Source organism: Paenibacillus sp. J22P15, from assembly GCF_056269345.1.
This window is the reverse complement of the sequence record NZ_JBWDNT010000018.1, coordinates 57,672-115,342: the sequence shown is the minus strand read 5'-3', so window position 1 is coordinate 115,342 and position 57,671 is coordinate 57,672. Positions and strand designations below refer to the sequence as shown.

Annotated in this window: 47 protein-coding genes and 1 pseudogene (2 of these 48 cut by a window edge); 41 read left to right on the top strand and 7 right to left on the bottom strand. The window is 41.4% G+C overall.

All coding sequences use genetic code 11. The features are described 5' to 3' along the window. Positions 1-100 carry the 3' end of a response regulator gene (locus AC0YN6_RS24965; protein WP_475750235.1) on the top strand. The gene continues 1,421 nt to the left of window position 1, outside the view, so the window shows 100 of its 1,521 coding nt (coding positions 1,422-1,521); the start codon falls outside the window, past its left edge; it ends in the stop codon at positions 98-100. On the opposite strand, the gene AC0YN6_RS24960 is transcribed toward AC0YN6_RS24965, so the two are convergent. Continuing rightward, entirely contained in the window at positions 24-1,823 is a 1,800-nt protein-coding gene (locus AC0YN6_RS24960; RefSeq protein WP_475750233.1) for a cache domain-containing sensor histidine kinase, read from the bottom strand. The two genes, AC0YN6_RS24965 and AC0YN6_RS24960, sit on opposite strands and share 77 nt — an antisense overlap. Before the next feature lie 195 nt (positions 1,824-2,018). On the opposite strand from AC0YN6_RS24960, the gene AC0YN6_RS24955 reads away from it, so the two are divergent. From AC0YN6_RS24955 to AC0YN6_RS24935, 5 genes are all read left to right on the top strand, one after another. Continuing rightward, on the top strand, positions 2,019-3,305 hold the full coding sequence (locus AC0YN6_RS24955) for an ABC transporter substrate-binding protein (RefSeq protein WP_475750231.1): 1,287 nt from the start codon (positions 2,019-2,021) through the stop codon (positions 3,303-3,305). A gap of 104 nt (positions 3,306-3,409) precedes the next feature. After that, complete coding sequence (locus AC0YN6_RS24950; protein ID WP_475750248.1) at positions 3,410-4,279, top strand: carbohydrate ABC transporter permease; 870 nt, start codon at positions 3,410-3,412, stop codon at positions 4,277-4,279. Between the two features lies 1 nt (position 4,280). Next, positions 4,281-5,087 carry a carbohydrate ABC transporter permease gene (locus tag AC0YN6_RS24945; protein WP_475750229.1) on the top strand — a complete coding sequence of 269 codons (807 nt, stop codon included), beginning with the start codon at positions 4,281-4,283 and terminating at the stop codon, positions 5,085-5,087. A 10-nt stretch (positions 5,088-5,097) separates the two neighbouring features. Beyond that, complete coding sequence (locus AC0YN6_RS24940; RefSeq protein WP_475750227.1) at positions 5,098-7,290, top strand: alpha-galactosidase; 2,193 nt, start codon at positions 5,098-5,100, stop codon at positions 7,288-7,290. A 241-nt stretch (positions 7,291-7,531) separates the two neighbouring features. Continuing rightward, the gene (locus AC0YN6_RS24935) at positions 7,532-10,963 is read left to right on the top strand and encodes a chitobiase/beta-hexosaminidase C-terminal domain-containing protein (RefSeq protein WP_475750225.1); all 3,432 of its coding nucleotides are present in this window, start codon (positions 7,532-7,534) and stop codon (positions 10,961-10,963) included. A 156-nt stretch (positions 10,964-11,119) separates the two neighbouring features. Here the strand turns inward: AC0YN6_RS24935 and AC0YN6_RS24930 are convergent, their stop codons facing one another. Further along, positions 11,120-11,392 carry a hypothetical protein gene (locus AC0YN6_RS24930; protein ID WP_475750224.1) on the bottom strand — a complete coding sequence of 91 codons (273 nt, stop codon included), beginning with the start codon at positions 11,390-11,392 and terminating at the stop codon, positions 11,120-11,122. Positions 11,393-12,109: 717 nt separating this feature from the next. Between AC0YN6_RS24930 and AC0YN6_RS24925 the strand changes: the two genes are divergently transcribed. The 8 genes from AC0YN6_RS24925 to AC0YN6_RS24890 all read left to right on the top strand — a co-directional run bounded on the left by AC0YN6_RS24925 (position 12,110) and on the right by AC0YN6_RS24890 (position 21,466). Further along, a complete protein-coding gene (locus AC0YN6_RS24925) occupies positions 12,110-12,493 on the top strand; it encodes a retropepsin-like aspartic protease (protein WP_475750223.1) in 384 nt (127 codons plus the stop codon). 309 nt (positions 12,494-12,802) lie between these two features. Next, entirely contained in the window at positions 12,803-13,726 is a 924-nt protein-coding gene (locus AC0YN6_RS24920) for an ABC transporter permease (RefSeq protein ID WP_475750221.1), read from the top strand. Between the two features lie 17 nt (positions 13,727-13,743). Beyond that, complete coding sequence (locus AC0YN6_RS24915) at positions 13,744-14,634, top strand: carbohydrate ABC transporter permease (protein WP_475750219.1); 891 nt, start codon at positions 13,744-13,746, stop codon at positions 14,632-14,634. An 18-nt stretch (positions 14,635-14,652) separates the two neighbouring features. Next, entirely contained in the window at positions 14,653-16,314 is a 1,662-nt protein-coding gene (locus AC0YN6_RS24910) for an extracellular solute-binding protein (protein WP_475750217.1), read from the top strand. A gap of 137 nt (positions 16,315-16,451) precedes the next feature. Continuing rightward, on the top strand, positions 16,452-18,131 hold the full coding sequence (locus tag AC0YN6_RS24905) for a sensor histidine kinase (protein ID WP_475750215.1): 1,680 nt from the start codon (positions 16,452-16,454) through the stop codon (positions 18,129-18,131). 17 nt (positions 18,132-18,148) lie between these two features. Beyond that, a complete protein-coding gene (locus tag AC0YN6_RS24900; RefSeq protein ID WP_475750213.1) occupies positions 18,149-19,738 on the top strand; it encodes a response regulator transcription factor in 1,590 nt (529 codons plus the stop codon). Between the two features lie 21 nt (positions 19,739-19,759). After that, complete coding sequence (locus AC0YN6_RS24895; protein ID WP_475750212.1) at positions 19,760-20,818, top strand: sialidase family protein; 1,059 nt, start codon at positions 19,760-19,762, stop codon at positions 20,816-20,818. Between the two features lie 24 nt (positions 20,819-20,842). After that, positions 20,843-21,466 (top strand): SGNH/GDSL hydrolase family protein, encoded by a 624-nt coding sequence (locus AC0YN6_RS24890; RefSeq protein WP_475750210.1) that lies wholly within the window; start codon positions 20,843-20,845, stop codon positions 21,464-21,466. Between the two features lie 245 nt (positions 21,467-21,711). Here the strand turns inward: AC0YN6_RS24890 and AC0YN6_RS24885 are convergent, their stop codons facing one another. Continuing rightward, positions 21,712-22,344: a YfbR-like 5'-deoxynucleotidase gene (locus AC0YN6_RS24885; RefSeq protein ID WP_475750208.1), complete on the bottom strand. Its 633-nt coding sequence runs from the start codon at positions 22,342-22,344 to the stop codon at positions 21,712-21,714. A 159-nt stretch (positions 22,345-22,503) separates the two neighbouring features. After that, on the bottom strand, positions 22,504-23,382 hold the full coding sequence (locus AC0YN6_RS24880; RefSeq protein WP_475750206.1) for a DNA-primase RepB domain-containing protein: 879 nt from the start codon (positions 23,380-23,382) through the stop codon (positions 22,504-22,506). A gap of 251 nt (positions 23,383-23,633) precedes the next feature. On the opposite strand from AC0YN6_RS24880, the gene AC0YN6_RS24875 reads away from it, so the two are divergent. The 16 genes from AC0YN6_RS24875 (at position 23,634) to AC0YN6_RS24800 (ending at position 45,079) form a co-directional block, all read left to right on the top strand. Then, entirely contained in the window at positions 23,634-24,854 is a 1,221-nt protein-coding gene (locus AC0YN6_RS24875) for an amidohydrolase (protein ID WP_475750204.1), read from the top strand. Positions 24,855-25,211: 357 nt separating this feature from the next. After that, positions 25,212-26,549 (top strand): ABC transporter substrate-binding protein, encoded by a 1,338-nt coding sequence (locus AC0YN6_RS24870; RefSeq protein ID WP_475750203.1) that lies wholly within the window; start codon positions 25,212-25,214, stop codon positions 26,547-26,549. Between the two features lie 76 nt (positions 26,550-26,625). After that, positions 26,626-27,477, top strand: coding sequence for a carbohydrate ABC transporter permease (locus tag AC0YN6_RS24865; protein ID WP_475750246.1), 852 nt, complete (start codon positions 26,626-26,628; stop codon positions 27,475-27,477). 85 nt (positions 27,478-27,562) lie between these two features. Further along, entirely contained in the window at positions 27,563-28,348 is a 786-nt protein-coding gene (locus AC0YN6_RS24860) for a carbohydrate ABC transporter permease (RefSeq protein WP_475750244.1), read from the top strand. Positions 28,349-28,383: 35 nt separating this feature from the next. Continuing rightward, entirely contained in the window at positions 28,384-28,932 is a 549-nt protein-coding gene (locus AC0YN6_RS24855) for a glycerol-3-phosphate responsive antiterminator (RefSeq protein WP_475750202.1), read from the top strand. Between the two features lie 222 nt (positions 28,933-29,154). Next, on the top strand, positions 29,155-29,964 hold the full coding sequence (locus tag AC0YN6_RS24850) for a sugar phosphate isomerase/epimerase family protein (protein WP_475750201.1): 810 nt from the start codon (positions 29,155-29,157) through the stop codon (positions 29,962-29,964). Next, entirely contained in the window at positions 29,964-30,821 is an 858-nt protein-coding gene (locus tag AC0YN6_RS24845; protein ID WP_475750200.1) for an HAD family hydrolase, read from the top strand. Before AC0YN6_RS24850 ends, AC0YN6_RS24845 begins: the two co-directional genes overlap by 1 nt. 179 nt (positions 30,822-31,000) lie before the next feature. Then, entirely contained in the window at positions 31,001-33,403 is a 2,403-nt protein-coding gene (locus tag AC0YN6_RS24840; RefSeq protein ID WP_475750197.1) for a sensor domain-containing protein, read from the top strand. Between the two features lie 116 nt (positions 33,404-33,519). After that, complete coding sequence (locus AC0YN6_RS24835; RefSeq protein WP_475750195.1) at positions 33,520-35,259, top strand: sensor histidine kinase; 1,740 nt, start codon at positions 33,520-33,522, stop codon at positions 35,257-35,259. Positions 35,260-35,261: 2 nt separating this feature from the next. Further along, complete coding sequence (locus AC0YN6_RS24830) at positions 35,262-36,596, top strand: response regulator transcription factor (RefSeq protein ID WP_475750194.1); 1,335 nt, start codon at positions 35,262-35,264, stop codon at positions 36,594-36,596. A gap of 117 nt (positions 36,597-36,713) precedes the next feature. After that, on the top strand, positions 36,714-38,441 hold the full coding sequence (locus AC0YN6_RS24825; protein ID WP_475750192.1) for an extracellular solute-binding protein: 1,728 nt from the start codon (positions 36,714-36,716) through the stop codon (positions 38,439-38,441). A gap of 87 nt (positions 38,442-38,528) precedes the next feature. Next, positions 38,529-39,419, top strand: coding sequence for an ABC transporter permease (locus tag AC0YN6_RS24820; RefSeq protein ID WP_475750190.1), 891 nt, complete (start codon positions 38,529-38,531; stop codon positions 39,417-39,419). Positions 39,420-39,434: 15 nt separating this feature from the next. Continuing rightward, positions 39,435-40,325: a carbohydrate ABC transporter permease gene (locus tag AC0YN6_RS24815; RefSeq protein WP_475750189.1), complete on the top strand. Its 891-nt coding sequence runs from the start codon at positions 39,435-39,437 to the stop codon at positions 40,323-40,325. 31 nt (positions 40,326-40,356) lie between these two features. Continuing rightward, positions 40,357-41,619, top strand: a complete 1,263-nt coding sequence (locus tag AC0YN6_RS24810; protein WP_475750187.1) for a Gfo/Idh/MocA family protein — start codon at positions 40,357-40,359, stop codon at positions 41,617-41,619. 15 nt (positions 41,620-41,634) lie between these two features. Continuing rightward, positions 41,635-43,296 (top strand): DUF4091 domain-containing protein, encoded by a 1,662-nt coding sequence (locus AC0YN6_RS24805; RefSeq protein WP_475750186.1) that lies wholly within the window; start codon positions 41,635-41,637, stop codon positions 43,294-43,296. A gap of 31 nt (positions 43,297-43,327) precedes the next feature. Continuing rightward, positions 43,328-45,079, top strand: coding sequence for a glycoside hydrolase family 35 protein (locus tag AC0YN6_RS24800; RefSeq protein WP_475750185.1), 1,752 nt, complete (start codon positions 43,328-43,330; stop codon positions 45,077-45,079). 261 nt (positions 45,080-45,340) lie between these two features. Here AC0YN6_RS24800 and AC0YN6_RS24795 read toward each other — a convergent pair whose 3' ends face one another. Continuing rightward, positions 45,341-46,162, bottom strand: a complete 822-nt coding sequence (locus tag AC0YN6_RS24795) for a phytanoyl-CoA dioxygenase family protein (protein ID WP_475750184.1) — start codon at positions 46,160-46,162, stop codon at positions 45,341-45,343. Positions 46,163-46,581: 419 nt separating this feature from the next. On the opposite strand from AC0YN6_RS24795, the pseudogene AC0YN6_RS24790 reads away from it, so the two are divergent. The 5 genes and pseudogenes from AC0YN6_RS24790 to AC0YN6_RS24770 all read left to right on the top strand — a co-directional run. Beyond that, positions 46,582-47,150: pseudogene (locus AC0YN6_RS24790) on the top strand (transposase); the annotation flags it as partial. 125 nt (positions 47,151-47,275) lie between these two features. Then, positions 47,276-47,848 carry a hypothetical protein gene (locus tag AC0YN6_RS24785; protein ID WP_475750182.1) on the top strand — a complete coding sequence of 191 codons (573 nt, stop codon included), beginning with the start codon at positions 47,276-47,278 and terminating at the stop codon, positions 47,846-47,848. 288 nt (positions 47,849-48,136) lie between these two features. Further along, a complete protein-coding gene (locus tag AC0YN6_RS24780; RefSeq protein ID WP_475750181.1) occupies positions 48,137-48,526 on the top strand; it encodes a DUF6960 family protein in 390 nt (129 codons plus the stop codon). Positions 48,527-48,717: 191 nt separating this feature from the next. After that, entirely contained in the window at positions 48,718-49,107 is a 390-nt protein-coding gene (locus tag AC0YN6_RS24775; RefSeq protein ID WP_475750179.1) for a hypothetical protein, read from the top strand. Positions 49,108-49,188: 81 nt separating this feature from the next. Then, a complete protein-coding gene (locus AC0YN6_RS24770) occupies positions 49,189-49,488 on the top strand; it encodes a hypothetical protein (protein ID WP_475750177.1) in 300 nt (99 codons plus the stop codon). Positions 49,489-49,614: 126 nt separating this feature from the next. On the opposite strand, the gene AC0YN6_RS24765 is transcribed toward AC0YN6_RS24770, so the two are convergent. Further along, positions 49,615-50,571, bottom strand: a complete 957-nt coding sequence (locus tag AC0YN6_RS24765) for an ABC transporter permease (protein ID WP_475750176.1) — start codon at positions 50,569-50,571, stop codon at positions 49,615-49,617. Then, positions 50,564-51,484, bottom strand: a complete 921-nt coding sequence (locus AC0YN6_RS24760; RefSeq protein ID WP_475750175.1) for an ABC transporter ATP-binding protein — start codon at positions 51,482-51,484, stop codon at positions 50,564-50,566. The genes AC0YN6_RS24765 and AC0YN6_RS24760 overlap by 8 nt, the downstream gene beginning before the upstream one ends. A gap of 340 nt (positions 51,485-51,824) precedes the next feature. Between AC0YN6_RS24760 and AC0YN6_RS24755 the strand changes: the two genes are divergently transcribed. The 6 genes from AC0YN6_RS24755 to AC0YN6_RS24730 all read left to right on the top strand — a co-directional run. Continuing rightward, positions 51,825-52,043, top strand: a complete 219-nt coding sequence (locus AC0YN6_RS24755) for a hypothetical protein (protein ID WP_475750174.1) — start codon at positions 51,825-51,827, stop codon at positions 52,041-52,043. 805 nt (positions 52,044-52,848) lie between these two features. Continuing rightward, positions 52,849-54,441 carry an ABC transporter substrate-binding protein gene (locus tag AC0YN6_RS24750; protein ID WP_475750173.1) on the top strand — a complete coding sequence of 531 codons (1,593 nt, stop codon included), beginning with the start codon at positions 52,849-52,851 and terminating at the stop codon, positions 54,439-54,441. 3 nt (positions 54,442-54,444) lie between these two features. Next, the gene (locus tag AC0YN6_RS24745; protein ID WP_475750171.1) at positions 54,445-55,434 is read left to right on the top strand and encodes an ABC transporter permease; all 990 of its coding nucleotides are present in this window, start codon (positions 54,445-54,447) and stop codon (positions 55,432-55,434) included. After that, positions 55,431-56,246 carry an ABC transporter permease gene (locus AC0YN6_RS24740; RefSeq protein ID WP_475750170.1) on the top strand — a complete coding sequence of 272 codons (816 nt, stop codon included), beginning with the start codon at positions 55,431-55,433 and terminating at the stop codon, positions 56,244-56,246. The genes AC0YN6_RS24745 and AC0YN6_RS24740 overlap by 4 nt, the downstream gene beginning before the upstream one ends. 18 nt (positions 56,247-56,264) lie before the next feature. Then, entirely contained in the window at positions 56,265-57,194 is a 930-nt protein-coding gene (locus AC0YN6_RS24735; protein WP_475750242.1) for an ATP-binding cassette domain-containing protein, read from the top strand. Beyond that, on the top strand, positions 57,184-57,671 hold the 5' portion of the coding sequence (locus tag AC0YN6_RS24730) for an ABC transporter ATP-binding protein (RefSeq protein WP_475750168.1). It continues 124 nt past the right edge of the window; only the first 488 of its 612 coding nucleotides appear in the window; it begins with the start codon at positions 57,184-57,186; its stop codon lies beyond the right edge, outside the window. Before AC0YN6_RS24735 ends, AC0YN6_RS24730 begins: the two co-directional genes overlap by 11 nt.

Below are 57,671 nucleotides of genomic sequence, written 5' to 3'. Positions count from 1 at the left end.
CGGCTACTACGGTACACGTCATTTTACAAAGCTGTTTCAGGAGTATTATGACTGCTATCCATCGGAACTACATCAGAAGTCGACAGCAAAGAAATTGTAATCGTGGACACTGTGCCTGAGCCAACGGTACTCTGAATATCGAACTGTGCCTGATCTTTGCCATAGGCAAGAAGGAGACGCTCTCGCACATTTTGTAATCCTACACCGCCGGAGCCTGCGGAGGAGCTTGTATTGGCTGAGAATCCAATGCCGTTATCAGTAATACATATTTTAACGTAAGGAATGTCTTGGTCATAGAACGTTGTTGCGCAAATTGATATGACACAAATATGATCAGCGGGTTCACACCCGTGAATAATAGCATTTTCGATTAATGGTTGAAGTATCAACTTCGGTAGTCGGAAAGCACCCAGACCAGGTTCACAGTATTGATTTATTGTTAAACGATCATCGAAACGCAATTGCTGTAGCTGACCATATCGTTCGAGAAACAAAAATTCATTTTCTATGCTAGACCAATCATTGAACTCCAATGAATATCGAAGCATACCGCTTAAGGAGAGTATAGCTTTCTCTAATATAGCTCGTTCGCCTGCACGATTCAGTCCAATCCATCCACTTAGAATATTGTAGAGAAAATGAGGCTGAATTTGTGATTGTAGTGCACGATACTCGGCATTTCGTTTCGCTAGATCAGCACGATATTCACGGTTAATCATTTCATTTAGTTGCTCAATCATATGATTCAAAGCTTCGCCGAGCTGAGCTATTTCATCTCGGCTATTTGTATTGAATCTTGCTTCCAAATTTCCGCGTGTTACTTTTCGCATGACCAGAATCATTTGCTTAAAGGGATTGACGATATTGCGTGATAGATAGAAGAACAATATGAAGGTGAGTATCAATCCAGCAGCAAGAAATAGAAAGGCAACACTGTACAACCAACGAACTTTGGAGGCTGTCTCTTCAGCAGACAGAAGCACTGTTATTTTCCAGTCTGCTTGCGGAATACTCTCACTAACGTTGGCATAGTCGTTACCTTCGACATCAATAAGTTTTTCTGAATGAGCAATTTCAACTAATGCTTTTGTTGAAATTGGCTGACTAGAGTACAGTAATTGATTATTGTTATCTTGAATGACGACGATCGAGCTTACGTCGAAGGCGATATCACTGACGATTTGATTTAATATATTCGTATCTGCATCGGCCATAATGACAGCTAGAGGCTCTTGGGAATCAGGGTCTTTAATAAGCCGAGCGACGGAGAACACCTTCCTCTGTTCTGAATGCTTTAGATAATCTCGCTGGTGTGCACTAATGAATGAGATGTGACCATCTGCAGCAACTGCTTGTTGATACCAAGCCTGTTCCTGATAAGGGAAATCGGGTATCGGACCAGCCAGATCTTTTGTATCAGTGAAATATACCGTTCCATCCGTTGAAATAAGCAGAGTTCCCAGTATATCTTTTCTTGTGTTTTGCAGCATGAGGAGAAGGGTTTCATTAAGTGCACGATCTGTAAGTAACTTCGTGTAATCGCTCGCATTATCATATTGGTTGGTAGCTTTTATCTTTAATGCATTCATAACCTCTAAGTTCCAAAAGGGCATAATTGTAATTCTTTCTAAATCATCTAAGTAGGTTTCGATATTACGAGCCATTGCTTTTATAGTTCCTTCTGTTAGAACTTGCTTCTCATTAGTTATCATTGTTTGGTAGTAATAAGGAATGACGATTCCTATCAATAAAACCGGCACCGTTATGGTTGCAATAAAAAGGATGGTTAATTTAAACCGTAATGTATAGCGATGTCTTTGCAAGTGGAGAACCACCTTTACTTGGTATGGGAATGTTAGTTTATATAGTTATGTTATCATAACGTAGTTTTTCTAATTCGAATAGAGTGTGTAGATATCGTCGGATAGAGTGTAGTTTTAGGGCATATGTAAGCGCATTTATGAATGGTATATTAAGTCTACAAACAAAAATTAACTTTTCAACAGGGGGAACAGCAGATGAAGAAAAAATTTATAACTTTACTATGTCTGGTGCTAGCGCTAGGTACAGTAATTACGGCATGTGGTTCAAAAGGTGTAGGTGATACAGCATCTAATGGAGCAGCAGGTTCGTCAGATAAAAAAATTACATTAACAGTATCGACAAATGTAGTCGGTGAGCAAGCAACTGTTTTACAAGATATCGCAAAGGGATTTGAAGAAGAAAACCCTAACATCAAAGTAGATTTTAGCGCACCAGGTAAAGATTATGAGAACACAATGAAAGTGAAAATGGCTTCTAAAGATATGCCGGATGTTTTCGCAACACATGGTTGGGCAAAAAATCGCTATGGTGAATATTTAGCAGATCTATCAGGAGAAGCTTGGGCGGCAGAGTTGGACCCAACAATTAAGCCAAGTGTAACAGATGAAACAGGTAAGCTTTATGTACTTCCAATGGATCAAGACAAATCAGGTCCAGTCTATAATATTGATCTGTTGAATGAATACGGCTTAGAAGTACCTACGACGTATGAAGAGTTTTTAGCAGCAGCAGAAGTAATTAAGCAGAAGAGTGATGGTAGTGTAGTAGCGATTCATATCGGTGGAGCTGATTCATGGCCGATCGGACAATGGTTCGACTTTATGGCAACACCACTATTGATCAGTGCAGAACAAAATTCCGGACAAGATTTGCTAGACGGTACATTTGATTGGACGAAATTCGATGAGCTACCACAAATGTTCAAAGATTTTTATGACAATGGTTATTTCAACAAAGACATTTTAACATCTAAATATAACGACTCTGCGAAAGCATTTGCAGAAGGTAAAGCAGTATTCGCCTTCTACGGTCCTTATTTCATTGAAGAAGCAAAAAATATTAACCCAGAATTGAATGCAGGTCTTATGCCAATTCCTTCAATCCAAGCTGGAGATGAGCCTACTTTTGCTGGTGGTGAGAAAACAACTTGGGGTGTATGGAAAGATTCTAAAAACATCGAGGCAGCTAAGAAATTCGTTGCTTACTATTCAAAAGCAGAGCATGTTTCTGCTGTAGCAAAATCTAATCAATTGCCTCCAGGTCTTAGCGGAGTGGAAATTGATGCTGGTGAATTAACAGCTTTCTATGAGAAATACAAAGAAACTGCAGTTCTTCCATTCTTCGACCGTGTGTACTTGCCAAACGGAATGTGGGATGTCCTTTGTAAAAATGGACAAGAAATTCTTGCAGGTACGATTACAGCAAGAGAGTATTCTGAGAACATGAAGAAAGAATTCGAACGTCTTAGCGCAACTAAATAATATGAAGTGATAACTTTGAAGGCACCCAGGAGCGCTGGAATAAGGCTCCTGGGTATTTTTTTTGAAGTGTGAGTGAGAAAGGAATGATCTAAGTGAAGAAGAAAATGTGGGGTTCCTCGTCAATTTTGAACATCATGTATATACCAGCATTACTTTTTTTCGCTGTATTTATTTTTTACCCAATGATTGAGGGGGTTCGTATTTCATTTACGAACTGGGATGGATATTCACAGCAGTACAGCTATGTAGGGTTTGAGAAATATAAATATATGCTGTCAGATAAGAATACATGGACAACGATGCTCAACACTTTTATTTATGGATTTGGTAGTACTGTTCTACAAAATATTTTAGGGCTTGCTTACGCTTTATTTTTGGATCAACAATTACGCGCTAAAGGTTTAGTAAGAACAATTGTATATTTGCCAGTTATTATTAGTTCATTAATTATGGGTTATATTTGGTACTTTTTCTTTCAATTTGACGGTGGTGCTGTCAATGATATTTTGGCGCTATTCGGCGCACAACCAGTTGACTGGCTTGCTAACGGTCCACGGGCAGTATGGATTATTACGTTTGTAAATACGTTCCAATTTATGGGTGTAGCAATGACGATTTTTGTTGCTGGTCTACAATCTATTCCAAAGGATTACTATGAGGCGGCTTCTATCGATGGCGCACACTGGTGGTCACAATTCAAAAACATCACACTTCCGCTATTAATGCCTGCAATAACGATTAACGTCGTTTTGAATATCATTGGTGGTTTGAAGCTGTTCGATGTAATCGTAGCGATGACTAACGGCGGACCTGGGTATGCTTCTTCTTCCTTGTCCACGATGATGTATAATTTATACTTTGCAAGACAGGATGCAGGCTATGCAGCAGCACTAGGAAATGTCATGTTCTTAATTATTGCGGTTGTCAGCATTACTTCACTAATTCTATTGAAGCGTAAAGAGGTGAAGGGCTAGTATGAAAACATTAAAATATAGCATTTTAACTTTAATAGGAATTGTTCACTTAATTCCATTCTATATCTTGCTCGGTATGGCTTTGAAACCGATGGAGAATACAAGTTCGAAATGGGCATTCCCAATTGATATGACGATAGATAACTTTGTAAATGCATGGAATCAAGCTCATCTGAGCCAAGCACTAATTAATAATGTCATTATTACAGCTTGTTCGGTTGTATTGATTGTATTAATCGGAGCATTTGCTTCCTATCCATTATCTCGTTTTCCAACGAAGTGGAACCAGTTTATTTATTTACTATGTATCTCTTGTATGATTGTTCCGGCGTTAACTATTCTAGTGCCTCTATACTCGATGATCGTGGAAATGGGTGGAATTAATACGTACTGGGCAGCTATTTTGACACAAGTGACATTCCAGCTACCATTAACTATTTTCCTATTTACAGGATTTATTAACTCGGTTCCAAGAGAATTAGATGAAGCGGGATCCATTGATGGTTGTAACAAATTTATGATCTTCTTCCGCGTGATTCTACCGCTATTGAAGCCAATTACAGCAACCGTTATTATTCTTACAGGTCTTAATGTATGGAATGACTATCAGTTCTCCATTTTCTTATTACAAAAGGTGTCTGTACAGACGATTCCAGTAGCTTTATCTCAATTTATCTCACAGTTCCAGAATCAAATTAGCTGGGTTGCTGCGGGATGCGTAATCGGGATGCTACCTGTAACGATTCTGTATCTATTCTTACAAAAATACTTCATTCGTGGTCTAGCGGATGGTGCTGTGAAAGGTTAGGCGAAATGATATGGCAATAATATATGATGAAAACAAACGTATTTTCCATTTGAAATCTAAAATGACCAGCTATATATTTCAAGCTGATCATCGTGGTTATTTGATCCACTTGTATTGGGGAAAAAGCATATCTGATGAAGATTTGACTCAGTATCTACCAATTGTAGAACGACCGTTTTCTCCGATGACGGATCTAACAGAGCCTTACTTCTCGCTAGATGTTGTGGCGCAAGAATATCCTGGCTACGGTACCTCGGATTATCGTCAGCCAGCATATGAGATGTCCTTCCAGGATGGCTCAACTGCGGTAGAGCTAGTATATCAATCTCATCGCATCGTTGCTGGTAAACCAAGGTTAGAAGGGCTTCCTGCTACGTACGTGGAGTCGGATGAGGAAGCTAGCACACTAGAGATTATGCTTTGTGATCCAGTATCTCAGATGGAAGTATGCTTGAGTTATACTGTGTATGAAAGCTTTGCTGCAATAACAAGATCTGTTCGCTATAGCAATGGTGGGGATCAAAACGTTCAGCTGGGTCGTGCATTAAGTGCGAGTGTTGATTTCCATTATCAATCTTTGGAATGGATTCAGCTATCAGGAGCATGGGCGAAGGAACGTCATATGCATCGTAACGCTCTAATTCCTGGTGTTCAATCTGTCGAAAGCCGTCGTGGTTCAAGCAGTCACCAGCATAATCCATTTATCGCTTTAGTTGAGCCGAGCACAACAGAGGATCGTGGCGATGCTTATGGTTTTAGTCTAGTTTACAGTGGTAATTTTCTAGCTTCTGTAGAGGTAGATCAGCATCAGACGACTCGAGTAAGTATGGGGATCAATCCTTTTGATTTCAATTGGTTATTAGAGCCAGGCGAGTCTTTCCAAACTCCGGAAGTTGTCATGGTCTACTCTAATGAAGGACTCGGCGGTATGTCTCGTCAGTATCATAGACTTTATCGTACACGCTTAAGTCGTGGGCAATATCGTGATCAAGTTCGTCCAATTCTTGTGAATAATTGGGAAGCGACTTATTTTGACTTTAACGAAGAGAAGATTGTCAATCTTGCTGATGAAGCTCAAGATATGGGCATCGAGCTATTCGTATTGGATGATGGTTGGTTTGGCAAGCGCGACAATGATCGTACCTCGCTTGGCGACTGGTTTGAGAACCGTCGTAAATTGCCAAATGGTCTTGCAGGGCTAGGTCAAAAGCTTAATGATCGATCGTTGAAATTTGGAATTTGGCTAGAGCCAGAAATGGTCTCTGTTGAAAGTGAATTATATAAAGCTCATCCTGATTGGTGTTTGCATATACCCAGCCGTCGTCGGACGGAAGGGAGATTCCAGCTTATACTAGACTTATCGCGTCAAGACGTATGTGATGCATTAATTGAAAGATTAAGTGGCGTATTATCTTCTGCACCAATTAGCTATGTGAAGTGGGATATGAATCGGAATATGACGGAGATCGGATCAGCTAGTCTACCAGCTGAGCGTCAACGCGAGACAGCACATCGTTATATGTTAGGTCTATATCACGTTCTAGAGACGATTACGAATCGTTTTCCACATATTTTATTTGAAAGCTGCTCTGGTGGCGGTGGAAGGTTCGATCCAGGGATGCTACACTACATGCCACAGACATGGACAAGTGATAACTCAGATGCGATTGAACGTTTGAAAATTCAATATGGTACTAGCTTAGTTTATCCTGTGAGCGCGATGGGAGCGCATGTCACTGCTGTTCCGAACCATCAGGTACATCGAATTACGCCACTAAGTACACGCGGAGATGTAGCGTTATCAGGAAACTTCGGCTATGAGCTAGATTTAACCAAGATGACGGATGAAGAAAAATTGCTCGTGAAACAGCAAATTAACCAATGCAAAGCTGTACGGAACTTAACATTTAACGGTGATTTCTATCGATTAAGTAGTCCGTTTACAAGTAATGAGACGGCATGGATGTTTGTATCCGAAGAGCAGGACGAAGCGCTAGTTGTCTGGATTAAAGTATTAGCAGCGCCAGCAGAACCGTTACGTCGTTTGAAGCTTAGAGGATTAGATCAGACAAGCATATATGTAGAACAGACGACAGGTATGGCATTACATGGAGATACATTGATGCACGCAGGTGTACAAATTCCAATTACGCTAGGTGATTTCCAAAGCGTGAGCTGGCATTTCAAGCGTGAGATGAAATAATAGAATGATATAAAAAATAGCTATTTTTACATTGATTTATTATGTAAAAGTAGCTATTTTTTAATAATTTACAATGTAGCTTGAAAATAGTTGAAATGAACACCTTGATAGTAGAATTGATACATACAAAATTAATAATCTGCATGATAGAATTTGTGAAAGCGCTATCTATATGTGAGCATAAGTAGATAAGCACGATTTGTAAGTACAAACATCATGTATGACAAGAGGGGGAAAAAATGTGTTCAAAGTAAGAAAGAAAAATGTAAGCGCAATTATAGTGACTTGTATGCTAATGTCATTTTATCCAGTAGGCGTAGGGACTACGATGACAGTTCAGGCACAATCTCAAATTGAGAGTGAGCAAGTAGCTGTTACTGTGGGAGATGAAAACGTTATGTCGTTAGATTCTTCGAACAAGTTGTTAAAGGACAGCTTTGGTTGGGCAATTAATCAAGCCCATAGCTTTGTTCAAACAGGCAAAACTGGACCGAATAATGTGAATAATGGTGGTGGGGAAGAAGGACCGTTCAACTATATTCCATCCTACTGGGCAGGATATAAGCACCGTACTGCATTTTATAGTAGAGACTTTGTCCATCAAGCAGCAGGTGCGCATATGATCGGGCTTGATAAAGAAAATATGAGTATGTTCCAAACATTTGCAAAAGGTATGACTAAAGATAGAAAATGGTATACACTATGGGCGTTTAACTTTGACGGCTCTAACTATACGATTGACTGGAAAAATGATAATAACTTCGTTCGTGAAGTACCAGCGCAATTTGAGCTAGTAGAGAAAGCATACGATCAATATCTTTGGACTGGAGACGAAACATATATTAATGATGAGAGTATGTGGGATTTCTATACTAAAGTTATGAATGATTATATCGCTGCACACGATACCAATGGAAATGGCGTCGCTGAAGGAACTGGCGGTGGTATTTTCTCTGGTGCGGTAAGCTATAACGAAAGAAGCGATGAGCCAATTATCGAGGCTGGTGATGCGATTGGTTCACAATATCAAGCATTACTTGCTTATGCAAATATGCAGCAAGCAAAAGGATTGGAAGCAGAAGCAGCAAAAACATTTAAAAGAGCGCAACAGTTAAAGGATTATTTCAACAACGAGTGGAGCGTTAAAGACGGCGACACAACTGGTAACTATGTGCGAGCTTGGAATATGGATGGAGAAACGAAATATACTGATTTCGGTAAAGAGAATAGCTGGTTCATGCCGATGAAGCTTATTACTGAGCCAGGACAAAGAAACGACAACTATCTTAATTATATTTCCGAGCAAATTGGTGACGGTTTAATTTATGCAGATAAAAATGCTAAAGCGACATTAGACCAACCGCATTCTCCGATTAATATCGAAGCGTATTCTTATATGCCTGATATGTTCTATCCGTATAATCGTGTGGAAGATGGCTGGAAATGGCTTGAATTCCTTATGGAAACGAAAGATAACAGACATGAGCATTATAATAATGGTACAAAAACAAACGGAGAATATCCTGAAATCTCCTATACGCTTATTGGTAACACAATCGAAGGACTAATGGGTATCGAGCCAAATGCACCTAAGCATGCAGTAGCGACTGCTCCAAGACTTTCTAAAGATGTTCCAGATGTAAAAGTTAATTCCCTTAATCTTGGGAAGAACAAAATCAGTGTAGCTCATACAGGAAACACTCAAACGGAGCTTCAGAACAATTCTGGAACAGAGCCAATTACGTGGGAAGCTCGTTTTTATGGTGAGTATCCAACGATTAAGATTGATGAAGTAGACAAAACTGCCCTTCATAAAACGGTAAATGGCGTAAAAGTAAGCTATGTTACTACAAACGTTGCAGTAGGATCATCTGTGACTGCAATTGCAGTTAACTCTGGTACAGGAGAAAAGACAGCAGCACCTATCAGCAATGTAACTGCAGGGACTTACGATACTACGATTAAAGTTGCATTGACGTCTGCTACAGCTGATGCAAAAATCTATTACACATTAGATGGAACAACACCTACTAGAAATTCTAATCTGTATACTGGTCCATTTGTTATTCAGAAGACAGCGGCATTAAAGTTTTTTGCTGCTAGTGAAACGATAATGGATAGTGATGTTGTCACTTATAGTTATACAATTAATGCACCGATTGTTGCAGCACCAGTTCCTAATCAAAAGCAGGACACATACAGCGCACCAATTACAGTTAAGCTAAGCACGAAGACTGAGGGGGCTGACATTTATTACACGCTTGATGGCAAAACACCGACTAAAAATAGTGCGAAATATGCTGGACCTATTGCTATTGAAACAACAACGACTATAAAAGTAATAGCATTTAAGAACCTATGGGTAGATAGCTCCGTAAAAACGTTGGAGTATGCAATTGTTTTACCTGTTGCAGTGGCGCCAAAAGCTAATAAAACTACAGGATGGTATGATGGTAAGTTTAAGGTAACACTAGAGTCAGCATCTAAAGATGCTCGTATTTACTATACGACAAACGGTGAAATACCAACGGTCAATAGTCAGCTTTATAAAGGTGCGATTAATATCTCTAGTTCTACTGGGCTAAAAGCTATTGCTGTAAAGGATGGCTATACGGATAGTGCAGTTGCATCATTTGTATACATCATTGGTGACAAGCTTTCTGAAAATGCTTCGAAGACAGAATATTTATCTGATTTGGAATGGGTAAGTGCTACTAGCGGTTGGCTTGAACCGCTTAAGGATAAGTCTATTAGCAGCGGACCAATTAAAATCAATGGAACGACTTATAAAAAAGGAATCGGAACTCACGCAACTTCAGAAATTGTTTATGATCTTGGCGGGAAGTACGGTACATTTAAAGCGGTTATTGGTGTAGACGATGCACAAAATAAAAAAGGCACACCAACTTCGATGTGGTTTGAAGTAATTGGCGATGGTATATCTCTGTATAAGAGTGAAACATTCACCACAGTAGACGGTCCTGCACAGGGTATTCCAATTAAAGTGGATGTAACGGGTATCTCTAAGCTTACGCTTGTTGCGAACGATACGGGTTCTCCTAATGAAAATCCAGCAAATAGCGATCATGCTGACTGGGCTGACGCAAAAATTATACCGAGAAATGCTGGAGGCACAAACACGTTTACTGATTTGCCTGCTACGCATTGGGCAGCTAATGTAATTCAAGAGTTGGTAGAGAAACAAATCTTAAAAGGTACGAGTGCGACATTATTCCAACCAGAGCGTGAAGTAACTCGTGCTGAATTTACGGTAATGCTTGTTAGAGCGTTCAAGCTTACACAAGCAGGTGAATTGAACTTTACTGATGTGTTGTCAAATGCATGGTATACGGAATCGATTGCAATTGCAGTTGAAGCGGGAATTGTAACAGGCAAGAGCGAGAAGATTTTCGAACCTAATGCACAAATTACGCGTGAAGAAATGATTGTAATGATGATGCGTGCCTACGAAATGAACAATGGCAAGACTGAGGTAGACGTTGAGTCATCATTCAAAGATGCAGCAGCAGTATCAGCATGGGCTAAGCAATATGTGAATGCGGCAGCGAAATTGCAGCTAATTAGAGGACGCTCTGATGGTAAGCTTGAGCCTAAAGCAATATCCACTCGTGCCGAAGCGGCTCAAGTGATCTACAATTTGTTGAATAAGTAAGATGATGTGATGGGCCTGTGTTCGGTATTTTCCGGACGCAGGCCTTTTGCTGTTGTAGGAATTCGTAACGATAATGAATATAATGAATCGGAGTTTCTATACATGGCTGAATCTACTTGGCTCTTATCTTCATATATCGATAAAATATCAATAATATTATAAACAAGATTGGACTTTCATTCCGAAGCAATGGATTAAACCCAAGCTTGAGCCAGCATCGCGGGTTGTCGTCACTCGAAGCACTACATCCGTTCCAACCTGCATGGATTCAATGGTCAGGCTGTCTTTTGCGGTATCGTTAGATATCTCTGTCATCATGTGTTTGAGTACCTGCGTCAGTCGTTGCTCGTCCATCCGAAGATTGATTGATCTAAGCTGGATCGCGTAATCATCGAATCGAATGCGAGTATAATCATGTAGATCTCTCATTAAATATACCATGTTCCCTTTAATCAGCTGCTGGACCGTAAACCGTGGCACATCAAGGTTGAACCGAAATGAACTGATATTTCAGGTTACAAGAATTATTCAGACAATATGGAAGCTTCAGTCTCGCATCCATTCGAGTTTTTCGAGACCGGAATCGAAAAATGGAAGGAATAAGCTCAATTCAATGAAAAGTCTTAAATGAAAAGCGTTAGTATAGGAGGGCAGCTTAGCTGCTCTATCTATACTTGGAGTTAATGGCGACGAATTGTGGTTTTGCATAGCCACGGCTCGTGAAACGATTAAATGACAAATGTGGCGTGATCTACGGACAGGGGTTCAAATTCCCTCGCCCTTGGCACTTAGGGGATAAGGGGCTTCAGTTCTTCTTGTTCGATAAGGTCTTTATTTCTCTTCACTTGAATTATGCTACAATAATTATATTGAAGCTCTTGGAGGTGGAGATATGCGCTGGCAAGAAGTACAGAAACGGTATCCAGAGGAGTGGGTTGTTTTAGAGGCAACGAAGGCTCATTCTGCGGAAGGACATCGCTACATTGATGAAGTAATTGTAATCGATACGTTCACTGATTCTACAGAAGCCCTCCGCCGCTACAGCGAACTGCATCGGCAAGAACCAAGGCGTGAATATTGCTTCTTTCACACCTCTCGACCAGAACTAGTAGCCAGGGAACGCTATGTTGGAATCCGAGGCCCGAGATGAACATAACTGAGGTATACGGATTACCTTTTGTAAAGATTACGATTGTATTCAGAGGAAAAGTGCTTGAACTGAACAAGGTGCTGCTCGATACGGGATCGGCAAGTACTCTTCTCAATGCTGATTGGGTTGGAGATATCGGGATCGTTCCTGAAGAAAATGATGTCGTGGATACCATTCGAGGAGTTGGTGGAGTGGAGTACGTATATACCAAATATATGGATTCCATCCATTTCGATAGTCATTCGATTTCTCATTTTCAGGTCGAGATTGGGAGTATGGATTACGGCCTTGATATTGACGGAATTATTGGATTTGACTTTATGAAGGCAATTGGCCTAGTAATTAATGCTAAAGAAATGATTGTTAACTCGCTTGCGTAGCAAGATTGCTACGCAGCCTCCTTAAATACAGATATTCTGTATCAGTGTAATGTCTTTATTTAAGTGGAGAGTGAAGGATTAAAAAATCTCGTCCTAAACGGTTAGTAGGTCTTTGACCTGCCAACCGTTTTCTTTTTTTTCAACAGCTATTTTGATGCTGAAATAAATACTAACATTACTCATGTCACAATATAAAAGAAGACAGGTTGTTGATAATCCTATTCTCTTGGAAAATAAGAGTAAGAACTATGGTTCCTTTCAATACAATTGAAAAGATTCATACTACTAGATGAGAGGAGGGGAAAGGCGATGTCAGTGAGCACTAAAAAATGGTGGAAGACATTAGGAAAGCAATATCAGCTGCTACTCATGTCGATCCCATTTGTCTGTTTGCTCATTTTGTTTAGCTATGGTCCATTATGGGGATGGATCGTTGCCTTCCAGAAATATTACCCGGGCAAAGGGATTTTCGGAAGTGAGTTCATTGGTTTGGATAACTTTACGAGGTTGTTTGGAGATGAACGATTCTATCTCACTTTGCGTAATACGCTTGTAATGAGTATTATGAGTTTGTTTACCGGTTTCGTAGGAGCGATCGGCTTAGCTTTATTGTTAAATGAAGTAAAGGTTCGATTGTTTAAACGGACGATTCAAACCGTTACCTACATTCCTCACTTTGTATCCATGGTCGTTATAGCAAACATCGTTCTGACATTTTTGTCGCCCGATGGAGGAGCTGTAAACCAATTTTTAATGTGGCTCGGCATTACAGACAGGCCGATCTACTTTATGGGTGAGGGCAGTTTATACTGGTTCATTAACACGCTGGTCGGATTGTGGAAAGAGCTTGGCTGGAGCACGATTATCTATCTCGCGGTTTTAGCAGGCTTGAACCAGGAAACCTATGAGGCTGCAGATGTCGATGGCGCTGGAAGGTTTCAAAAAATGCTTCACATTTCTCTGCCAGGGCTGCTGCCGACAGCTTTGATGCTGTTTATGCTTAGTTTAGGTTCTTTGATTAACACAGGCTATGAGATGCAGATGCTGTTAGGCAATCCACTAAATATGGATAATTCAGAAGTGCTGGACTTATACGCTTTGAATAGGACGCTTGGGGCAGGTCAATATGGTTTAGGCGTTGCATTAAGTATTTTTAAAAGTATCGTTAGCTTAATTCTCGTATTTACAGCAAATTACTTTGTAAGAAAGGGCGGCCATGCACGCTTATTCTAAGACTGAGGGGGAGAGCCATGACTAGAAACAGAAATATTGGCGATATGGCCTTCACAGTACTTAACACAACGTTTTTAGTGCTGCTTGGCGCCGTCACGCTTTATCCGTTTATGAATTTGTTAGCGATTTCATTTAATGATCCATTAGATACTATCAAGGGTCAGATCACATTATGGCCGAATATTTTTACAACCAACAATTACAAGATCGTATTTCAAAACGATGCCTTGTATAGTGCGGTGATCATGTCGATTTTAAGGACGGTTGTAGGTACATCATTGTCAGTCATTTGTACGTCGATGCTAGCTTACACCTTATCGCGTAAGGAGTTTTTGCTCCGTAAACCGATCAATTTGATACTTGTTATTAGCATGTATGTGAACGGCGGTCTTATTCCAGGGTATTTGCTTATTAAATCAATGGGACTTACAAATAGTTTCTGGGTTTATATCATTCCTGGTTTAGTGGGCGTGTTCAACGTCATTATCGTACGCTCTTATTTCGATTCCTTACCGGAAGGTTTAATGGAATCAGCGCGGATCGATGGTGCGAATGATTTTCAAATTTTATTCAAGATCGTATTGCCTGTAAGTATGCCGGTTATTGCTACAATTACACTTTTCATCGCTGTCGGCCATTGGAACTCGTGGTTTGATAACTATTTGTTTAATACGAGAGAAAATTTAAATGTATTACAATATGAGTTGATGAAAATATTGACGCAATCAACAGCGCAAGTAACAGCCGATGCTTCTGGATATGTGGACCCGGATGCTCTTAGAGTGACAACACCACAATCGATAAGGGCAACGATGACCATTATCGCTACAGTACCGATTTTATTGGTTTATCCTTTTTTACAGAAATATTTCATTAAAGGTATGACTGTAGGTGCAATGAAAGAATAATATAAGGGGTGTTTTACAGTGAAAAAAAGACTAACTTGGCTCATGATTCTTACATTAATTATGGTACCGATTATTAGTGCTTGTGGAGCTGAAAGCGAAAATAAACCAGGTAACGCCAGCAAGGAACCAACCGCTGAAGTTGATGCGAAGGCACCGATAACGTATTCCATTAACGTCGTTGATCCTAAGTTCAAATGGACAGGTACTCCGGTTGGGGATGCTTTTACAGAAGCAACTGGCATTACGATGAATTATACTCCTGTTATTGGTGACGTGAATCAGAAATATGAAATTTGGGCGGCATCAGGTGACTACACAGATATTTTGATGCTGACTCCTTTTCACTTGCAACGTTTTAAAAATAATGGAAATATAATTCCTCTCGAAGATTTGATTGATCAGTATGGACCAAATATCAAGAAAAAATTAGGTAAATACTATGATCTTTTGAAGGATGAGGACGGACATATTTATTCCATCTATGGCATTAGTCAGGCGAATGAATCACCAGCTGGAGCTCAAGCTTCTTTTGCCGTGCAATATAAGGTGTTAGAGGAAGCGGGATATCCTGAGATCAAAACATTGGATCAACTATTTGAAGTAATCAAGGCTTACTATGAGAAGCATCCGACTGTTGATGGAAGCAAAACGATTCCTTGGTCCGGACTTGGCCTGCAAATGATCGCAAATAACTCGTCGATTTCGGCTGCTGGTAAACCCGATCATGGCGCCTATTTTATGGACGAAAACAACAATGTAAAATTGGCATATACTGCTGAATTTACGAAAGAATATCTTAAATTTTTGAATCGCTTCCACCAAGAAGGTATGCTTGATCCTGAATTGTTCAGCTTGAATCAAGAAACGGGTTCCGCGAAAATTGCTCAAGGACGTGTCCTGGGCGGTTATTTCCCGCAATGGTTGTTGACTAACCCGGAATCAACGTTGTCTGCTACTGGAAAAACGGACAGCTTGTATGCGAAGTTCCCTGTATTGCTTAACGAGGGTGTAGAAGATAAAGCTAATGCTATGGTGCTGCCAAGCTCCAGCAACTATTGGTCCATTACGGATAAAGCTAAGAACCCAGAACGCATCATCCAGTTTATTGACTACTTGTTCACAGATGAAGGCCAGAAGCTGATCAACTGGGGCGTTGAAGGAGCACACTATGATGTTGTTGATGGAAAACGCGTCCGTAAGCAAGAAGTAATCGATGGTCCTATTGCAAATCCTGATTATAGTTACAATCAAGGCTTTGGCGGTCCAGTAACCGTATTCTCTTATGGAAATGGCGCGAAATTGGATGACGGTGACTATGCAACATCAAGCACTCGAGAATCGATTAAGAGTCTCTTAGATCCAAAAACAAAAGAAGTACTAGCAAAATACAACAAAGAGCTATGGTCTGATTTCTTGCCCGAACCAGCACTAATTCCTGCATACTTATGGCAGGTTCCTAGACCGGAGTACGTACAAGATGCACAATATATATTTGATGACCTTCAACCGATCGTCAACAAAGAGGTTCCACGTATCATTATGTCGAAATCAGATGCAGACTTCGAACAAGCGTGGACGAGCTATGTACAAACGGTAGAGGAAAAGGGTTCGAAATCACTTGAAGAAGCTTACACAAAAATGTGGCAAGAGTATACGGCGAAGTTCAATGAACTAAACTAGACCTCTGCCAATAGGTGGTGGTATAGCTGAAGATAAGAACGAAAATTTTTGTCGCTAATTTAATTTTATTTACGATTGTACTCATCGTACTGGCAGCGCTTCAAGAAAGATTTCTGCGGGAATATACGATCGAAACGATGGAGAAGGAAGACAGCTATGCGGCTGCCCAACTGCTGCAAAATGTGAACAATATGCTTTCTTCCTACGAGATGATAGCGGATACCGTATTTTCGAGCAGCAGCTTTATTCATAGGCTGCCGCATAACAGCCATTCTTTCTTTGAAGCGTATGATTGGTATTTGGATGAGTTTCGTCCAAATATTGATTGGATCATATCTGCCAGAGATATATCTAGAATAACGGTGTACACCAGCTTATCTAAATATCCCTTCGTTGATATACGGCCTATTGATGAGGCTGTTAAACAGGAGAAGTGGTATAAAGAAAGCGTCAAAGGAACCAATAAACTAAGCAAGACTTGGGCAGTGTGGGAGGGCAATCTCCCCCACATGCGCTATTTTAGGTTTACTTACCGATATTTTGAGCAAAAAACAAATGCAGAAACAATTATTAATTTTGATTTGGATGAACGATTGCTATTGAACCTGATTTCAAAACGTGATGAAGGACATCGCTATATTATTATTCTTCCTAATCAAGATGTTTTGTTAGACACGTTCGAACCAAGCCGCCGAGGCAGCAGCGTCAGCTCTTATGACGCAGAGTTGAAGGAAATGTTAAAAGCAGTTGATGCCGGCTCTATTCCTAACTCCTCAATCGTAGGCAGCAATGAGCGTTATTTGCTTACCTCTGTCTTATTAACGGACCGGAAGAGTGTAAACGGCTTGACGCTTTATTCACTTTCACCGCTAGACGAATTAAATAAGAAATTGAATAAGATACGCTTGCAAACGATTGGATTATTTTTCACCGTGCTATTGCTTTCAGCTTTGGTCATCTATGGTTTCTCGTCAGGAATAACAAAACGTTTCTATCTTCTAACGAAGAGGATACGCAGTTTCGACATGAGCAACTTGAAGCAACGTGTGGAATTAAAGGGCAATGATGAGTTAGCTCAGCTTGGTAGAGTATTCAATGACATGACATCGCGGATGGAAAATCTGATCACTGAAGTCATCGCTACGAAGCTGGCCAGCAAAGAGCTTGAGATTAAAGCGAAGGAGTCCGAGCTTTACGCTCTGCAGACGCAGATTAATCCTCATTATTTGTTCAATACACTTAATGCAATATGCGGAAACGCACTGGAAAACGGAGATCGGGAGACAGCCCGTATTGTCCAGCTTCTGGCAAGCTCTTTCCGAAATGTATTGCAAAAGGGTGGCCACGCAATTTCTTTGAGAGATGAACTGGATATCGTGCGCACGTATTTAGACATTCAAGTTTTCCGTTTTGATGATAGATTGCACTATGAGATTGATGTATCAGAGCGCTATCAACAGTGCGAGATACCTCGTCTATCCTTGCAAACTTTGGTAGAGAATGTGATCATCCACGGTGTGGAAAAGACAGATAAGCGCATTCATCTTTATATATGGTGTGAGCCTATTGATGATAATCGTTATGCTCTTCATGTGACGAATGATGGTCCTGGAATGACAGAAGAGCGGCGAGCGGAAGTGACAGCATGGTTAATGAGCGAAACATTTTTGCAAGAGAATTCACGAATTGGACTCTTAAATATTCATCAACGGCTGCGGTATATGTACGGCATGGACCATGGTGTGAGGTTCAGCGCTGCAAATGACACGGAGACAACCGTATCGATGATTCTCCCCTATACATCTAAGAGAGATTAACGGAAAGGAGCATCTTTATGTACAAAGTGTTATTGGTTGATGACGAGCCTGGAGCCATAAAAACGATGTCCTATATTGTGGATTGGAAGCAATCCGGTTTTGTTGTTGTCGGTCATGCTGCCAATGGCAAGCAAGCGCTGGATATGATTATGGAGCATAAGGATATCTCTTTGCTCATTACCGATATTAAAATGCCGATTATGGATGGGATTGAACTCATACAAGAGGTACGCAAAGTATCGGATATACCGATTATCATCATGAGCGGCTACGATGATTTTGAGTATGCCAAAAAATGCTTTCAACACGACGTGAAAGAGTATTTACTCAAGCCGGTAAGTGAGGCGGAAGTTGTTAAAGTTCTGCACTCGGTTAAGAACGAGCTGGATAGCCGTGATCAGCTCAAGCGTCAGCTTCGAATGGGGCTCTCGGCTTTGCAGGACAGCCTGCTGAGAAAATTGGCCCATGGCTACTTGAAGCGTGAAGAACTGGAACTTTTTCTGGTGCAAAATGGAAAGGAAATGGCGAATCTGCTAGCTTGTGTCCACTTAGTAGAAATGGACTTTATGGAGGAGTATGATACCAACCGTACGCAATCGGATATTGATCTGAAGCGTTTCGCCGTTCGAAATGTGATGGAGGAAGCGCTGGCAGGGCAAGGACTTGTTTATGAAGAAACCGTCGAGCGCTACGGAGTGGTGCTTTTTAATCAATGGAATGACGATCTAGAAGCTCAGATTTACCGTCAAGCGCAAGAGCTGCAACATAAGATTACACGTTATACGAAGGTACAAGTGACCGTTGGGATCGGCGTCTACGTGACGGAGTGGGATAGGCTCGCTGTATCTTTTCAAACCGCTTGCCACTCGTTAGAGAAGAAATATTTTATGGGGATGCATGCGGTCATACCTGCTTCCTCTTATAGGAAGCAGGTTTCCAACGAAGAGCTGTTCATTCTGCAAGATGTTGATGCAATTTTAAATGAAATTAAGCAAGGAAATGAGAAGGGCTTTAAGGCATTGTTAGAGCGTCAGCGCGCTCAGATGATTCAAATGGAAACTCCGAAAGAAATTGTTCAGTCTCTGGTGCTTAGCTTATGCGTACAATGTTATGAGCTGCTCCTTCAATATTCGGGATCAAATGTGGATCAATTTCTTCCTAATCATAAGGACTATGAGGAAATTACGAATGCGAAGACGATTATTCAATTGTTTGAGTTTGCAGTGCGAAAATGTTCGGAGACGTTGGGGCAACTAAAACAAAATAGCCATTCTCAGTCACTTCAAACGATCATCCAAGTGAAACAATGGGTACAGGCGCAATATACCTCGAATATTAGCTTGAAAAGTATAGCGGAATCCTTATTCGTTAATGCAACGTACTTGGGACAGCAGTTTAAGTCAGTGGAGGGAATGACCTTTAATGACTACCTGCTTAAGGTTCGTATGGAGAAAGCCAAAGACTTGCTTCAGCATACAAACCTGCGGATATATGAAATTGCAGCGCAGGTCGGATATCAAGAGCTGGATTGGTTCTATAAGCGATTCAAAGAGTATACCGGTACGAGCACAACCAAATACCGGATGGCGGCAAGAAATGAAGTATAACAACATGAAAGAGGTGTCGATATGCTGAATAAATATATTGTAAGCCGAAATGATCAAGTCTATGAAGCGTTTCCCGCGCTTGAAATGACAGCCAAAGAGCATCTTATTTGTGTCTTCTTGGAATGTGTGACCCATGGAGACCGTTCGAGAACGCGTATCGTTTATATGAAAAGTACGGATAGAGGACGTTCATGGGGGGGGAAACGCTGTTTAACGGAAAGTTTCCCTGATTCATCTGAGTTTGACGATTGCCCAAGCATTAAACGTCTAAGAGACGGACGTCTCGTCATTCTCACGAACAAAAACCCACGCAGTGAACCAGTCGGATCTGGCACACATCGTAATTCGCGCGTTTTAATGTATATAGGAGATCCCGAAGGAGAGCAATGGAGCGAGCCTATTGAAACATCTGTCACAGGAATTGTACCTGATACATTAGTGGAATTAGAAAATGGGCGCTGGCTTGTAACTGTACATAGCAAAAGCCCGGAGCATGGCTATCTAGAACAGCTTTTGTGGTATACCGATGATGAAGGAGAAAGCTGGAGCGGGCCGATTACCGTTGCGAGCCAGGAAGGACTTCATTTGTGCGAAGGCTCTATCCTGCCGCTGCCGGATGGTACGCTAGTAACTTATCTTCGTGAGAACTCGGATCTCGGCTACGGTGCGTACAAAGCCATTTCCCGGGATCAGGGGATGACCTGGGAAGGACCTTTCGAAGCTCCAATCCCGGCATGCCATCGACCTGTCGCTCGTATGCTGCATAGTGGACGTGTGTTGATCACTCACCGACTCGCACAAGCAGGGAAGGGTTGGCTCGGCAATTGGACACAAAACGTATTTGCATGTATGACAGATGTGGAATCCGCTCTCGCTGAAAAAAGAAACGATCAGTGGTCCCGCCTATTCCCGTTTGATTTCGACCGCAGCCCGGTATCGGATTTGGGTTATACGGGCTGGGTACAGTTCGATGATGGCGAGATCTATATTGTCAACTATATTGTAGATGATGCACCGAATGCTCATATCCGCGGATATTCACTGCGGGAAGAGGATTTGCTGCTTCCTGTGAGTACATAAATAACATACAGGAGGTCTATTCGGATGTTACTTGAAGCGAATGATGTGGTCGTCTTTCAAGGCGATAGCATTACAGACAGTGGTCGAAATTATGAAGACAAGTTTGATCTTGGACAAGGCTATGCATTTATTGCAGCTGGAATATTTAGTTCTGCTTATCCTGATAAACAGGTTACCTTCTATAACCGTGGTATTAGCGGGAACCGTGTAAGGGATTTGACTGTGCGCTGGGATGCAGATTGCCTTGATTTGGAACCGACAGTTGTGTCCATTTATATTGGGATAAACGACACTTGGCGGCGTTTCGGACGGAATGATCCAACATCGTCGGATCGTTTTGAAACAGAATATCGTGAATTGTTAGATCGTACCCGGAAGAAGACCAATGCGAAGATTATATTGGTTGAGCCGTTTGTGCTGCCTGTATCTGAAGATCGTCACGCGTGGCGCGAGGATTTGGATCCGAAGATCCAGATTCTGCGCCGCCTAGCACACGAATACGGTGCTGCATATGTGCCGCTGGATGGCTTGTTTACACAAGCTTCAATGAAGGCGCCATGCACTTATTGGGCGGCGGATGGCGTGCATCCTAGTCCTGCTGGACACGGATTAATTGCAAATGCTTGGTTGGAGACAGTTGGGGGCTAGCCGCCCCCTCCTACTCGATTCGTTATTTTGTTTTTAAAACACGAAATTCATTTGGCGTAAGGCCGGTAGTGTTCTTGATAACGCAAAAAAATCTTTCCCCTATTCGTTCCAAATGATCAAATCGATCGCTAGGAACGGTTCAAGGAAAGAAGGTAAGGCAACATGATGGAAAATAGTGAAATAATCAAAAAAGGGGGGAAGGTTGGAAAAGTAATGGAGGAGCACAGCGATTCAGCAATTTACTTTTAATAGTATCCTAAAGCTTCCTTAGTAATCTCTTTGATATCAACAGGACAATTAGAGCTTTCCTTAACGATGTCAGGTAAAACATTTTTTAAAAAATAATCAACGCAATGCAGTTTTATTTTGTTAATTTTGATAAGAGCGTCGCGATACATAACTACAAATTCTTTCTCCCTGTTGCCTCTTTGCAATTCAGTAAGTGCCTCGTACACTTGATCAAGTTTATCAGCTACTTCAAGAATAAGACCTTCGACGGAATCATCCTTGCCTTCGCGCAGTTGTCTGCGGAAAGTAGGCTTGAACTCTTCTGGAATGTTCTCCTCTATAAAAAGAGCAATCATGCCTTCCTCTACCTGTTGCAGCATGCCGCGCAGCTCTAGCGAGTAATGCTTAACGGGTGTTTTAATATCTCCTATAAATATTTCACCATAATCATGGCTGCTCGTAATCTCATATAACTTTTTCCAATCTATCGTGACGCCATTGCTTTCTTCAATATCCGCCAATGTTTTAGCGTATTGTACAACCTTCCATGAATGAGCGGCAACGCTGTGCTCTTCAAATTTAAACTTACCGGGACAACGAATAATACGTTCGAGATCATTAAGCGATTGAAAATACGTATGAATTCCCATAGCATGCAGCTCTCTTTCTTATTCAATTTAATGTGTGATGCATTACAGTAAGTATAAAGATTATTTGTTAATGGATGATTAATTATATTTGGAAATATATGAAAAAAACCGACCGCATAGGGTCGGGATTTTGATATCTTAGATACGCTGCCTACTATTTTAAGTTTTATTGATTTCTACAAGTTGATTAAGGGGCTCTAATGCCAGTGAGTGAATAATTTCCTCTTGGGAAAAAGGTTTTTTCCTTCCGAGTTGTCTGATCCTTACCATAAAGGGGTTTTCGGGATTTTTCATATGGTAAAAGCCAGGTATACGCATGACTCTGGATAGATTGGTGATCAGGGGATCAGAACTGAATTTTTTGGCCAATGCTTTTTGTATAGGAACGAATTTGCTTACGGACCCGCCCTGAAGAACCCAATAGATGTGATAGCCGTTTTTCGTTTCGATAATCATCGTATCTTTAATTTGAGTCTTGAATTTTTTTATAAACGCATTCTTCAATTTCGCTACTCTCTGTTTTTTTCGCAGAGCCAATAGATGATACCGACCTTGTTTATTTCTTTTCACTGTAATAGATTGAAGCTGTTCTGCAGGGTCGGATTGAATGGAGTTAATCATCTGCTTGGCTTGTTCTTTTGTGTCTAAATGTACTGAAATCTTGTTTAGATCTACATCGATGAACTGTGCTCTAATTTTTTTGAAATCATTATCTTTTGTTTCTCGGTAATTGATCTCCATAAAGACGGCATAACCTTTTTTATTTTGACGGAGTACATGTATGAGCTTGTTTCTCTTGGAAAATAGTGTGATTCGAGGAGTGCGCTTTTCGAGTAGATTTAGAGGCTTATGCAGTGTCATCGCTGGGTGATTAGATGAAGAACTGAATCTCTTGTTTTTGTTTTTAGCGTCATGGACTAAAATAAAATGCAGTTGTTCGTTCTGCTTGCAGCCTAGTTTTTTAATAAAATGGCGTGCGTGACTGGAGTACCTTCGCAAATTTCTTGAATATCTCATTGAACTTAAACGTTGTTTCATTGAACCTCATCTCCTTTAAAGCATGCGTCACACTTTCGGTTCTTTTCTAAACAATCATATTCTGGCAAGAGGACGTTTGCTTGGGTTGCATCAAAACTGTGCCCAAAAAATACCCTCAAATCGAAATGAAAAAAGTATGGGAAATGAACGCTATTGATATTATCGTTAAATAGTAGTTAGTGGTACCATAGAAGTAGATTAGGAATAAAGAGGGTGCGATTTTAATTTAGGTAAAGATGGGGGATGACCAGTTGAACACTTCTTATTGGTTAACGAATGTAAGATTAGAACAAGGTTATAATATGGAAGATGGTCGGGTGTCTGGTACAAATACGAAAATCTGTCATTTACGAATTGAGAACGGTACCATTGCTGAAATTATAGGGACAGAAGAGGATATACAAAGTAATATTCCTAAATATGATTGTAAACAGTTATTGATGCTGCCTTCTTTCGAAGAGGCTCACATTCATTTGGATAAAACGTATTTCGATGGACCGTGGAAAGCGGTAAAGCCTGTATCCAGCATCTTCGAGAGGATTGAGGAAGAGAAAGTATTATTGCCTAAGCTCCTTCCAATGGCAAGACAACAAGCCGAAAGCATCTTAACTCTTATACAGGGATATGGGGCTACTCATGTTCGCAGCCATTGTAATATTGAGCCTACTAGTGGACTGCAACGGTTAGAGGCGACTAAGCAGGCACTGGATACATTCTCAGGTAAAATTTCATCGGAAATTGTAGCTTTCCCCCAGCACGGGCTGCTGTTATCGGATTCTGTTAGGCTCGTAAAGCAATCTTTGGCGGAGGGAGCAACTCATGTTGGCGGAGTAGATCCATTCTCAGTGGATGGGGATATAGAGAAGTCACTGCAGACCATCGTAGAGCTAGCGGTTCTGAATAATGCCGGTATTGATATTCACTTACACGATAGAAACGAAGCGGGCAAGCAAACTCTGATACGTTTAGCTGATCTGACCGAAGAAGCTGGTTTGCAAGGAAAGGTAACGGTTAGTCATGCGTTCTGGTTTGCAGGTGCGCAGCCGCAAGAGGCGGAGGAAGTTGCGAAACGGATGGGGTCACTTGGTATGTCCGTTGCTTCGACGGTTCCGATTGGCAAGATGACGATGCCGCTCCCGATGTTATCTAAAAATGGAGTAACGGTAAAATTGGCAACGGATAGCCTTACAGACCACTGGTCCCCATTTGGAAATGGAGATCAGTTAGAGAAAGCAGGTCGATTTGCAGAATTGTATGGGTATAATGATGAATTATCACTTTCTCAATCTATCGGCTTCATTACAGGGGGGATAACTCCGCTCGATTCAGAAGGTCAACAGGTATGGCCTAAGGTCGGGGACGTCGCGAGCTTTGTACTGTTACACGCAAGCTGCACGGCGGAAGCGATTGCTCGAAGAGCGGCGCGTCAAGCGGTATGGAACCAAGGGCAGCTCGTGAGTGGATCGTTGTAGAGACATAAGACGGCGAATTGTGGTTTTGCACAAGCACGGTTCGCCTCCACCAATACCATGAGAAAGAGCACCTTATTGCGTGCTCTTTTTTGCGTTTTTTCAAATATAGTTATGACATTACCCCTCCCCAATAATAATCCCTTTTTTACATATATTTAACATCACACTAACAATCCACTGATAGTTAGGATCTATACTAATTTTAGATGAATAAGGTTCGGACAAGTGAGGCTTGGGTGGAGATGATGAGAAAACCCTAAATTCGCAGTCTAAAGAATAGATATTCTTATTTGGGCTGTGAATTTAGGCTTTTTGTCATGTCCTTTTTTCATCATAGAAAAACTTGGAGGTAGGATTATGTTGAAAAAGAGTTTCAGTAAAGGATTATTTCTACTCGTTACTATTATGCTGATTGTGTCAGGGTGCGGATCAGCAAACAACAGCACAACAAATGATGCTGCTAGTGGCAATGTGAAGCAGGATAATAAGGAAACGGCAAAGGAAAAGGTCGCTTTAACGTTTGCAGCATTTGGTAGTGATGAGGAGCTCGCGATCTATCAAAAGGCGATTAATTCATTTGAAAGTGCAAATCCAAGTATCGATGTTGAGCTAAAGTCTTTCCCTCGTGCAGAGTATAATCAAAAAATGTTGACTGAGCTAGCGGGCAATAATGCTGCTGATGTGTTCTATATTAAACCTGAGACGTTGGCTAAAATGCGAGATAGCAATTCTCTTATGGGCTTGTCAAATTATTTATCCAGTACGGAAAGCTATGTAAAGGAAACAGAATTTCCAAATGGCTTCTGGGGCGGTGCTAAGGTTAATGATCAAATTTACGGCGTAGCTGTGGATGTTAATCCAATGGTTATTTACTATAATACTGCTATTTTTGAGGAGTTAGGCTTGAAGTCTCCACAGGATTACTACAATGAAGGTAGCTGGAACTGGGATACGTTCAAAGAGCTAAGTAAGAAAGTAGTGGAATCAGGTAAGAAGGGCTATACACTTGATACGTACTGGGCAACGGTACATAGCTGGATCTTCTCTAACGGTGGTCGTGTGTTTGATGATAACGGTAAATATGTACTGGATACGAATAAAGAAGCTCAGGAGGCACTTACTTTCCTTGAGAGTTTAATTAAGGACGAGGCCGCAATCTTTACAGGTACATTGACAGAGGGGATATCTACTGAATCATTAATGATGTCCAATCAGCTTGCATTTAATGCCATTGGACGTTGGGTAACACCAACCTTTATTGCGAATAACTTTACTACTTTCGACTATATTCCATTCCCTACGAAAACAGGTGAAAAGCTTGAAGAAGTGGCAACAACGATTGTATTTCTAGGGGTTAATGCGAAAACCAAGCATGCTAATGAAGCGATGAAATTCCTATCGTATTATGTTTCTTCTGAAAGTCAAAAAATTCGTCTAGCAGGCGGTAATGCCGTGCCTTCAGTAAATGGAGCAGAGTCTCTAATAGAAGAAGCTGCGGTACCTGCTCATGCTAGCTATTTACTTGATATGCGTAAAATTTCATTTGCACCGAGTGGACCGCAGATGAACGAATACAATTATTCTGGCCTAGATGCAGAAATGAAAGCAGCATACGAACTGCTGTTTACAGGGAAGAAGAATGTAAATGAAACAATAGAAATTATTTCAGGAAAAGTAAATGAAATGATGAAATAGATGGAAGGGGCTTGTCCCCTTCTTGCTTTCTCGCAGATTACTAGGAGGAGATTACTTGCATTTTCGTAATAGAAAAATGTGGGGCTATCTATTCATACTCCCTCAGGTTATTGGATTGATTGTATTCCATATCATTCCCTTAATTTGGGCTGGATATATTAGCCTCACAGATTTTGATGGCTTTGGACGTAATAACTTTATTGCTTTTGACAACTACTATAGTCTATTTAAGGATGATGAGCTGTGGGGTTCCTTGCGTAACACGGCTTATTACGCCCTGCTAACCGTAGGAATCGGTGTAACAACAGCTTTACTTGTTGCGCTTGCTCTTAATGTAATGAAGGGTAAGAGCTTCTATCGAGTGTTCTTTTTCATGCCTGTTATTACAAGCACTATTTCAATGGGTGTTATTTGGGTGTGGATGCTGAACGGGGAACTTGGCATTATCAATTATGTGTTATCTGCTATTGGCATTGAAGGTCCAAGTTGGTTAATTGATGAGCGCTGGGTCATTCCATCTATCGCACTAGTCGGTATTTGGGCTACACTCGGCAAGGATATGATCATTTTTTTAGCAGGCTTACAGGGAATTTCTAAGAGCTATTACGAAGCAGCCGAAATTGATGGAGCATCGGGTTTTAAGCAGTTTTGGCATGTTACATTACCGCTATTATCGCCTACAACGCTATTTGTCACGATTTTGGCGCTTATTAATTCTATTCAGGTATTTGATCAGCCCTATGTTATGACAGGAGGCGGCCCTGGCAAGAGCAGCTATACTCTCGTTTATCTCATCTATAATCAAGCGTTTGTTGAATTTAATATGGGACGAGCTTCAGCAGTTGCGATGATTCTATTTGCCGTTATATTAATTATTACACTAATTCAATTTATTGCTTCAAAAAGGTGGGTCCATTATGAATCTTAATCGTAATGAGCTGAATATCTCAGCTTTGCCTAGCCAAAAACGTTGGCTCATTCGAAAATTACCCACTCTATTCTTGCATGCTGTTATGGTAATAGGCGGATTGCTTATGATCTTTCCATTTATATGGACCTTAAGCAATTCATTTAAGTCAATGGCAGAGATGTTTGCATATCCTCCAGTACTATTACCGGAGAAATTGTTATTCAAAAATTATTTGGATTCCTTGACAGCGATGCCCTTTGACTTAGCTTATTGGAACAGTACCTATATTACCATTGCAATAGTAGTTATTCAGCTTTTGACTTGTACATTGGCAGCTTACGCTTTTGCTAGAATTCAGTTTCGAGGACGAGAGTTTATCTTTATAGTCATTTTAGCGATGTTGATGGTGCCGCATCAGGTTACAATGATTCCAACTTATCTCATAGTGAGTAAGCTAGGATGGCTTGATACACATTGGGCATTGATTGTACCCAACTCCATTTTTTGGGCTTTTGGTGTATTTATGATGCGTCAGTTTATGATGGGAATTCCTGCAGAGCTGGAGGAAGCAGCTATGGTAGATGGTGCCTCTCCACCGCGAATTTACGCTCAAATCATGCTGCCGCTTGTTAGACCTGCACTAGCTGCGTTAACGATTTTCTCCTTTCTAAGCAATTGGAATGCTTTTCTTTACCCGCTGCTCTATCTTAGTGATCGCAGTCTGTTCACTGTGCCGCTGCTGCTTAATGCCTTTAAAGGGCAATATAGCACAAACTGGTCACTAGTTATGGCAGGTACGATGATTTCAGTTATTCCTGTTTTGATTGTGTATCTGATTGCACAAAAGCACATTATTGAGGGAATTGCCATGACAGGCATTAAAGCGTAAGTGATGACCTGAATGGATAGGAGAGGAAGTATAGCATGAGTAAACAACATCTTGATTACCCTCTAATTGCTGCGGTTACACGCCCAGAGCAAATGGAAGCAGCTCTTAACAGTAAGGTGAATCGTATCAACTTAATGACAGGAGATATTTCGCAATTAGCATCTATCGTTGAACGTGTACATGCAGTGGATAAGAAGCTCTATGTTCATATTGAAATGGTAAATGGAATCAGCAGGGACAGTAGTGGGATTCATTACTTAGCCAACGTCTTTAAGATTGATGGTATTGTCTCTACAAAAAGTAATGCCATAGCATCGGCTAGGCAAGCTGGTATTGGGACTACGCAGCGTATATTTGCCATCGATACGGCTGCAATTGAAACGGCACATAAAATGTTTCATAGTTCTAAGCCTGATGAGGTTGAACTTATGCCCGGCCTTATGCCAAGAATTATTAAAGAAATTCGATCCCAGTGGGACAAGAAGCTTATCGTAGGTGGCTTAATTCAAAGCAGGGAAGAAATACAATTAGCGTTTGATCATGGAGCAGATTATGTTTCATTGAGTAATCCAAGTTTTTGGTAAGGAAGCAACTGAATAGATGGTAAGAGCAGGTGGAGATGATGAGAAAACCTAGCCGGAAAAACAGGACGTTTTTTTTGGCTGCCTTTTTTCAGCATCTCTTTTTTTAATACTTTTTAGGAGGGATACCATGTCTGATGGATCAATGAAAAAAGGAAATATGAGTAGGAGAAAAATGCTTAGAATAGAATTTTTACTAATATATAACCTATAGGAGTTGATTTTATGTTAAATGACATAATTTGTATATCAGATTTAATATTACTTTCCGAGTCTCTTGAAACAAAAATAGAAGCACTTAAAGAAATAGATGTGAACTATGTTGAATTGCTAGTTGACGGTAAAGCTTGGGACGATACGATTCAGAGTTATGCTAAGTATACACCTTATTTACGCCAATCTGGATTGAAATTCAGTGTTCATCCACCTGCTTGGGATACGAATCTATCAAGTGAGAATAAAAGTATTCGTGAAGCAACCTATGTGGAATATTGCAGAGCCATTGAGTTCACATATGCAATTGGAGGAAAGCATGTTGTCATTCATCCTGGTTTCTGTTACTCACCTGGATTTGACAAGGAGCTTGCAAAGCAGCGTGCATATGAGCTTGTCTCATTATTATGTAAGATAGCAGAACCGCTTGGCATAAGACTCGCGATTGAGAATGTTGGATATAACGGCTGTTCATTATTTACACAGAAGGAATACGTTGAATTTGTTGCAGGTTTGGATGCAAATGCAGCATATTTAATCGATACAGGTCATGCTCATCTGAATGGCTGGAATATCCCTGAGCTAATTAAAGCGACCAAAAATCGTCTTTGCTCAATTCATTTACATGATAATTTTGCGGATGGTGATCGTCATTTGCCAATTGGCAGTGGTAACATTGATTGGGAGCCAATCTTTGCAGAGCTGCGTGAAGTGAACGGTTGTCTACCTATTCTTGAATATGCCCCAGGAACAAGTCTTGAGCAGCTGAAGCAGTCCATGAATCTTGTGAAAAATAAATTATATGCTGGGATTATTTCTTAATGAGTAGTATTAAGTTAATTATAAGTGATCTGGATGGTACACTGTTGTCTGAGAGGAATGAACTAGAGCAGGAGGTACTCGATGCCATCGAAAGGTTTCGAGATGCAGGTGGACAATTTACAATTGCGACAGGAAGACCACTAATTACAGCTTTACCGATACTCCAAACGTTAAATATCGGGCTTCCTGTTATTCTCTGTAATGGAGCGGTCATTGCCAAGGATGGTCTTATTGTGGAACAGCATTGTTTTACTTTAGCTAAGCTTAGCAATTTGCTTATTGAGGCATATCACCACGGACTGACGGTACTTCTTTTCTGCCGTTATGATGTATTTATATTTGAACGTACAGCAGTTGCCAAAGTTTACGAGCAAAAGGAAAAGATATCTTGTACCGTAATCTCCTTAGAGGAGATGAAATGGGTAGAGAAGCAAGCTGATAAAGTTATGTTAATAGGTGATATTGGGCGATCATTATTTCTATGGATGGAGTATAAGAGCACACTAGGCGATCACTTTGAAGCTTTTCAATCAGAATATAACTATCTTGAAATTGTAGATAAATCATGTAGTAAAGGAAGCGCAGTTACTACTGTAGCAGAGTTACTTGGTGTTAGCCGAGAGCACATTATGACAATTGGTAATGAAATGAATGACTTACCTATGTATTCAGCATCGGCTGTTGGGGTTGCTGTTGCCAATGGACGAGAAGGATTGAAGGAAGCGGCTGACTATATCTGCCAAAAAGCTTATGGTCAAGGAGTTGTGGAGGCAATAGAGCGGTTTGCGGTGTTGATCGAAGAGGAAGAAGCAGATGCTAGAACGAAGAATGAAACTAAGATGGAAAAATTAGAGTAAGGTTTTGAAGTAACAGAAGATGAGTATGCTGGATTAATCCACAACCGCATGGGGTTGTGGATTTTTGCTGTTTGAATAGATGAATAGTACTTGTTCACTAGGGATAAGGAAACCAGGAAGGAGAATTGGGGTTTTTTGTCGAATCTATAGGAAAAATAGGGAAATTTGGTGAGACATCTATGATATCGACCTTGGAACAGTCATCTATCATTTTAATATCTGATGAGAATGGAATTATTACATATGTAAATGATTCATTTTTAGAAGTATCCAATTATGAAGAAAATGAAATTATCGGACATTCTTTTAATAAAATGAGCAAAGCATTTAATTCTGATCCACTTGTTGATCCATTTTGGGAAAGGCCAAGTCAAGAGAACATATGGAAAGAAAAGATCAAGTGTCAGTCGAAGGATGGTATGGACTATTGGTTGGATATGACCTTTATTCCTTGTAAAAATAAACGAGGCGTTATCTTTCAATTTATAGCAATTGGGATGGAAGCTATGAGAAGCAAGGCGATTAATGAATCGTTTACCAAGACAATAAAGGATTTGCACGATATTACAAATGCGCTCGATGAATCTTCAATTGTTGCAATTACTGACAATAGGGGTGTCATTTCGTATGTAAATGATAAATTTTGCGAAATTTCTAAATATGCTGCAGAAGAGTTAGTTGGTAAGACACACAGGATCATTAACTCCGGTCATCATCCTAAGTCATTTTTCAAAGTGATGTGGGATACGATTAGACAGGGGGAAGTATGGAAAGGCGAAGTAAAGAACTGTGCAAAAGATGGAAGCGAATACTGGATGAATACAACGATTGTACCGTATCTTGATGATGCTGGTGTACCATATCAGTATGTTGCCATTCGTACGGATATTACTGATCGAATTCGGGCGGAGACAGCTCTGGCTGAAGCGCTTCAGAACGATTTTATTCGAACCGTCAAAAATTTGCGGAATTGTATATTTAAAGTTGTAGCTGATGAGAACAATAAAATTACGTATACACTAAGTGAGGGCAAGCTTGCTGAAGAGTTGGGTCTTACAAAGGATAAGGTTTTGAATAATACACCGCGTGAAATTTTCAACGATGAGGTCGCGAAGCTAATGGAGGTCAATGTGTATCAAGCATTAGCCGGGAAGATCGTGAATTTTGAAATGGATTATTTAAATAGGTCTTTTTACATTACGTTGTCCCCTATTCAGGAAAATGACCAAATTGTTGAAGTTGTAGGCTCCATGATTGATATTACTGAACGTAAAAAAGCAGAAGAGACCATTCATTATATGGCTCATTATGATGCATTGACGCATTTGCCCAACCGGACGCTATTTAATAATCTTTTAATGAAGGCTGTCGCTCTTGCGAAAGAAAAACAGGAGAAAATTGGCGTCATATTTATTGATCTAGATCGATTTAAAATGATTAATGATACGCTGGGACACTCTATGGGGGATCATTTGCTAAAGGCGGTTGCGGTTTGTTTAGCTGGGTGCTTGCGAAGCTGTGATGTTCTCTCTCGTCAAGGAGGAGATGAGTTTACTATATTTCTTCCCAATATTAGCCATGATAAAATCGAAGAGATTGCTCAGCTGATCATTGATAGGATGTCGGAGGCATTTTGCCTTGAGCATATGGAAATTTATATAACGCCAAGTATTGGAATTAGCATATTTCCGGACGATGGAGAAGATATTGAAGTATTGCTCAAAAATGCGGATGCGGCTATGTATTTGGCGAAGGAAAAGAGAAGAAATAATTATCAATTTTTCACGAAGGAATTGCATGAATCCATTGCAAGCAAGCTAATGCTCGAAGGTGATTTGCGCAGGGCTCTTGATCAAAATCAGTTTATCCTCTATTACCAACCGAAGGTTGATATTGTTTCCAAAGATATTATCGGTATGGAGGCGTTAATTCGCTGGGATCATCCTGAGCTGGGTCTTGTCTCACCTATGGAATTCATTCCAATAGCAGAGGAGACAGGCTTGATCGTTCCGATTGGGGAATGGGTAATGCGAACGGCATGTAACCAAGTAAAGGAATGGCATGATGCAGGGTATGAGCAAATGTCAGTTGCAGTCAATATTTCGTTGCGTCAATTTATGCAAAATGATTTTCATGATGTAATTAAAGGTATTCTTGAGGAGGCGGACTTATTGCCCCAATTTCTAGAGCTTGAGATTACGGAGACCATCGCGCATGATGCCAAGCAAACCATTCGGGTGTTAAATCGTATTAAAAGCCTAGGAGTAAAAATAAGTATTGATGATTTTGGAACAGGGTATAGCTCTTTAAGCTATTTAAATCAATTCCCGATCGATCGGCTTAAAATAGACCAGTCATTTGTTCGTGATTTGAATCCTAGAAATCAAGCGATTATTAAAACAATCATAGATATGGCGCATAACATGGATATAGCCGTTATAGCAGAGGGAGTAGAGACTGCGGAGCATGTTGAGTTTCTAAAGCAGCAGCAATGTAAGGAAGTACAAGGATACTACTATAGTAAGCCTCTTTCTAACATAGATGCCTATAAATTTATGAGAGAACATCGAAGAGACACCTAAAGGGGTGTCTTCTTTGTTTGTTTGCTCTAATATAAATGTTGAACACGCTGAGCGAAGTCTCTGTTATGATATTAATCAGCATAACCAGCATGAGATGATGAAGAAGGAGATATTGTATGAAATTGCAGGCTGCCGGCAAAGCGAAATGGTTTGTCTATCAGAAAATTGTAATCGTATTCATTGTGTTTCTAGTTCCTCTCATTTCGATGAACATCTGGGTCAATTATAAGGGCATGTCTTTTTCAAAAAATACGATGCTGGATTCAGCCGAAGCGGGAGCTTCCTTTTACGCGAAGCAATTGGATAAGGAAATGTATTTTATTCGCAGTCAGCAATTGGGATTTATTAACGGTGAAGATTTGCAAAAGCTTAGCTTTAGGGGAGGAAGCCTCGGCAAATATGATGAGGTCAAACTCATTGAACAGGTGAGAGAGCGACTTAGCATTCTCATGAATTCGAGTGAATATGTAATTGATGCAGGGGTTTATATTGCTTCAGCAGGTAAAACCATCTCGATTTCGAATGGCGTTACCGATACGCCAAATAATGAATATCATTTCATTTCTGCAATATTAGGAGTTTCAATCAAGCCTTCCTTTTATAGAGATAATGATCGGATATTGTTTATTGAGACGGCGAATAATGACGGCATTTGGTCGTATATTGAACTTTCGAAAGCGAAGCTGCTCGAAGAGCTGCATCAAATTACGACTTTATATCAGGAGTCAGAGGTATTGCTTGGGAGTGAAAGTCTAGGCAGCGTGTTTTCTACGACGGAAGATGATCAGGCCATTACGGTACAGCAACAGCTGGTTACAGAGCCTAATGATCAAGCTGACAATATGTCCAAAATGGAGAAAGTGAACGGCATCCGCTATTTTGTTATCAATAATTTTGTCAGCTCTTTGAATTTGTCATTAATTATGTATGTGAATCAAAATGAGATCACCAGATCATTAAGTCAGTTTTATACGTTGTATTACCTCTTGTTCAGCATTACCATTATCATTCTTTTGTTATATTCGTTCTCAGTTAATGTCATGATTCATCGCCCATTGTCCAATCTAGGCAAGGCATTTCGAATGATTGAAACAGATAATCTGAATATAGTCATTGAATCCAAGACAAATGATGAATTTCATTATTTATTTCAAAGCTTTAATCGTATGGCACATCGATTGAACGTTTCCATTAAGGAAAACTATGAACAAAAAATAGCGCTGCAGCACTCGGAATTAAAGCAGCTGCAATCTCAAATCAACCCTCATTTTTTATACAACAGCTTTTTTAATATTTATATGATGTGCAAAGTAGGGGATTCTGATAGTGCCGCGGAATTATCTCAAAAGCTTGGGAGCTATTATCAATACATTACAAGAAGCGGCTCTGATGAAGTGCTCCTCAACAAGGAGTTTCAGCACGCACTCGACTATTGCGAAATCCAATGTATTCGCTTTTCCAATCGTATTTCGTATGAATACACCGAGATTTCGAATCGACTGCATACCGTTTACGTTCCAAGACTCATCATTCAGCCGATCGTCGAGAACGTATTTGATCACGCCTTTGAAGATGGTACGATGAACGGCGTTGTCTATATTGGAGCAAGCTATCAAGATAATACGGTACGCATCACCGTAGAAGACAACGGCGCTTTATTAACAAATGATAAAATAGAGCAATTGCAAGAGCAGCTTGAAGTCAAAACCAAGCAGGTTGAAAAAACAGGATTAATTAACGTCAGCAATCGTCTAAAACTAATTTATGGAGCGGGCAGTGGCTTATTCGTGTCCCGAAGCCAATACGGCGGTTTGAAAGTGGAGCTTATTATACATCTTGAGAATAAGGGGGCATAATAATGTACCGATTGTTAATCGTGGATGACGAGCCTGTCATTGTGAATGGCTTAGTACAGCTTTTTCAAGGAAACAAAGACTTTGAGCTGGATATATGCAAAGCATATTCCTCCGGTGAAGCGCTTGAAATTGCAAAGAAAACGAAACTGGATATTTTGATCAGCGACATTCGTATGCCTCAGAAGAATGGTCTGCAATTAGTAGATGAAATGGTATACTACTGGCCCTCATGCCGGGTTATCTTTCTTACGGGGTATAGTGAATTTGATTATGTATACGAAGCGTTAAAGAAAAATGTAGAAAACTATATTTTGAAAACAGAAGGAATTGAGCCTATTTTTCAAGCAGTTAAAGAGATAATAGGTAAACTAGAAGAAGAGAAGAGCCTTCGGCTTCAGCAGGAAAAGGCGCAAAGACATATTCAAATCGCGGAGCCTTATCTAAAAAAAGAACTGATGGAAGCGATGCTGAGCGGGGAATCACTGCCTTCTCTATTGACCGAGAACATCTATGCGGAAGTGGACTTTGGCATTGCTGCCGAGCGCCCCTCTTTCTTCCTTGTAGGCCAAGTGGATCGGCTGGAGGTTCATAATTTAAAGGTATTGGAATCCGTGCAACGGATTTTTGATAATCATCTGCCAGTCTCCATAGCGAGAGAGAAAGCTGTCTATAAGGGCAACACGCTTGTGTGGCTTCTTCAAGCAGATGAGGAATTATTAGGACGCTTTAGAGGGGCTCAATCATCTGCGGATGGGAACGGGCACGGTATAGCATCCTATATGAAAGGCATTCTTGAGCTTGTGCAGAATGAATGTGTAGAGGTGCTCTCCGCTTCGGTTTCATTCGGCATTTCTGGGAATTTATTAGGGAAGTGGGATACACTCCACCTTCAAGTGGAAGCCGTTTGTGCAATAATTCAGAAAAGAGCGGCATATGGTCAAAAAATGATTATTGTTGATTATGAAAAATCGGTCGATTGTGAATCTGGTGTGAGCGGCGAGATGAAGCAAGAGGAATTTAAACAATTGCTAATTGAACAAATTCACCAATATGTTCATAACAATCTGTCCAATGATGTGTCCCTCACGGCTATTGCTGATGAAGTTCATTTCAATCCATCCTATTTGTCGCGCTATTACAAGCAGATCACGGGACATAATCTATTAGAGTATATTCAAACCACAAAAATGTCCGTTGCCATTGATCTGATGAAGAATACATCATTGAAATTAAACGAAATTGCACATAAGGCAGGTTTTGATTCGCCTTCGTACTTTACGACCTTTTTCAGAAAGATGACGGGACTTTCACCTCAAGAGTATCGAAATTCACAATAAGTAAAAAAAACAAAAGTGATGTAAAAAAAGTGAAATTGAAACCGCTTTCCCTCTCAAAATATAATAAACATAGGGAGCAGGGCTACTAGCATTATCAAAAGGGGGAAAGTGTTCCATATGAAAAATTATAAAACGATGAAGACGATCTTATTGTTATCGCTGTCTCTTTCGACCATTACAGCATGCTCGAGTCAAGGAGATAACAAGGAAAACACGCCAACCTCTAAACCGTCATCAGAGAACAATCAGACTGAAGCTGCTCCACCAGATCCATTCGGCAAATACCCTGAAACGGTTACGGTTACTGAAGTACTAGGATTTAATCCGCCTGAAGATTCAAGAACACCAAAAGGAATTACTCCGGATCAAAATGCTTACTTCAAAGATCTCAAAGAGATGATGAACATCGAAGTGAAATATAAATGGACCGTCCCATCCAGCCAATTTGAACAAAAGTTCTCACTTGCGATGGCATCGGGAGACCTGCCTGATATTTTAGAGCTGGACCCGAAAAACTTCGAGAAGCTGAAAAAGCAGGATATGCTCGCTGATCTTACAGAAGCTTATGAGCAATACGCATCGCCAACACTTAAGAAATACATGGAATCGGATGGCGGCTTTGCAATGAAAACTTATAATGCAGACGGCAAACAGCTGGCAATTCCAGCTTTTGAAGATCCATTCCTATCTACTCAATTGCTTTGGATTCGGAAGGATTGGCTTACAAATTTGAACTTACAAGCGCCTACAACGATCGATGAGCTGGAAAAAGTTGCAGAAGCATTCGTGAAAAATGATCCGGATCAAAATAGCAAGGATGATACTTATGGTATTTCATTGCAGAAATCGCTGTTTTTCTGGGGATTTGATGTAAGAGGATTATTTAACGGATTCGGTGCCTACCCATCCATTGGTGATGCTCAGACGGCTTGGATCAAAGATGGTGAAGATAAACTAATACCGGGTCTTATTCAACCTGAAGTGAAGACGGCGCTTAGTAAGCTGCAGTCTTGGTACCAAAACGGCATTCTGAATAAAGAGTTTGCGCTGAAGGATGAGAACAAAGCTGTAGAAGATATTACTTCAGGCAAGGTTGGTATTTCATACGGAGAATGGTGGTACCCGAACTGGCCGCTTAATCTAAATATTGACAATGATCCGAAGGCGGAATGGATTGCCGTTCAAATTCCAGGGCTAGACGGTCCAGCAAAATCACTTGTTCCGAAAATTCGCGCTGGCAAGGTGTTCGCTGTAAACAAAAATGCGAAAAATCCTGAAGCTGCTATTAAAATGATCAATTTCTATATCGAAATGGGTAATAAACAATATTTAGAGAAAAACAAAGCAGAGAATGGTTATGTATATAACTGGTTTAATCCACGGATCTACAACCCTGCACAAATTGAAACGATCTATACAGAAGTAAACAAGGCACTCGACGCTAAACAGACTGAAATTACGATTGATGATGAGAATTTCAAGAATGTAGCGGATGTTTTCAAAGCAGGAACAGATTTCCTTGCAGGAAACACAAAAGATGCTTCCAAAGGCGTAAATTGGGGTCAATATTATAGCCGTGCAGCCAAAGATGGCGGGTGGGGAACGACGCGTAAAATTAAAGAAAGCGGAGCGTTTGTAAACAATGAATTCTTTGGACTTCCTACAAAAACACAAGTAGAGAAGGGCGCTCAGCTTGATAAGCTTATGCAGGAATCGTTTACAAAAATTATTATGGGCGGCTCGATTGATGAATTTGATAAGTTCGTTGCAAGCTGGAAGTCGCTAGGCGGCGATGCTATTACAGAAGAAGTTAATGCATGGTATAGCGAGCAAGCCAAAAATTAAATCTTAAATTAAAAAGCGGGAGAGACGAGTCGAGGAGTCGACAACTCCTCCCGCTTTAAAATTAGCAGCTGGTTAGGAGGGTCATCCATGAGAACGCTGAAAAAAGAATATGTGCTTCATTTGATGCTAGTGCCTGGTGTTATCGCTACGTTGATCTATGCATACGGTCCTATGGCTGGTCTTGTCATGGCTTTTCAACAGTTTGAACCATTATCCGGTTTTTTCAAATCAGAATTTGTTGGCCTTGAGAATTTCCGTTATGTATTTGCTTTACCGGATTTCACTCAGGTGCTTTGGAATACAATCATTATCGCGATCTTCAAAATGGTCCTGTTTCTGCTTGTTCCACTCATTCTTGCGCTGTTGCTAAATGAGGTTACAAGAAAATGGTTTTCAGGCTTCATTCAGTCTGCCATCTTTCTTCCGTTCTTTCTGTCATGGACCGTGCTTGGGGGCGTCGTTATTGAATTGTTCTCTCTGAGCGGGCCTATTAATGGCTTATTAACTGAAATGGGAATCCAGCCTATTATGTTTATGCTCAACAATGACTGGTTCAGGGGTATTGTCATCGGCTCAGACGTCTGGAAAGGCATGGGCTACAATATGATTGTTATGCTCGCAGCCATTGTAGGTATCAATGCAACGCTTTATGAAGCGGCAGAGGTTGATGGAGCAGGGAAGTGGAAGCAAGTCATACACATTACGCTTCCAGGCATTTCTCCAATTCTTATTTTGCTTGGTGTATTGAGCTTAGGCGGAATTCTCAATGCTGGTTTTGAACAAATTCTAATTATGTATAACCCGACTGTTTATGAAGGTGCAGATATCATTGATACATTCGTTTATCGACTAGGGATGTTCAGTCAACAATTCGGACCAGCAGCGGCAATCGGCCTCTTTAAATCGGTCATCTCATTAGGGCTAGTATCCGTTACCTACTATGCAGCTTACAAACTTAACAATTACAGAATATTCTAGAGCGGAGGTAATACGGTGATACACAAACCATCCATCAACAGAAAGCTATTTGTCGTGTTCAATACGTTGCTGTTAACTTCAATCACGCTGCTCGGTATTATCCCGTTTATTCATTTACTTTCTATTTCACTTAGCTCGAATACGGCAGCGATGGCAGGGGAAGTAAAGCTTTGGCCTGTCGGTTTCTCCTTGGATGCTTATCAATACTTGGGCGAGAAGGTAGAGTTTTTCCGTTCCCTAGGGGTTTCCGTTCAGCGGGTCGTGCTTGGGACAGCTGTCAATATGCTCCTTGTATTTATTACAGCTTTTCCACTTGCTAAATCGAATAATCAGTTTAAATTTAGAACCCCTTATGTTTGGTTTTTTGCAATTACGATGTTTTTCGGCGGTGGATTAATTCCTACTTATATTATTGTCAAAAATACAGGCATCATTGATTCGATTTGGGCACTCGTTTTGCCAGGTGCTTTGAATGTGTGGAATATGGTGCTCATGTTAAATTTCTTCAGATCCATTCCGAGAGAACTGGATGAGGCAGCTACAATTGACGGTGCAGGACACTGGCGAGTGCTTTGGCAAATTTATTTGCCTGTATCGCTTCCTTCGATCGCAACCATTGGATTGTTCACGATTGTCGGGCACTGGAACTCTTGGTTTGACGGTATTCTTTATTTGAATTCACCGGAAAAGTATCCACTGCAAACTTATCTTTCTACATTAATTATGTCGATAAATGCCCAAATGTCCTCCATGTCTATCGAGCAGCTTAAAGTGATGGACAACTTAAGTGAGAAGACACTTCGAAATGCGCAAATTTTTATGGGCGCTTTGCCTATCATGCTCGTATATCCGTTCTTGCAAAAGTATTTTGTTAAGGGCATGACCGTAGGAAGTGTCAAGGAATAGATAGAATTATAACAACGAGGAGAGATTATTCATGAAGAAAGTTACTGTTGCATTAATCGGTGCGGGATTACGTGGAGTAAACTATTTGGAGTACGCTCTTCAGCATCCAAACGAGCTGCAAGTTGTAGCAGTTGCTGAACCGGTTGCTGAGCGCCGGGAGAGCTTCCAAGCTAGGCATAGTATTCCGGATCATATGTGTTTTGAGAACTGGGACGATTTTTTCGCTATGCCGAAGCTCGCAGATGCTGTACTCATTTGCACCCAAGATAAACAGCATTTTGATCCGACAATGAAAGCACTTGAGGCCGGCTATCATGTGCTGCTTGAGAAGCCGATGTCTCCGGACGCCAAAGAATGCTTGCTTATGGGAGAAAAGGCGTCTCAGTTAAATCGTGTGTTTTCGATTTGTCATGTGCTTCGGTATACTAATTTCTTTTCTACAATTAAGGGACTATTAGAAAATAAAACAATTGGTAATTTGATGTCTATCACGCATAATGAAAATGTAGGATTTTGGCATCAAGCACATAGCTTCGTGAGAGGAAATTGGAGCCGGAAAGAGGACTCCAGTCCAATGATTCTATCGAAGTCCAGTCATGATCTAGACATTTTGCTCTGGTTAGCAGGTTCGGAATGTGTTCGTGTATCATCCTTTGGATCACTCTCTCATTTTACCTCCGAGCAAGCGCCGGCTGGGGCGCCGTTGCGCTGCTTGGACGGTTGCCCAGTTGCAGATGATTGTCTCTACTATGCTCCTAAGCACTATTTAACAGAGGATACGAATTGGCCTACATCCGCAATAAGTAATGATTTGAGCTATAGTGCGCGTTATAAGGCGCTAGAGGAAGGCCCTTACGGCAGATGCGTCTATCATTGTGATAATGATGTCGTTGACCATCAGGTTGTGAATATGGAATTTGCTAATTCCGTCACGGCAGCATTTACGATGAGTGCATTTACTAGAGATGTCAGCCGTACAATTAAGCTTATGGGAACCAAAGGGGAAATCCGCGGTGCCATGGAGAAGAATGAAATTGAAGTCATTCATTTTGGCAGCGGCAAGGTTGAACGAATCTCCTTTGAAGATATCGGAGGTCACGTGGGTCACGGCGGCGGCGATATGGGCTTACTCAAGGATTTCTTAAAGCTGGTAAGAGAAGACGGTAAGCGTCAAGGGCTTACCTCGGCAAGTCAATCTGTTCAAAGTCACTTAATGGCTTTCGCAGCGGAGCAATCAAGATTGGATGGAAACAGTGTCAATCTCAAAGATTTTGCAAAAAGCATCCTAAAATAATGAGGTGTAGTAGTAATGAATAATTCAATCCAATTTGAGACGAAGTTACTAAGCTCTTTGACAAAAGTATTTGCAGATGAGATACCAACCGAACAAGCCTTTAACAGTGCATCTGCACTTTTCGGTGAGACCTATTCATTCCAAATCGCATACACTTCAGACACGCTCTTAAAAAATATAAATGTAAATATTGACTCATCCCTTGCAGACCGTATTTTGATTAGATCGGTTGGGCTGGTTCCTTCCGAGATGCCTTGTTTCCAAAACCCTGATGATAACGTTCTACGCACGACACCGGGACTATATCCAGATCCGTTATATGAGCTCAATCAGCAATCCATTAGTGCGGTTCCACAGCAGTGGCGTTCCATTTGGGTGAGCGTTGAACTTGATGAATCTGTCTCTGCAGGTCTTTATTCCATTCAAATCTCCTTCCTAACAGATAAAGGAGAGACTTTAGCGGTATCGGGTGTATTTCAGTTGACTGTCATTCCCGCTGCATTACCTCCGCAAAAATTGATTCACACCGAATGGTTTCATGTGGATTGTATTGCGACGCAGTATGGTGTTGAAGTGTTTAGTGAAGCGCATTGGGCACTTCTGGAACGCTATGTGGACTCGATGGTCAAGCATGGCATGAACATGATTTTGACGCCGCTGTTTACGCCGCCGCTCGATACCCTCATTGGAGGAGAACGTCCAACGGTTCAACTGGTGCAGGTAGATGTCCAGGGAGATCGTTATACATTTGGCTTTGACCAGCTTACACGGTGGGTGACCATGTGCAGAAAGCTTGACGTGAAGTACTTTGAGTTTTCACACTTGTTTACGCAATGGGGAGCAAAGTGTGCTCCGAAGATAATAGGAACGGTACATGGGGAAGAGAAAAAATTATTTGGTTGGGAGACGGATGCATCCTCAGAAGCTTATCGCAGCTTCTTGGATCAATTCCTGCCAAGTCTTGATCGATACTTGAAAGAGAATGGACTGGATCAGCAAAGCTGGTTCCATATTTCGGATGAGCCGGATCTCAGTCAATTGGAATCTTATCAAGCTGCAAGCGAAATTGTGCGTAAGCATTTATCCGATTACCCTATTATGGATGCTCTGTCTGATTTGGATATGTATGAACGGGGTTTGGTGCAGAGGCCGATTCCGGCGAACAATCATATTGAACCGTTCCTAGAGCATGGCGTTCCAGATTTATGGACCTATTATTGCTGTGCGCAGCATCAAGAAGTATCTAACCGATTTTTCAACATGCCTTCTTCTAGAAACCGGATTATTGGACTTCAATTGTATAAGTTTGGGTTGCAGGGCTTTCTGCATTGGGGCTTTAACTTCTGGTATTCACAGTACTCCATCGATCAGAAGCTTGATCCCTATCGGTCAACGGATGCAAAGCTCGGATTTCCTTCGGGAGATTCCTACTTGGTTTATCCGGGTGAAGAGGGCCCAATTGAATCTATTCGCTTGGAAGTTCTCTATGAGGCGATGCAAGATCTACGCGCGTTAGAGCTGCTTGAGCAGAAGATTGGCAAAGAACAGACGATAAAGCTATTGGAAGAGGGTTTAACAGAGCCATTAACGTTCTCTGTGTATCCGAAAGGCAGTGGAGAATGGCTGTTAGCGGCAAGAGAGAGAATTAACCAAGCGTTAGCCAGTCATTATGCTTAATGATTATACGATTTAGTGAGGTGGAGAATAGATGACTACATTTAATTATTCAGGATCTTCATTTTATTATAATGATCAGCCCATACGCCTCCTTTCAGGAGCTATTCATTATTTTCGAACCGTACCCGAGCATTGGCAGGATCGACTAGCAAAATTAAAAGCTTGCGGGCTTAATACCGTTGAAACGTATGTTCCTTGGAATTTACACGAGCCGAAGAAGGGCCAATTTTATTTTGAAGGCATGGCAGATATCGTTCGTTTTATTGAGCTGGCAGGAGAGCTCGGGCTGCATGTCATTGTTCGACCTGCGCCTTATATTTGTGCAGAATGGGAATTTGGCGGACTGCCTTCTTGGCTGCTGGCAGATTCGGATATGCGTCTCCGCTGCTACCATAAACCGTTTCTAGATCATGTAGATGCTTATTATGATGTGCTGCTTCCGAAATTAAAACCGCTCTTATGCACGAATGGCGGACCGATCATCGCGATGCAAGTCGAGAATGAATATGGAAGCTTTAGCAATGACAAACGATATTTGATTCATCAGAAAGAAAGCATGATTGCTCGAGGAATGGACGTGCTGTTATTTACCTCAGATGGACCTGAAGATGCGATGCTGCAAGGCGGTATGATTGATGGTGTTCTGGCAACGGTGAATTTCGGTTCCCGGACCAAAGAAGCTTTCGAGAAGCTTAAAGAATATCAACCAGATGCGCCATTGATGTGTATGGAATATTGGAACGGTTGGTTCGATCATTGGGGTGAGGAGCATCATACCCGCCCAGCCGAGGATGTCGCAAATGTATTGGATGAAATGCTTAGTTTAAACGGCTCCGTTAATTTCTATATGTTCCATGGCGGAACGAACTTTGGCTTCTATAACGGAGCGAACGGTCATACAGCGGATAGCTATGAGCCGACGGTTACAAGCTATGATTATGATGCCCTGTTAAATGAATCCGGCGAACCGACAGCTAAATATTATGCTGTGCGCGATGTCATCTCCAAATATGTGGATTTAGGTGAATGTGAATTGCCAGCACCAATCGCTAAGAAAGCGTATGGACGGGTGGAAATGACCGAACAAGCTTCATTAACAGCTAATTTGGATCGCATTTCGAAACCGATATATACCGCTTACCCGGAGACGATGGAGAAATTGGGGCAGGATTACGGATTTATCCACTATCGTACGTTTATAAGCGGACCTCGTCCTAAAGATCAGTTTTTCTTGCAGGACGTGCATGACCGTGCACAGGTTTTCCTTAATGGACAACCGGCTGGCATTTTGGATCGAGTGCATACAGATGTAAAAATACAATTTGAAGTGCCTGCTGAAGGAGTAGAGGTCACTTTACTTGTTGAGAATGTAGGCCGCGTAAATTACGGACCATATATGAAAGACCGGAAAGGGATTACTGAAGGAGTACGTTTTGGACGTCAGTTTCTGTCGGATTGGACGACGTATACGTTACCGCTAACGGACTTATCGGGTCTACAATTCGGAGACATCTCGGAACAATCGGATCCAAGCTTCTTCCGAGGAAATTTAATTGTGGATGAGCCATGCGATACATTCATTAGCTTGGAAGGGTGGACCAAAGGGGTCGTGTTTATTAATGGCTTCAATTTGGGACGTTATTGGAATATGGGTCCGCAGAAAAGATTGTACGTGCCAGGTCCTTTATTACAGCAAGGAAATAATGAAATTGTGATATTTGAATTGCATGGAACGACCGACAGAGCCGTGACCTTTCTGGATCAACCTGACTTAGGCTCTTAAAAAAAGGATTATGACTCACAACGTAATATGAAAATACATTTTTTTAGAAACCCGGCAGCCATTATGTGAACTCAAATCTAGGTAATGGAGTATTTTATCAGCCAGGTTTTGATGTTTATTATCCTGTGTCACAATATATGAAGAAAGGGCATTTCAACTCAGTTGAGATGCCCTTTTTTTGTTTAATTTAAGTGTTTTTTTCTGGAGTTATCTTTATGTTCACCTTCTTAATAACTATTCTGGGAGAGCAGGAGGATGAAGCTATGGAAAAACAATTGGATTAAGGGGACTTGCGGCAACATCTCCAGGTTTAAGTCCTGGAAACCATCTTTCTATTTCACGTTTTCGTGCATTGCTATCCTGTTCAGAAATAGTCAGCCCATCCGCAAAATAGATTATGGTCATCACCTCACGCATGCGATCCGTTGGATTGCTTGGAGCGCTGTGAAGGGTCCATCCAGCATGAAAAGTAGCGTCTCCAGCTGCCATAGCACCATAGTTTATCTGCTCTAAACCTTTACCCTCAATGTAGCCCTTGAAGGTGCGGTGCGATTCATCCGTAATACCCTGCTTCGAGATATAGCCATTATGATGGGTAGCGGAAGCAAAGGTCATCGATCCGACTTCCTCCGGAATTGGAACCAGCGGCATCCATAATGTAATTGTTTTATTGGTATCCAATGGCCAAAAAATTTGGTCCTGATGCCATGGTGTATGACCGCCTCCAGGCTCTTTAAATAATGCTTGATCATGATAAATTCTTACTGACGGAACCCCCATCAGATCGGCAGCTACTTTTGCAAAACGGCGCGCCATTACAAACTTCTCAACGGACTCGCTCATTTCCCACAGGTTTTCGATTTGAATAAAGGCTTTGCCGTACGTATCCCGTTCATGCAGCGGTTTTGTATGGTAATTTTGTTCTTTTACTATTTCACTGATAACCTCGCGATATATGGAAACTTCGTCATGATTCGCTAATGCTCTCACAATTGTATGTCCATCGCGCTGGTAGCCTAGAATTTGCTCTTCGGGAAGATGATACGTCTCGCTCAAATCAGGAAGGTTATTTATTGTGCTCATTTAGAATCCTCTCCTAGTCCATCATTTACTCATACATTACATAGCTAAACTATCTTAGTTACACGTCCATCGAAAATCCATACAGCAATATAAATAGAACCTTTGGAGTCTACACAAAAACCATGAGGTGGGCTGAGTAATGAATCAACAAATGATCGTGTTATCTGATATGATAAACTCCCAAACGATATCAGTCTTTGAACTAACGAGACTGCATTTTGCATTATGTGGACATTATGATGAATAATGATCATCGTACCGGCGATGTGAGGTACTATCTCATTACCGAAAGGAACTATAACGGTTTCTCAGGCTGTCGAGACTTTCTCGACATCTTTCCTTCTGTCTATTCTGTTTAAAACGACATCGAGTTAATATAGTATAATATTGGTAACTACTATAAACTGATGGAGTCGCTTATGTTGCGTTCTAATCGAGAAAAACAACAGAATTATGAACTGGTGTCTATTGAAGACCTGGTGCCTGCTGATCATATGCTCCGCAAGATCGACAAGTATATTGACTTTTCTTTTATAGACGAGAAGGTTCGTCACCTCTATTGCCAAGACAATGGGCGCCCAGCATAAGTTCACCAAAGAACAAGTGCAACAGAATACGCGAGAATATGTGAATGAACTGAACATAGCGGTAGATGCAGAACGTTAATTACAAGGAAAAAAGCACTAAAACCACAAGAGGGGGTGAACGAAGACAAGGAAGTGAAAGTCAGTACAACAGACCCGGACAGCGGATATATGTTCCGCGAAGGAAAGCCAGAGGGTTTCTTTGATCTGGACCATCGTACCGTTGATGTGAAGTACAATCTCATTACTGATGTTTTCGTAACCGCCGGCAATGTCCATGATTCCGTGCCGTACCTCTCTCGTTTAGATCGTCAACGTCAGCGCTTTGAATTTGCAGTAGAAGTCGTCTGGATTCTAGTTATTTGACATCACCGATTTGTAAAGGACTCGAAGAAAGAAAAATCTTTGATGGCCCTGGATGGGGAATAAATTCAGCCCTTCTGACTTCCTCTAGGAAGCAAAAGGGCTGATAAGGTTTCACTCTGCTACTCGCTTAAGAAGGATTGCATATATTACGGAGGTTCATACAATGAAACACGAAAGAAAAGCGATATTTATTCTAATGATTTGTATAATATTCCTAGCTAGCGGTTGCACTAAACAAGAACCTAAAGAAACGCAACCCTCTTTTTCCTACGTGGATTTCAGGAATTTATTTTCTGATATGGGGCAGGAGCTAGAAGTAGAGCAATATGAGAAAGTCGGTCAAACCACAGATCCTAATTTAATTGCAATTGATAAGGAAAACTCTTTTGGTCAAAGACAGTTTCTAACGCTGGACGGAACTCAAAATTATAACGAAACACAAGAAAGAATTGCATATTTCAATAAGAGTACAAATTGTCTCATATTTGTTGATTTGATTTATATGAAACAAAACTTGTCTAACGATTTATTGTTTGTAAAACCTGATTTTATTGATGTAAATGATTATGGAATTTACTCGTATAAATCTCAAAATACGATTTTATCTTTTCATAATATACTTGTACAGATTACTTTAGTTGATAACAATGAAGGTAAAAAAGCAGAAATACTCCCCTTTATGGATGTGACAAAACAAGTGGTGAAGTATTTGAATGATTACAAAATTCGCAAATAACTGAGGTAGAAACAATAAAACCATGAAATAGTATGATGTACAGCTATATGAATTCAGCGATTACTCCAATTATTCAAGTCCATCACCACGCTAACCAGCCAGTTAGTTGAACAAAAGGCTGCCAAGCGGCAGTCCTGTCAGTATTGAATTATCGTTATCCGTTAGTTCAATAGCACACAACGACGAGCAGGCACTGCGGTAGCCTGCTCGTTTTATTAAACTAACGGGCAGGATAGTTCAATTCCTTCGGCGAAACATTTGATCAATAGTTTTTAGGGAGGTGCTTTATTGTTAGGAACATGGGGGCTATTTCCTTGGTTTGTAGATGATGGGGAAGAACTTATTGAACCGCAATATAGAGAAGAGTTTCGTAATCTGCAACCTTATGGGAAAGTATTTCTTTGTGTCGAGGAACAAGATGAATTAATTGCATTAAAATACAATAATCAGTGTTTTTTTGTGAAACCTACCTTGTTCAAAAAGGTTCCAAGTCCTAAATATTCATTTGGCGAAGCTGTAAGAGTACTGATAAATCCTGACGTTATAGGAACTATTAACGAGATAACTTGGCATTATAAGATTCAACGAGAAATGTACTTTATCGAAATAAATGGGAAGAGAAAATCCACCCGATATTTTAGCGATGATTTAATTGCGGTTAAGGGTTCATTACGCTAACGGGACACTATAGTTCAGTAATGAAGGGGCTGCCGATTGGTAGCCCTTTGTTGAACTAACGGGCAGATTAGCGCAACAAACTCGAACAATATACGTCTAAATACTGGTAAGCTTAGGGTGGGGCTAAACAAGATAGGGCAGTTCATTCACTTTGTTATTCAACCATCGTTTCCAGATAAAGGGGGATTCTATTGAAACCGATTGCATATTTGCTAATGGGCTTTTTAGCAATAATCATTTTTAGTGGTTGCAGTAACGAAAGTTCAAAAGAGTTTATCGAGGAATTAAAACCTCAACATAGTAAATATAAATTACATCTATTTAATACTGATGGAGCAACATATTCTAATGAGATGAATGAAGTGCAAGTTTTCATAAATTCCAGCCCCGTATTCCAAGATAATATTACGGAAATGAGTGGTCATGATTACAACGAACGACTGAACAAAAAATTAAAAAAATTGGGCATAAAAACATATCCCATGTATGTCCTAATGAACAAGGACGGAATTGTTTATACATCACCTTACTTGAGTGAAATTAAATCGTTTATCAAAACTTATTCTTTTCTATTGAACTAACGGGTAGTTTAGCGCAACTTCCATCTTCTGGAAGCGTAGTAAACTCAAGAATTAGAAATGACTTTATGGAGGTGGTATCACTTGTCTTATAGCATAACTAAACGTATTTCGTATGTCTTAATTGTAATCGGAGTGTTGTTGATTATCTTTGGCCTGTGGCAATACATGCCGAAGTCATTTTCATCTCAAACGCCAGATAGTGTGATTATGTCAATAATTGCAAAAAGGATAACATTTCCTATTTTAGGTCTAATATTAACCGTTATTGGTTATGCGTTTTTGAAATTCGTTCGAGAAATTGAAGAAGAGATTCAATTACTTAGAGATGAGCTAAGTCGATTAACTAAGGTGGTCGAAGCGCAAGGGAAAGATACAAAATAACCTCATTCATTCAATACCACAGAACAACTGCTACGCTAACGGGACACGTTAGTTGAATTAAAACAGAAGAACCTCGACACAGCTTCTTGCAAGCAGTGCCCGAGGTTCTTAGTATTGGAATTGCCCTTAAGCGGCGACGTCGCGTCTCGTAAACAGTAGCCAAGCTAAGAATTGGAATACGATGTAGTAGGCGACAAGTATCATAATCGAGAACGTCAACGTCATTTCCGGTCTTAGCGGCGACGCGCCTTGCATATATTGCGTCAGGTCGATGTTGGAGAAGAGCAAATACTTGACCCAGCTATAGCCGCTGAGAAGCGCCGATAACGTATTGCCGACCAGCATGAACAGAAGCGAGAAGGCTATGGCCATAGAAGAGCTGCGGAACGCGGACGAAATCATGAAAGCCATCGTCACGTACATGAGCATTGATACGATCGAGAAACCGTATTTCTCCAACGAATTCAAGAAATAGGAACTTTCTTGGATAACGCCGCCATCGGTAATCGATATTTTCGCTTGGCTTGTTCCTTCGAAGCCTTCGAGAATACCTCCGGCCGCGTAAGCAGACGCAAATGTCAATATGAGCAGCAGAAGCGCGAACCCAAGCGTGGCGATGTATTTGCTGACCATAATCTTCGTGCGCGAAGCCGGACCGACAAGCAGCAGCTTGATCGTGCCCCATGTGAATTCGGCCGCAATCATATCGGCAGCGATAATGACGGTTAGAATCGTCGCTAAAATAATTAAGTATGATGATGTATCTACATAATTCCACAATGACAATTCGTTAGGATTTATATTTTGTTCCAAATAATATTCATTGAGCTTGATTTCGTTAGCGAAGTATGTTTTGTCCTCTTCCGAGAGTTCTTTGTTTTCTTGAAGCTTCTGCTGCATGTTGCTATTCCGTTCGGTCAGGTTGTTTTGCCAGTCGATCGTATTATTTTGGCTTGATTCCCACTTCATGATGCCGCTCATCAATGCGATTGTTAAAACGAGGAAGGCGATCATAAGCCATGTACGAGGACGACGATATATTTTCATATTTTCGTTTCGAATTAGATTAGACAGACTAGACAACCATCTCACCTCCGGTAATTTCCAAGAACTGTTCTTCAAGCGACTTCTGCGCCGCTTGAATGCCGAGCACGTCAATCTCCGAGCTTACAAGCAGCCTTGTAATATCGGGGATGGCAGCTTTGTCAGCCGCAATTTCGAGCTGATTGCCTTTCACCGTAATGCGGGTTGCATCGAAGATGGCGGATAGCAGCTGCTGAGCGGCATGTAAATCGCCGACTTCGATAACGATCTTCGACTGTATCGAATCACGAGTTTCCTGCAGCGAGCGAATATCGATGAGCTTGCCGGCTTGTATTATCGCAACCCGGTCGCACATAAGTTCCATTTCGGACAGAAGATGGGAAGAGACGATGACGGAGATGCCTTCTTCTCTCGTCAGCTTGCGCAAATAATCGCGCAGTTCTCGAATACCCGCAGGGTCGAGCCCGTTTGTCGGCTCATCAAGGATGAGCAACGATGGACGATGCAGAATCGCTTGGGCAACGCCAAGCCGCTGCCTCATGCCGAGAGAGTAACGCTTAACCTTCTCGTGAATACGGTTCTGAAGTCCGAGAAGCTTAACGACCTCATTGATCCGTTCCTTCGTAATGCCTTTATGCCGACGGGCAAAATGAACAAGGTTTTGATAACCGGTCAAAAATTTATACATTTCTGGATTTTCGACGATCGCTCCTACATGCGTCATGGCAAGCTCGAAGTGCTCGCGGACGGATACGCCTTTAATTAGGGCCTCGCCCTTCGACATCGATATCAAGCCAACAATCATCCGTATTGTTGTCGTCTTGCCGGCACCGTTCGGTCCGAGAAATCCGAATACTTCGCCTGCGGGTATATCGAAACTAAGATTGTCGACGATCTTACGTCCGCCAATCGATTTGGTCACGTTGCGAAGCTGCAAAACGGCTTCTGTCATGCGTTAAAACCTCCTAGTATTATCGTACATACGAACTATACTGGAAGTTGCTTTGTCATAAAATAGACCTTTGATCAGGATTTCCCCCCTGCTTAGGTCGAGTATGAACGTTTTTCAAAGCTTTTTTTAAACCAAATACTTAAAAATATGCTTGATAATACAACTAAGGATTATTTACAACATAATGAGGTATCTCTCGAATTGTTCTGATCATTACCCTGACTAGACAAAACCCGAAAGATGATTACTTTTTCTAAAGTGTCTATCTTTCGGATTGCAGTTCAGCCACGGCAGCTGCTCCTTGGTTTTATTAATCTAACGGGCAGGTTTGTTTGGTCGTTTGGTGAATACTTTACGAACAGATATTTTCAGTAATAGTAATTGGAAATTGAATCGACTTGGTCGGACGAGATCGGCCGCTCATGAGCTGATCGGCAAATACTACAAAGAGATTTATGCTTTTGTTTATAAGCAGACCCCGAATAAAGAAATGGCGATGGACATGACTCAGGAGATATTTACAAGCATGCTGCATGCAGTCTATAGATTCGTTCGATGAACGCAAGCTGATAAACGTTGTATCTGCAAGTCATTTCGACCTCGTATGTGTTCCGCTGTTTAACAGAAGCCAAAAAGATAAAAGCAACAACCAGATAAAGTACGGGAGCAGTAGTGAATATAAAAGAGTAAATCACTTTTAGCTAATAATTGATCAATACGAGAGTTAGCTATATTGTAGCTAGCCTTTTTTTATTTGAAGAGATCATATCTGATCGGGGTTGACAGTATGTGTTGGAGGATTACTGGAATTTGGCTTTATAAAATAGATTTCATCATCGATCAAACACTGGCTACGCTGACATTTGGTCATCAAAGGCATTCGCTTTTTACAAAATCTTATTTATATTTTCACACGTAATTTACTTATTAACAAACGATATATCGTACAATAAATTTTGTGCGCAAATAGAAAAGTGATATAAATCCTGGAAATATAGATGTTGTAAAAAGAAAATTGAACACACATGCAAGGGCTTTCAAATGCTAAAATCGCTTTTTTGGCCAAAACTCGACATCCCCAAAGCGTTAGAGGAGTCGATCGATTTCGAAATGCAATTGTTTTCCGTAGAGATGAGACAATTTTTATTGGGGGGTGGTGCTTACGGATTGAAATGGCCGTTATTATCGCAATAGATTTTGTACGGTCATGTCGTTACTTGGCCCGTTCGTCATTGTACGAATTGTCTCTACCCCATTTTTGAGATTTAACAAGATCCTTACATCGCATTGATAAAAATAGCGATTTGAGATTATATAATCAATCAATTGTAGGAATTTATCGAAAAAACTACAAGGAGTAAACCATGAAACCAAACTACCGTACTCTCTTGCTCTTCATTTTTGCAACGATCTTGATCATAACGGGGTGTAATGCGCCTGCGAATTCACCAAAACAGGAAGGAAAAGAGTTGATTCTTGCTGTTGGCGGTGAACCGGAAGGTGGATTTGATCCCACAACTGGCTGGGGCCGCTATGGTTCTCCTCTTTTTCAAAGCACTCTTCTTAAACGTGACAGCAGCTTGAACATTGTCAACGATCTCGCAGACAATTATAGCGTAAGTGATGACGGACGAGCCTGGACAGTAGATATACGGAAAGATGTCACATTCAGCGATGGCCAATCGCTAACCGCTGAGGACGTAATTTATACGTTTGAAACAACAGCGAAAAGCAATTCGGTTGTTGACTTACAAAATTTAGAATCGGTGACGGCGACAAATGATTTTACAGTCAAATTCACGCTGAAGAAGCCGCAATCAACTTTTATCGACATTCTTGCAACCCTGAGTATTGTTCCAAAACATGCTCACAATGATTCGTATGCAGAACAACCGATTGGATCGGGACCTTTCAAGCTTGTTCAATGGGACAAAGGCCAACAGCTTATCGTGGAAGCGAATCCGAACTATTACGGCGAAAAACCTTACTTTACAAAACTTACCTTTATCTTCTTGGATGAAGATGCGGCATTTGCCGCTGCAAAAGCCGGCACGGTTGATGTAGCCTATATCCCTTCTGCATTCAGCGAACAACAAGTAAAGGGTATGCGGCACGAATCATTGGAATCAGTGGACAACCGAGGAATCATGTTCCCTTATGTAAAGTCCGGCCAAACGACAGCAGATGGTCATCCGATTGGAAATGACGTAACCGCTGATCTAGCAATCCGCCAAGCTATCAATATCGCAATAGACCGTGAAACGTTGGTAGAGGGGGTCCTGGATGGTCAAGGAACTCCTGCTTATACGATTAGTGACAAGATGCCGTGGTCGAATCCGAATGCAGTAATCAAAGATGGGGATGCTGCGAGAGCGGGAGACATTCTATCTAAAGGCGGATGGAAGGACACGAATGGCGACGGAGTTGTTGAGAAAGATGGCGTAAAGGCACAATTTACCCTGCTATATCCATCCGGTGACGGAACAAGACAATCCCTTGCGATTGCTGCAGCGGATATGATCAAACCGATTGGAATAGAAATTAAAGTTGAAGGAAAAAGTTGGGACGACTTAGGGAAAATGATGTATTCCAATGCAGTCCTGCTCGGGTGGGGCAGTCACGACCCGCTTGAAATGTATAACGTTTATAGCAGTAAATACGCGGGAGTTGATTATTACAATCCTGGCTATTATAGCAACCCTAAAGTAGATCAGTATATGGAAGAGGCACTTGCAACGACTGATGTTGAAGCGGCGCTGGAGCTTTGGAAGAAAGCGCAGTGGGACGGAACAACCGGAATGAGCGCGAATGGGGATGCTCCTTGGGCGTGGCTTGTAAACTTGAACCATTTATATCTAGTAAAAGAAAAGCTTGATATTGGGCAACAACAAATACATCCTCACGGTCACGGGTGGCCTGTCACCAGCAACATTGAGGAATGGAAATGGACGGACTAATTCATGTTTCGTGGCATAACAAAATATTTTTTACAGCAAATTTTAAAACTAACGCTTCTGTTAACCGCAGTCAGCGCCATTACTTTTGCTCTTGTCAGCTATTCTCCTATTGATCCGACACAAGCATATATCGGTGCGGATCTGTTACGGGTAAGTCCTGAACAGCGTGAGGCAATTACAGAATACTGGGGACTTAACGATCCTCCCTTACAGCGTTTTTTGGCATGGTGCAGCGCTTTGATAAGCGGAGATTTCGGTACCTCAATGATCTATCGTTCGCCTGTAATAGACGTTATTGGAGAGCGATTTCTCAGTTCACTCGCATTAATGAGCATGGCATGGCTGCTTTCCGGTATCATTGGCTTCGCTGTTGGGTCATTGGCAGCAATGAAGAAGAATACGTGGGTGGACCAGGCGATTAAGTGGTATTGCTACACTCTCTCTTCCACACCAACGTTCTGGGCAGGCTTGCTCATGCTCATCGTGTTTACCGTTTGGTTGCCTCTATTTCCGGTCGGATTGGGTGTTCCGGCAGGCGTGTTAGCCGAAGAAGTAACCATTTTTGATCGAATTCGCCATATGATCTTGCCTATATTCACATTAAGTATAATCGGAATATCTGGAATTGCCCTTCACACAAGAGAGAAGCTGGTGGAGGTGCTCGAGAGCGATTACGTGTTATTTGCTAGAGCAAGAGGAGAAGAGGGATTTATTCTCTTCAGTCGGCATGGATTTCGCAATATTTTGCTGCCTGCGGTCACTTTGCAATTCGCTTCGTTTAGCGAACTATTCGGCGGAGCCGTCTTAGTAGAACAGGTATTTTCCTACCCAGGATTAGGACAAGCAACCGTAGAAGCAGGCACTCGAGGCGATGTACCTCTATTATTAGGTATCGTATTGTTTAGCACTTTGTTTGTGTTTGTAGGTAACTTATTATCTGAACTGTGTTACCGCTGGATTGACCCAAGAATTCGGGAGGGGCATTCCTTATGAATCGCAGAATGAGAACCGTCGCCTATTCCATCCTCTCTCTTGTTTTATTGTTTGGACCGATTATTCTTGGCGTATTGTTAAGCAATGACCAATTATCCACCAATTTGGCAGAAAAAAATGAGTCCCCTTCATGGGGACATCCATTTGGCACAGATTGGCTTGGCCGAGATATGTTTACGCGTACGATGAAAGGATTGGCGTTAAGCCTCGGGGTTGGTTTGACCGCAGCTTCAGTAAGTGTGCTCATAGCCGGAACACTTGGATTAATGGCCGCTACGTTAGGGGGAGTAGTGGATCGAATCATCACTTGGGTTGTTGATTTATTCCTGAGCATTCCACACTTAGTTATGCTTATTCTTATCTCGTTCGTTGCCGGCGGCGGGGTGCGCGGAGTGATTATTGCCGTAGCGCTGACGCATTGGCCTGGTCTCACACGAATCATACGGGCTGAAATCTTATATTTAAAGTCTTGTGAATTTGTACTAATTTCTAAACATATGGGCAAGTCAAAGTGGTGGATCGCTACCAGACACTTACTTCCATTTTTAATACCGCAATTTATCGTCGGTACGCTGCTTTTGTTTCCGCACGCTATTTTGCACGAGGCTTCGATCACATTTTTGGGAATGGGGCTGTCGCCTCATCAACCCGCAATCGGTATTATACTTTCGGAATCGATGAGATACTTGTCGACCGGTATGTGGTGGCTCGCTTTTTTCCCAGGGCTTTGTTTACTTATCATCGTTCGAGCTTTTGACGTGCTTGCGGAAAATCTGTATGCGCTGATCAACCCTCATCGCTCGCAGGAGTAGAAAGGAGGCATTATGGGATTGCCTTTACTGGAAGTTAACCATTTATCCATTTCATTTAATCATTACGGGAAAGGTCTAAGACGAGTTCAAGTACCGGTTATTCAAAATCTTTCTTTATCTGTAAACGCCGGAGAAATTGTTGCCGTAGTCGGAGCCAGCGGTTCGGGAAAAAGTCTGCTGGCCCATGCGATCCTTGGCATTTTGCCTAAGAACGCTAATATTACAGGTCAGATTACATTTGACGGGGAACCGTTAACCTCTTCTCTAATTAAGAAGCTGAGAGGAAGAGAAGTGGCGTTAGTGCCGCAATCCGTTCAGTTTCTGGATCCTCTTATGCGTGTTGGTCTTCAAGTAAAGCAGGCGGTGCGCGTAGGAGACCCGGAAGCGGAGCAGATCAAAGCGTTTCGGAGATACCGTTTAGGTCCAAAAACAGCTGAACGTTACCCGTTCCAGCTGTCCGGAGGAATGACCCGTCGTGTCCTCGTTTCCATTGCAACCGTAAGCGGCGCAAGACTGCTCATTGCAGATGAGCCTACACCCGGATTGGATCCGGCGGCCGTACAGGAAACGCTTCAATCATTCAAAGAGTTTGCGGCGAATGGAACGGCTATCCTATTCATTACTCACGATCTGGAAGCAGCGCTGACGATCGCAAATCGAGTAGCTGTGTTTCATTCCGGTACTACGGTGGAAATAGCTCCATCGACAGACTTTGAGGGGAAGGGCGAGCGTCTTCGCCACCCGTACACCCAGGCTTTATGGAATGCATTGCCACAGAATGATTTTTCTGTCCTGCAAGGAAGTTCCGGTGGGCGGGGGGAGTCACTCTCTAGCAATGGTTGTGTTTATACAGATAAATGTGCTAAGGCGACAAAAGAATGCAGTCAGACGTTTCCGGAATTACGTCCCTTACGCAATGGAATGGTGAGATGTATTCATGGAACTTGAGGCTAGAAACATAAGCAAGCATTACGGGAAAGAACAGTGGTTATTTCGTCATGCAACGGTCCAAGTCCACACAGGCGAAGTGGTTGGGATAGTGGGTCCAAGTGGATGCGGTAAAACAACCTTCTGCCGCATTCTTGCAGGCTACGAAGCGGGGACGGAAGGTGACGTACGATTGAACGGACAAGCGCTGCCTAGCCAGGGTTATCGACCGGTTCAACTTATCTTTCAGCATCCGGAACAGGCCATAAATCCACGTTGGAAAATCGATCGAATCCTCAATGAGGGTTGGAAGCCAGACGAGGAATTGCTTGATTCATTGGAAATCAATCAGCGCTGGCTGAAACGTTGGCCTTCTGAGCTTTCCGGAGGGGAATTACAGCGCATTTGTATCGCACGTGCGCTTGCTCCGCAGACCCAATTTTTTGTGGCCGATGAGATGACAACGATGCTGGATGCCATTACACAAGCACAGATTTG

Excerpts from the sequence above, each read along its gene's own strand:
- AC0YN6_RS24955 (WP_475750231.1), top strand. The coding sequence starts at position 2,019 with ATGAAGAAAAAATTTATAACTTTACTATGTCTGGTGCTAGCGCTAGGT.
- AC0YN6_RS24950 (WP_475750248.1), top strand. The coding sequence starts at position 3,410 with ATGTGGGGTTCCTCGTCAATTTTGAACATCATGTATATACCAGCATTA.
- AC0YN6_RS24945 (WP_475750229.1), top strand. The coding sequence starts at position 4,281 with ATGAAAACATTAAAATATAGCATTTTAACTTTAATAGGAATTGTTCAC.
- AC0YN6_RS24940 (WP_475750227.1), top strand. The coding sequence starts at position 5,098 with ATGGCAATAATATATGATGAAAACAAACGTATTTTCCATTTGAAATCT.
- AC0YN6_RS24930 (WP_475750224.1), bottom strand. The coding sequence starts at position 11,392 with ATGAGAGATCTACATGATTATACTCGCATTCGATTCGATGATTACGCG.
- AC0YN6_RS24925 (WP_475750223.1), top strand. The coding sequence starts at position 12,110 with ATGAACATAACTGAGGTATACGGATTACCTTTTGTAAAGATTACGATT.
- AC0YN6_RS24920 (WP_475750221.1), top strand. The coding sequence starts at position 12,803 with ATGTCAGTGAGCACTAAAAAATGGTGGAAGACATTAGGAAAGCAATAT.
- AC0YN6_RS24915 (WP_475750219.1), top strand. The coding sequence starts at position 13,744 with ATGACTAGAAACAGAAATATTGGCGATATGGCCTTCACAGTACTTAAC.
- AC0YN6_RS24905 (WP_475750215.1), top strand. The coding sequence starts at position 16,452 with ATGGAGAAGGAAGACAGCTATGCGGCTGCCCAACTGCTGCAAAATGTG.
- AC0YN6_RS24900 (WP_475750213.1), top strand. The coding sequence starts at position 18,149 with ATGTACAAAGTGTTATTGGTTGATGACGAGCCTGGAGCCATAAAAACG.
- AC0YN6_RS24895 (WP_475750212.1), top strand. The coding sequence starts at position 19,760 with ATGCTGAATAAATATATTGTAAGCCGAAATGATCAAGTCTATGAAGCG.
- AC0YN6_RS24890 (WP_475750210.1), top strand. The coding sequence starts at position 20,843 with ATGTTACTTGAAGCGAATGATGTGGTCGTCTTTCAAGGCGATAGCATT.
- AC0YN6_RS24885 (WP_475750208.1), bottom strand. The coding sequence starts at position 22,344 with ATGGGAATTCATACGTATTTTCAATCGCTTAATGATCTCGAACGTATT.
- AC0YN6_RS24880 (WP_475750206.1), bottom strand. The coding sequence starts at position 23,382 with ATGAAACAACGTTTAAGTTCAATGAGATATTCAAGAAATTTGCGAAGG.
- AC0YN6_RS24870 (WP_475750203.1), top strand. The coding sequence starts at position 25,212 with ATGTTGAAAAAGAGTTTCAGTAAAGGATTATTTCTACTCGTTACTATT.
- AC0YN6_RS24865 (WP_475750246.1), top strand. The coding sequence starts at position 26,626 with ATGTGGGGCTATCTATTCATACTCCCTCAGGTTATTGGATTGATTGTA.
- AC0YN6_RS24860 (WP_475750244.1), top strand. The coding sequence starts at position 27,563 with ATGGTAATAGGCGGATTGCTTATGATCTTTCCATTTATATGGACCTTA.
- AC0YN6_RS24855 (WP_475750202.1), top strand. The coding sequence starts at position 28,384 with ATGAGTAAACAACATCTTGATTACCCTCTAATTGCTGCGGTTACACGC.
- AC0YN6_RS24850 (WP_475750201.1), top strand. The coding sequence starts at position 29,155 with ATGTTAAATGACATAATTTGTATATCAGATTTAATATTACTTTCCGAG.
- AC0YN6_RS24845 (WP_475750200.1), top strand. The coding sequence starts at position 29,964 with ATGAGTAGTATTAAGTTAATTATAAGTGATCTGGATGGTACACTGTTG.
- AC0YN6_RS24840 (WP_475750197.1), top strand. The coding sequence starts at position 31,001 with ATGATATCGACCTTGGAACAGTCATCTATCATTTTAATATCTGATGAG.
- AC0YN6_RS24835 (WP_475750195.1), top strand. The coding sequence starts at position 33,520 with ATGAAATTGCAGGCTGCCGGCAAAGCGAAATGGTTTGTCTATCAGAAA.
- AC0YN6_RS24830 (WP_475750194.1), top strand. The coding sequence starts at position 35,262 with ATGTACCGATTGTTAATCGTGGATGACGAGCCTGTCATTGTGAATGGC.
- AC0YN6_RS24825 (WP_475750192.1), top strand. The coding sequence starts at position 36,714 with ATGAAAAATTATAAAACGATGAAGACGATCTTATTGTTATCGCTGTCT.
- AC0YN6_RS24820 (WP_475750190.1), top strand. The coding sequence starts at position 38,529 with ATGAGAACGCTGAAAAAAGAATATGTGCTTCATTTGATGCTAGTGCCT.
- AC0YN6_RS24810 (WP_475750187.1), top strand. The coding sequence starts at position 40,357 with ATGAAGAAAGTTACTGTTGCATTAATCGGTGCGGGATTACGTGGAGTA.
- AC0YN6_RS24805 (WP_475750186.1), top strand. The coding sequence starts at position 41,635 with ATGAATAATTCAATCCAATTTGAGACGAAGTTACTAAGCTCTTTGACA.
- AC0YN6_RS24800 (WP_475750185.1), top strand. The coding sequence starts at position 43,328 with ATGACTACATTTAATTATTCAGGATCTTCATTTTATTATAATGATCAG.
- AC0YN6_RS24795 (WP_475750184.1), bottom strand. The coding sequence starts at position 46,162 with ATGAGCACAATAAATAACCTTCCTGATTTGAGCGAGACGTATCATCTT.
- AC0YN6_RS24785 (WP_475750182.1), top strand. The coding sequence starts at position 47,276 with ATGAAACACGAAAGAAAAGCGATATTTATTCTAATGATTTGTATAATA.
- AC0YN6_RS24760 (WP_475750175.1), bottom strand. The coding sequence starts at position 51,484 with ATGACAGAAGCCGTTTTGCAGCTTCGCAACGTGACCAAATCGATTGGC.
- AC0YN6_RS24750 (WP_475750173.1), top strand. The coding sequence starts at position 52,849 with ATGAAACCAAACTACCGTACTCTCTTGCTCTTCATTTTTGCAACGATC.
- AC0YN6_RS24745 (WP_475750171.1), top strand. The coding sequence starts at position 54,445 with ATGTTTCGTGGCATAACAAAATATTTTTTACAGCAAATTTTAAAACTA.
- AC0YN6_RS24740 (WP_475750170.1), top strand. The coding sequence starts at position 55,431 with ATGAATCGCAGAATGAGAACCGTCGCCTATTCCATCCTCTCTCTTGTT.